Below are 57,171 nucleotides of genomic sequence, written 5' to 3'. Positions count from 1 at the left end.
GGCAGAAAAGAAATCAGCCAAATGACATTTTTCAACTTAGTCTCAGCTATTGCCTTTGGTTCATTAGCGGCTACACTTGCCCTCAATCCGAGTGTGAGCATTTTAAATGGAATTATCGCATTATTCGGCTGGGCTGCTCTCACGGTGCTAACAGATCAAATTCACTTGAAATCTAAAAAAGCAAGAAAGCTGCTAATGGGTGACCCGGTCATCGTTATCAAAAAAGGGAAAATAATGGAGGATGCACTTAGACAAGTGCGTATGGATGCTGACTCATTGCAAGCATTACTGCGGCAGAAAAGCGTTTTTTCTTTGAGTGATGTCGATTATGCGATCTTTGAAACGGATGGGAAACTTTCTGTCATGAAAATGGAAGGCAAACAAACGGTTACTAAAAGTGACATGAATATAGCCAAGTCTTCTGGCAACTTTGTTCCACTTTCTACAGAATTGGTATCTGACGGACAAGTGAATGTTCAAAACCTTAACAAAATGAATAAGGATCGAACTTGGCTCGATGAACAGCTGCAACAAGCTGGAGTTCAATCACTGGATGATGTTTTCTATGCAGAAGTTCAGCCTGATGGAAATCTATATATAGATAAACGAAATGATATTCTGCATTAAAAAAAGAGGTCCTGCTGTAAATAAGCTAGGACCTCTTTATTCTTGTTCCATCTGTACTTGTTGGGATTTCATTAGGCCCTCTAGCCAATCTGGCTGTTCATTTTCTGCGGGATCACCAAAAATTTCAGCTATATTCCTTTGTGCAAGTCTTGAAATAATGTCATGTATGTCATTATTGTCCCCGCTGATACTCCCGAAACCCTGATTTTGATTTTTTTGGCTTGTAAAATCCTTTGGAAAGCTGTTTCCAAAATTAACACAGGATGCATCCTGGACAGTCCCAATCTGGATGGAACCAATGTAAAAGGCAGGGCTTAGTGTTTTCAATATACTCCCCCCTTCATTCCGACAAAATTTCCTTCCCATTGATTATTACGCTTAAAGCCGGTTCGGCCCTCTCGCCTTCATGGGATTTACTGCTGTATGTTGGTTCATCACGATCCTTTTCTGGCTTCTTTTCCATCGAGTTTTTTGATTGAGATTTAATTGTCTCGAGATTAGGACTAAATGAATTCCCCAAATTCATCATTCCGCTAAGTTCTTTTATATCAATTTTATCCAGATGATAGGCTAATTCCTCTAATTGAAGGTGTTCAACTGTGACTTTTTCAATATGAAAGTGAAAGTCACTTTTCTGGAGTGAATCAATTTTTTCATTGAGCTTTTGAATCATTTTTACAATTTCTTGACTATCCATTTCAACCATCACCGTTTTTACGTTTAGAAAAGGAAACATTATTAGATATGTTGTTTGATTTCCCGTCCACATTCCCGAAACCATCCGAGCTGTTTACACGGCTTTTCCATTGGTGTTGAATGTTAACGCCTGAATGGACTCCTGAGCTATTGGTGATCTTGTTTATATCAATATTTTTGAATTTAATTTTAGTCATATCATCATCTCCATGTCAGCTGTGGAAGTTGATTTGTATTGACTCGCGATTTTGTGTGGAATGCTGGTGAATGAATGGGATACGGACGAAAAGAAGACCATTGAAAAAGTCGGCCTGAATCCTCTCCAGGGAACATTGAGGGGGAATTTTCACTATTCTTTCAAAAGCACCGCCAGCACGTTCATTGATTAACAGTTTATCTTCATCTGTCACATAAGGGCGCTTCAATTCTCCCTTAATAGCTAAATTATAGCCTTCCAGCGATAGATTTACGTCTTCCTGTGAAACAAGACCCGGCAATTCGGCCACAATAACCAGTTCTTGATCTCCCTGGAACATATCGATTCTCGGTCCCACCAACGGAAGGATATCAGAGACTGCTTCAAAAAAATCGTGGCCAAGAATCCTCCTGGCCTCTGCCATCGAATTCACGCTTTTCTTCCGGCTCATAATTCCTCCAGGCAATAATTAGTTATTGTATATATATTTTTATGTATGGAAATTAGACCTTATGAAAAAGTCTTAGAGATCTTTTTAACTTAGAATTTTATATATAATTGTATTACCCCTCTCTGTTTTCTTCCTTATGACTACTGTTCATCATTAAAGAGGACTAACGGCAAATAGGCAGACAAAAACCAGGTCCATTGATAAAACAATGGACCTGGCAGTAATGAAAAATTATTTAATTTCTTCCTCATAATATAGGTGTGGAACCTTTTGTTCTTCTCCTCTTTTGACTTTTGGTCCCTGATTCTCCGGACGGACGATATCATAGACAGCTGTACCTACGATTTCCGCCACATCCTGCAATTTTTCTTTACTGATTTTGTCAATTGTATCTTCAGGTGTATGGTACCATGGTTCTAGTGGTCTATGGATAAATGAGCCTGATGCGATGCCGCCTTCATAAAACGATACGTGGTCACTGCTTCCGCCTGGCTGAATTGGGGTCGGTTCTCCATTTAAGCGCTCACTGGAGGCTTGAGCGGTTTGGGAAACAATGTTTTCATTTCCGTCCGGCGTATTGATGACCAAATCACCAGCATCCCGGCTTCCTACCATATCCATATTAAAGTATCCAACGAAGCGGTCTTTTTCTTCCTCAGAAAGCTGGCTGACATAATAACGCGAACCAATCAACCCAAGTTCCTCAGCACCAAAAGTAATGAAGCGCATTTCCATATTCGTCGGCAAATCCTTCATAACGCGTGCAAGCTCGAGTGTCATTGCAGTACCTGATGCATCGTCGTTTGCACCTGGGGCTCCAGGAACCGAATCGTGGTGGGCACCCAATGCGACGATTCCGTCTTTTGCCTTATTTTTATTCGTTGGTGCTTTCGTGGCAATTACATTGTAAGAAGTCCTCATCCCTGCCTCTGCTCCCTCAATATTAATCGATCCTGTCAGAGTATCTCCATTGTTCAGCTGGTCCACTAAAGCTTGTCCAACTTCCTGGGAAATGGCCACAGCCGGTACATAGGCTTCATTCGGTGAACCGAATGTTCCGTTCAGGTCTCCTGCTGCATTGTTAAAAATTATGACTCCTGCCGCACCGTTTGCTGCTGCGTTCAAGACTTTATCAGCAAATGAAATCGACCCTCGCTGAATCAAAGCGATTTTGCCACTAACATCTTTGCCTTCAAAATCCCCAGCTTGTCCTAATCCAGCATAGACCAGTTCACCCGAAACCGTTCCATCCATCCCGTATGTAAAGGATTTTGGCTTGATTTCATCTGGATAGCCATCTACTGTGAGCTCTACCGTGTGAGGTGCTGTATAACCATAGAAAGTAAATTCCTGAAGCTCTGTTTCATAACCGTATGACTCAAATTGCTCCTTGACATACTGAATCGCATTGTGCTCGGCTTGTGTACCAGCAACACGAGGTGTTCTAGATAGATATTCAATATTGTTGTAGATATTTTCGACATTGATCTTGTCCAATACCTTGTTGTCATAAACATTGAATGGCTGAACCTGTTGCGGAGTTTCTGCCGGCTTTGCGTAACTAGCCTGAACTCCTAGGGTGCTAACTGCAAGACCTGCTGCTAATGCGAATGATAGATAAGGCTTCTTTTTCATAATAACCTCCCGGATTAGTAAAATAGTTATCCGGGATACATAATATAATATCCTAAATATTCTTACTAGTTAATTTATTACCATTTTCTCTAGGTAAATAGGACAGTTTTAAACGCAGTTGCCACTAAAATAGGCCAAGTTGCTTATTATAGGGACAAAAAGGGATGGAACCTAGGTTCCATCCCTTTTTGTCTATTAAACTCCCTTATAAGCTAATCGATAGATTTCAGCCAACTCTGACACTAATGGAAGCTTAGGATTGGCCGTTGTGCACTGGTCTTCGAATGCGCGATCGGCAAGCTGGTCGACCTTTGCTTCAAATTCTGCTTTGTCAACTCCATTTGCTTCAATGCTCATTGGAATATCCATTTCTTTAGCCAACTTAATGATCGCCTGGACAAGACTTTCAACTCCTTCTTCCGTGTTGCGGGAAGGAAGGCCAAGTATACGCGAAATTTCGGCGTATCGCTGATCAGCGACGAAGCTTTCATACTTAGGGAATGCTGTGAATTTCTTCGGTTTAGTCGCGTTATAACGAATGACATGCGGCATCAAAATTGTATTAGAACGGCCGTGGGCGATATGGAATTCTGCACCGAGCTTGTGGGCAAGGCTGTGGTTGATTCCAAGGAATGCATTGGCAAATGCCATACCGGCAATTGTTGACGCGTTGTGGACTTTCTCACGAGCCACTTCGTCCTGGCCATTTCGGTATGCTCTTGGCAAATATTCAAATATTAGCTGGATGGCTTTAATTGCGAGGCCATCTGTATAGTCATTGGCCATGCAGCTGACATAGGCTTCAATTGCGTGAGTCAATACGTCCATTCCAGTATCGGCAGTAATATGCTTAGGCACCGTCATGACAAATTGAGGATCGACAATAGCTACATCTGGTGTCAACTCATAGTCTGCTAGCGGATATTTAATGTTCGCTTTTTTATCAGTAATGACCGAGAAGGATGTCACTTCTGAACCTGTTCCGGATGTCGTCGGAATCGCTACAAACTGGGCTTTGCGGCCAAGCTGCGGGTATTTGACGATCCGCTTCCGAATATCCAGGAATTTCTGCTTCAAGCCGTGGAAGTCAGTGTCAGGATATTCATAGAACAGCCACATGCCTTTCGCTGCGTCCATTGCTGAGCCGCCGCCCAAAGCAATGATGACATCAGGCTGGAAACTCGCCATCATTTCCGCACCCTTCATTACTGTTTCGATAGATGGATCTGGCTCTACATCAGAGAAAATTTCACAGTGGACATAGTCTGGACGTTTTCTCAAGTGATACAGTACTCTATCTACATATCCCAGTTTCACCATTCCAGGGTCTGTAACGATAAAGGCTTTCGTGATTTTAGGCATTTTCGCTAAATATTGCGTTGAATTCTTTTCAAAGTAGATTTTTGAGGGCACTTTAAACCACTGCATATTCACGTTCCTTCTTGCCACTTTTTTTACATTTATCAAGTTGATTGCACCTACGTTGGTTGAAACGGAGTTCCCGCCATAAGTTCCGCAGCCCAGGGTCAAGGATGGCAGGTAGGCGTTATAGATATCGCCGATTGCTCCCTGGGAAGAAGGAGCATTTACGATGATGCGTCCTGCCTTCATTCTTAAACCGAATGCTTTAATCACTTCATCACTGGTTGAATGGATAACAGCAGAGTGGCCAAGTCCGCCAAATTCAAGCATTTCTTCAGCCCGCTTAAGTCCTTCTTCTGTACCGTTCACTTTATAGCAAGCCAGTACCGGACTTAACTTTTCTCGTGATAGAGGATATTGCGGGCCTACTCCTTTCAGCTCTGCAACAAGTATTTTTGTCTCTTCAGGCACTGTCACACCTGCCATTTCCGCAATCTTATGAGCCGGCATCCCGACTATATCTGCATTAACAGCACATGAGTGCTCATTTATGACAAGCTTCTCAACCTTCGATCTTTCTTCATCACTTAAAAAGTAGCAGCTATTCGCAATCATTTCCGTTTTTACATCATGGTAGATTTCTTTATCGATGATAACTGCCTGTTCAGAAGCGCAAATCATCCCATTGTCGAATGTCTTAGATAAAATCAGGTCATTGACTGCCCTTTTTACATTGGCAGTACGTTCAATATAGCAAGGTACATTACCAGGCCCAACGCCTAATGCTGGCTTTCCTGAACTATACGCGGATTTTACCATTCCGGCACCGCCAGTAGCTAAAATCAGAGAAATCTTTGGATGGTTCATCAAAGATTGTGTCGCTTCGAGGGACGGTTTTTCAATCCACTGGATACAATCAACTGGTGCTCCTGCCCTAACGGCTGCGTCACGGAGAATTCTGGCAGCCTCACTGCTGCATTTTTGGGCAGATGGATGGAAAGCGAATATGATTGGGTTTCTAGTCTTAATCGAGATTAACGCTTTGAACATGGTTGTTGAGGTGGGATTCGTCACCGGTGTTACCCCGGCGATCACGCCAACTGGCTCAGCAATCGTGATCATGCCTTCGTGTTCATTTTCGTCGATGATGCCAGCTGTTTTATCATATTTGATATTGTGGTACACATATTCGGTAGCAAACATGTTCTTGATGATCTTATCTTCGTAAACTCCCCGTTTTGTTTCTTCAACTGCCATTTTAGCAAGCGGCATATGCTGATCAAGACCTGCCAGCGCCATTTCCTTTACGATATTATTCACTGCTTCTTGATCAAGCTCCCGCATTTTCGCAAGTGCCTTTAAACCTTTATCCAATAAACTATCTACCATTTTTGTAACTGATGATTGCTCTTTTACCACTTTTTCAACTGTCCCCATTTTCAGGACCTCCTTATTGTTCTTGGGTTATAGGCGGTATTTTAGGCAGAACTTTAATTGTTGCAGTTCAAATTTGTGAATGTTTTCACGAAGTTTGAAAAAATTTTTTTACTCACAGACTGGGTTTCTTGGTATTTTTTCAAAACTTATGTCGGTTAAAAACTTTGTACTTCTTTTAACAATGACTACGAAGTTTACAGTCCAGATATAAGCGGGAATATCTTTGTCATCCTTATACATCATCGCTTCAAATTCATCACCAATGACTTCCTCGAGCATTTCCTGGGTATACGTTTCTGTATCAGTTGAGAAGGGTTTGAATTCGCAGTACATCATTTCAATCACTCCTTTTTCTTTTTCTAATTAAAGATTAGCATATAAAGGGAATAATAGATTGTGAAATGTTGAACAAACTATGAACGTTTTCGTATCAACTTATTAAAGAGAGATGATGAACATTATTGAAAACGTTTACATCAAATAAATTATTTTACGATAACTTTTTTTACCATAAGAGACTCCGATTAGAGTCTCTAAAATTCATATCTTACTCCCGTTAATTCTTCAGAGACGACCCATAATTTTGTCATTATTTCTTTATTAAATACACCTTGTGCCGGAATTTCAATTGCCGGAAATCCTTTTCTGTTACCCTTGCCATCAGGACCGATGTATTCACCGCCAGTCAGGCTGTCATCCACTGCTGCGTAAATGGTTGGAAGAGCTCCCATGGCAGCCGGCTGGGAAAATAACTTCATAAGACCTTTTAGATATTTGGGAGTTTCCCCTTTCCCTAAATTGAATAAATTCGTATTGGATATTCCCGGATGGCAAGCGACGCTGATTGTCTCGATGCCATTCTGTTTAAACCGATTGTCAAGCTCCCTTGCGAATAACAGATTTGCGAGTTTGCTCTGGCCATAAAACTTCATAGCTTTGTATCCATTTGAGCCATCTAAATTATCGAAATTAATTGATGCACCCCGGTGAGCGATACTGCTTAAAGTGACAACCCGGGAACCTGATGTTTTTTTCAGAAGAGGGAGTAAAAGGCCGGTCAGCGCAAAATGCCCCAGGTGATTGCTGCCGAATTGAAGTTCAAAACCATCCTTTGTCTTACCATATGGAGGGATCATGACGCCAGCATTATTGACTAATATATCAAGTGAACGGTATTTTTTCGTGTAAGCAGCTGAGAAATTGCTGACACTTGCGAGATCGGCCAAATCAAGACTCATTATTTCAACTGATGCTTCCTGATTTTCTTTCCGTATTGAATCGATTGCCAACTTGCCCTTTTCCGCATTTCTTACAGCTAGGATAACCTGGGCCCCCTTTTCTGAAAGTTTCTTGGCTGCTTCGTAGCCGATTCCACTGTTAGCCCCCGTTATAATGACTGTCATTCCCGATAAGTTATCTTTTAACATAAATACACCCCGATGATTTAAAATCTTGATTCTACTATTAAGAAAGTCTAAAGTTTGTTTTCAATTATCTCACATAGTTACATAATTGGTCTCATTAACCATTGAATATAATGTGACAATATTTCATACTAAACACATAGGAATTATAGGAGGGATAATTAAATGAATCTTTTTGTTGAAAAGTGCCCACGTTGCCAGGCAGCGCTGGAAGTAAAAGAAAATCCTTCATGCAAGGCGATCATCATTAAAGCTTGTCCAGCAGGCCATTATGAAAAAGAATTTCATCCAGCACTGGAGACATATATTGAAAGAAACTATGAGTTTGTAAAGCAGGACTTCTAATTTGGGGTTCTGCTTTTTTTCGTCAACCTATATTCTTTTTAATTCACTAAGTTGACAATTATTGTTTTCATAATTTGTTCACATTTGACTTCAAAATCGTAACAATTTCCATGTTAGAATGATTACAAATAAAGCGGTGTGATATTTATCACACCTTTTGCCACAACTTACCGTTCATTTTCGGATCACTTTAAACAACTTTGTGAACAAATGAACATAAGTTTGTGATAAAATGAACAAGGTTGATATTTGAAAGGAGCTGCAGTGATGAAGAAATCAAAACTATTTTTGGTCTCCCTCACCTCGATCATGGCTGTGCTGTTGCTTAGCGGCTGTGAAAACAATATGGTGGTATTCAATCCGGAGGGACCAATCGCAAGGCAAATTCTTGAGTTGATCAACTTTTCGATTGCTCTGATGTTACTTGTTACAGTTGTCGTTTTCGGACTTTTCGCATTCATCGTCTGGAAATACCGTGAACGGAAGGACAATATGGGTTACGAGCCCCCTGAAGAACACGGCAGCACAGTATTGGAGATTATCTGGACTGTGATTCCGATTTTAATAATCGTTGCTTTGACAATCCCTACAGTCAAAACAATTTATGCAATAGATGAAATCCCGAAAGGCTATGAGAATAAAGAACCTCTTGTCATCAACGTTACATCCGCTGACTGGAAATGGATTTTCAGCTATCCGGAACAAGGAATCGAAACCGTCAACTATGTAAATATTCCCGAGGATCGTCCGATTGATTTCAGGCTGACTTCTGCTGGAACAATGCAAAGCTTCTGGATTCCTGCGCTGGCTGGCCAGAAATACACGATGGCTAAGGCTGAAACGCAGCTATATCTTGTTGCTGACAATCCTGGATCCTATGTCGGCAAGAACACGAACTTCAACGGCCAAGGATATGCAGGTATGGAGTTTGAAGTACTTTCGCAAACACAAAAGGATTTTGACCAGTGGATCAAAGATGTAAGAGAAACAGCTCCAAAAATGACACTGGAAGAGTATGAGAAAATGCTTGAGCCTTCCCATCTTGGCCGCAAGACATTCTCTAATACACACCTTGAGTGGGTTGACCACTCCGATCCGCATTCAAAGAACTACACGAATCCAGAGATGTACGACAGAGGACATGGCTGGCCAGGAAAGATCTTTGAGGACAAAGACAATTACAAAAATAAAGATGGAAACATTGAGAATTCTAATCACGAAAACAATGAAGATATGAACCATAAAGAATCTGAAACTGAAGATTCACACGGGGGTGACCACAGTGGGCATTAAGTGGGATGAATTTTTCGTAACGGGTGATCCGTTAATTTTCGCATCACAAATCGGGATCGCCTTGACATTAGTTGGAGCATTAGCCGGTCTCACCTATTTTAAAAAATGGAATTACCTTTGGTCGGAGTGGTTTACAACTGTTGACCACAAGAAGATTGGGATTATGTATATCCTGCTTGGCGTCGTGATGTTTCTCCGGGGCGGAATCGATGGTCTGATGATGAAGGGCCAGACAGCTGTACCGGAAAATGACTTCCTTAACGCACAGCACTATAACGAGGTATTTACAACACACGGCGTCATCATGATCTTATTTGTTGCTATGCCGCTGCTGATTGGTCTCATGAACTTTGTGATACCGCTGCAGATTGGTGCCCGTGACGTTGCTTTCCCTCAGCTGAATGCCCTTAGCTTCTGGCTGACTGTGAGCGGTGCAGCGCTGTTCAATATTTCGTTCATCATTGGCGGCTCTCCTGACGCAGGATGGACATCCTACTTCCCTCTTGCCGGTAAAGAATTCAGTCCTGGCATCGGGAATAACTTTTACGCAGTTGCCCTGCAAATAGCAGGTGCCGGTACTTTGATGACAGGTATTAACTTCGTTGTCACAGTTTTAAAAATGAGAACTAAAGGCATGACTTTGATGAAGATGCCGATGTTCACATGGACATCTTTCATCACTTCGATCATTATCGTAGCCAGCTTCCCTATTTTCACAGTAGCACTGGCATTGATGACTTTTGACCGCACGTTCGGTACTCACTTTTTTACCATCTCCGGCGGCGGTATGGATATGCTTTGGGCGAACCTCTTCTGGCTATGGGGACACCCTGAAGTTTATATCGTAGTTCTGCCAGCATTCGGTATGCTGTCAGATATTATTTCAACTTTTGCCCGTAAAACCTTATATGGTTATAAATCAATGGTCATCTCAATCGTGATGATTTCGGTTCTGAGTATGCTCGTTTGGGTTCACCACTTTTTCACAATGGGCAACAGCGCAGGCGTGAACTCGTTCTTCTCGATCACTACGATGGCAATTGCCATCCCGACCGGGGTTAAGGTATTCAACTGGCTGTTCACGATGAGAAAAGGGCGGATCAAGTTTACAACTGCCATGCTTTGGGCATTGGCGTTCGTTCCTAACTTTGTCATCGGCGGTGTAACTGGAGTCATGCTGGCGATGGCCGCAGCAGACTATCAGTATCACAACACATTATTCCTTGTGGCACACTTCCACTATGTATTGATTCCGGGCGTTGTGTTCCCGATCTTTGCCGGTCTTTACTTCTGGTGGCCTAAGATGTTTGGCTACATGCTAAATGAAAAAATCGGCAAATGGCACTTCTGGCTGTTCGTTGTTGGGTTCAACGTAACGTTCATGCCAATGTTCTTCCTTGGACTTGACGGTGCGGTGCGCCGCGCGTACACTTACTCAGCAGAAACTGGGTTCGGTCCCTTGATGATGATTTCCGCTGTTGGCTCGGTCATTCTTGCAGCAGGCTTCGCGGCGCTTGTTTACAATATCTACTGGAGCGCTCGCCATGCTGACCGTAATATTGGCAATGACCCATGGGATGCTAGAACACTTGAGTGGGCTACTGCAACACCTGTACAGCACTATAATTTTGCTTCGCTCCCTGAGGTTACAAAGCAAGATGCATTCTGGCACATGAAAAAGAACGATCAACTTCAACCGCTGACAGAAGATGAGATTGAAGAAATCCATCTGCCAAGCAACACGTGGATCCCGATTTATTTGGGTGTCGTATTCGGAATTTCTGGATTCCTGCTTGTTTTCGAATGGACGGTTGCAGCCGGAGTTGCCGCTTTAGGTATTCTCGCTGGCCTTGCCTTCCGCTCATTTGACTATGATGAAGGTTTCCATGTCCACAAGGACGAAATCTTTGAGACAGAAAACAAATGGAGAAAAGGCGCGAACAAAGGAGTGAAGAACCATGTCAGCTAAAGTTAATGCCGCTTTGCCGCTTGAATACCAAACAGAACAAAACAGGATGAATATCCTCGGCTTCTGGGTCTTCCTCGGAGCTGAAATCGTGCTCTTCGCTACCCTTTTCGGAGTGTATGGAGTACTTGGTGAAAGATATGCAGGCGGCCCTACGCAAAAAGATATTTTTATTGTCAGAGACGTCATGATCCAGACTTTCCTGCTGCTGACAAGCAGTTTTACAATGGGAATCTCGATCTTCGAAATGCGCAGAAGCAATATTAAAGGCATGCTGATGTGGCTCGTATTCACATTATTGCTGGGCGGCGGCTTCCTGTTCATGGAGGTTCGCGAATTCATGCACTATGTCCATGAAGGTGCTACGATGCAGACAAGCGCGTTCCTATCCAGTTTCTTCGTACTGCTTGGAACACACGGTTTGCACGTCACAATCGGGATTGGCTGGGCGATTCTGCTGATTATCCAAATTTTGCAGCGAGGACTGACACCTGTTACAGCCCGCAAAGCATTCATCTTCGGACTGTACTGGCACTTCCTTGACGTCGTCTGGATCTTCATCTTCACATTTGTTTATTTACAAGGGTTGGTGATGTAAAATGGATAAGCATACAAAAGGCTTCCCAATCAGCCATGTCATCGGATTCTTCATGTCATTAGTCCTGACGTTCGGAGCAGCATGGATTGCCCTTCAGAGCTCACTTTCAATGAAGGCAGTCATGTGGATCATCGGCACACTGGCAGTTACCCAGGCCGGAATCCAGCTATACATGTTCATGCACATTAATGAAGGCGATGATAAAATGACCAATAACATCAATATCATTTATTCAGCTTTTATAGCAGTCGTTATAGTTGCCGGATCCATCTGGGTCATGACTTCTGGACACTCGCATTAAAAAAATAGAAACCAGGTATTCCTTTTTAGGAACGCCTGGTTTTTTTGTTCATTGCGACGCTTCGGACAGCTTTGGATTGTGTGGTCGAGATTTTGTCCGAACTTGATGCTACTTCGGACAACTTTCGGTTGAGGCAGCTGGATTTTGTCCGAACATGCCCCTACTTCGGACAACTTTTGCCTGAGGCATCTAGATTTTGTCTGAACTTGCCCCTACTTCGGACAACTTTTGCCTGAGGCATCTAGATTTTGTCTGAACTTGCCCCTACTTCGGACAACTTTCGGTTGAGGCAGCTGGATTTTGTCCGAACTTGTTCCTACTTCAGACAACTTTCGGTTGGGCCAGCGAGATTTTGTCTGAACATGCCCCTACTTCGGACAACTTTTGCCTGAAGCAGCAGAATTTTGTCCGAACTTGTTCCTACTTCGGACAACTTTCGCTTGGGCCAGCGAGATTTTGTCCGAACATGCCCCTACTTCGGACAACTTTTGCCTGAGGCAGCAGGATTTTGTCCGAACATGCCCCTACTTCGGACAACTTTTACTTGTGCCAGCGAGATTTTGTCCGAACATGCCCCTACTTCGGACAACTTTTGCCTGAGGCAGCAGGATTTTGTCCGAACATGCCCCTACTTCGGACAACTTTTACTTGTGCCAGCGGATTTTGTCCGAACTTTACACTACTTCAGACAACTTTCGGTTGGGCCAGCGAGATTTTGTCTGAACATGCCCCTACTTCGGACAACTTTTGCCTGTGCCAGTAGGATTTTGTCCGAACTTGCCCCTACTTTAGACAACTTTTACTTAAGGCAGCAGGATTTTGTCCGAACTTGCCCCTACTTCAGACAACTTTTACTTAAGGCAGCAGGATTTTGTCCGAACTTGCCCCTACTTCGGACAACTTTTGCTTGTGCCAGCAAGATATTGTCCCAACACGCCTTACTTCGGACAACTTTCAGTTCGGCGCAGTCATTTTATCCCAACCTGATTCTACTCCATATAACCTCCACTTATCGGAAAGGATTAAATTTTAGCCATCTCGCCTTTTCGTCCTTTGATTAAACGCAATCGTGGCAGCTTGCCTTCTTTTCTGAATAAAGAAAACATCGCGAAATTAAATGCGGCCAGAAATAGTGATAATACTGCATGCTGGAATCCATGGGACATCAATGCCAGGAATCCGCTTACAAGACAATACAATCCAACGATTAAATAAAAATACATAAGAAGTTTTCCCACTTCTCATTCCCCCACTTTTTCATATGTAATTTTTATATTAACAGAATTTACAAATAAATGTCACATAATGTTCACAATTAGCACCAAATTTTTTCACAATTGATTTCTCCACTAATTGCTTGACTCTTAAACAGCGATGCGTTTATGATTACAGATGAAATATAAATAACCGTATTTTACCACTAGGGGTGCCTTTGATTTAAGGCTGAGATTAAAGTGAGACTTTAAGACCCTTGGAACCTGATCTGGTTTATACCAGCGTAGGAAAGTGGACTTTGGGACATTTTTTTGTTGTGCCAATACAACCACTTTCAGCTGAAAGTGGTTTTTTTTATTGGGCTAAATAGGAAGAGGAGGAGCTTTTTAATGAAGAGTTTTACTGATGAGTTAAAGAAACAGGCTGAGCCAATCTGGCGGGCAAATTTTGATCACCCATTTGTACAGGGAATTGCCAATGGTAATTTAGCATTGGAATCCTTTCGCTATTATGTTTTACAGGATTCCTATTATCTTTCCCATTTTGCCAGGATTCAGGCAATCGGTGCGTCGAGAGCAGCTGATTTGTTCACCACTTCGAGAATGGCAGCCCATTCGATGGGAACATATGAGGCTGAACTTGGCTTGCATGAAAATTTTCTACAGCAACTGGAAGTAACAAAACAAGAATTAGCGGAGTTTAACCCCTCTCCTACTGCCTATGCTTACACTTCCCATCTTTATCGGGTTGCTGCTTCCGGAAGCCTGGCTGAAATTATCGCAGCCATCCTGCCATGCTACTGGATTTACCATGACATTGGACAATTGCTTAAGGGGTCCACGCCCAATGTCCAAATTTATCAGGAATGGATTCAAGCATATGGAGGAGAATGGTTCAGTGAATTGGTAAATGAGCAGCTTAGCAGACTTGATCAACTGGCAATGGAAGCGCCAAGTATGGAAAAAGAAAAAATGAAACAGCATTTTATCATCAGCAGCCAGTATGAATTCATGTTTTGGGACATGGCCTACAATCAAGAAACCTGGCCTGTTGGATTGTAAAAAACGAACATCAAAAACAACGGGATTCTTCCCGTTGTTTTTGATTCACTGTGCAACCAGCCGGACTCACTTCATTCTTTTGTATTATGCCTAAAACGACGGCTTCGACAAGGAGCATTTACCCACTTCTGCCTGCAGCCTTGGTTCATAGTAGCTTAAACTGGCAAGAAAGTAACAGGTTTCTGGAAAGTGATGCTCCAGAAAGCGGAGATTTGATTTATTCAAAAGTGTATTGCCCTTGTACTTCTCCACCATATTTCTAATAAATTGATTCATTTCCAGCGTCGTCTTTCCTACTTCATAGATGAATGCCTGCTGGCGGGCAAAGCCGGGCTGTTTTACCCGCAGATAATTCTTTAAATGGTGATTTTGCACAATGTATAGCTGGAATCTTCGCTTGTACTCCTGTGCTGCTGTATTTGCTCCAACTTCAATCGGATCGAGCAGATTTTCAAAAAGTACTGCGTGTCCAAGTTGATCTTCAAGCCAAAGATCCATAATCTCTGTTACTGACAACCGAACTGGTTCCTGGCCTTGTACCAGATAGCTCAATATCCGTAAATATTCCTGATTTTCACTTAGTGTACCGTTTAAATAGGTTGGTGAAAGGCTAAGGTTAACTTTGTTATCTATCCGCGATGACTGCAGTGTACCTTCAAAATCATAATAACTTTTAGCTATCTGCCATGCTCTTCTTGAAAAATCAATCATTTGTCTGTCCTCGTAGCCAGCATGACGAGGAATCGATTGTAACTCGCCTAAAAGTTCGTCATATAACCGTATAAATTGCCTAGCGATTTCAACATACTCCGACTCATTAGGAGACAAACCGTCCCTGACAAAATAAGCGTGATCTTGCAGCATTTCCAGCCAAAATGAATGTTCATCCCAAAGAGAAATCATCTCTTTCCCCCTCCTTTTCCTTCTTATACTTACTGTTCAAAAGAGTAAGAAATGATGATCGAAAGAAAATTTTAATATCACTCATCTTTTATCCTGTTGTGGAGATACTAAAAAAATCAATTCCAAAAGGAGTTGCTTATGAAGAATCTTAAACTTTACATATTTTTAATGGCAGTCCTGCCCTGGCTTTCGCTGCCTCTTCTTGGTAAACAAACTTTCAGGAAGTTCCTGCCCGGTACGTTGTTCATGGGAATTTACCTAATGTTTGAAGGAAGACTGGCTGAAAGAAGAAAATGGTGGTGGTTTCCATTTAAAATTAAACCAAATGTTTTAGGTGAAATGCCCTTAATTTGGGGGCCATTTTTTATAGGCTCCTTCTGGATCATGAAATACACCTATAAAAAGTTCAATCTTTATCTATTGGTCAATATCCTGATTGACTCTCTATTTACCTATTATGGGCTGAACATCTTCAAGAAATTTGGCTATGTCACATTGGTACGGTTAACAAAATTCCAACTATCGATAGTGTTTTTATTCAAAACCCTAGTTTTATATGGATTCCAGGTTTTTTATGACAAAGTAATACGGGGACAATCAGATATCACCAATCAATAATTCTTTTTTAAATGAACATAATAATAAGGCTTTAAAAGATACATCGAAAGAAAGTGAGCTGAAAAGAATGGCGAGACAAGGTATGAGTAACAAAGACCAAACAAGAGAACAAATTGAAAAGCATGATAAAAGAAATGATATCGAACTGGGCGCAGAGTTCCAGGTCGGAAATACGAAATCGCAGAGCCAGAAAAAAAGCGGCAGACAAGTGAATAAAAAGTAAAGAAAAGACGCCCAGAAGATCCGGGCGTCTTTTCTTCATAATAAAGTTTCTTCCTTCATAAAATTTCTAATAAACCTTTTTTAATTTTGTTCCTAATTTAAGTTTTACAGGGGCAGTCACCGGGAACGAAGGTAATAAGAATGAATGAAGGAGGTGCTGAAGGTGAGTTTGTTGTACAGCAAGGCAATGGAAGCTTTTAAAAAGGATGCAAAACGACAGATTGAATTCGAAAAGAACTCGAGAAAAAAGACGAAAAAGTAAGCCGTCATTAAAGTTGTACATTCACCTTCTAGTCATCCCACATTTGAGGATGATTTTTTTTTGGTCCGTTACACAGATGGGTTGCACTTTTACATAGTGTTTAGCCTTTTATATTCGCATTTCCAATAACCCAGAGGATCAAGCTGATGATTGCTGTAAAAACGATCGTTGAAAACATTAAGAGGATTGGGATTTCACCTATATGAAAAGCGTTATTAGTTAGAAACATGTTGTTAAAGTAAGCAAAAAACAGAATACCTACTATGTATAGGAAATGAATTAAGATTGAAATAGACAGAGCTGGTTTTAAAACGTTCACAGTATCACTCCATTGTAAAATCTTTCCCTATTCTTATTCCATTTTATGTAACAGAATTCCTCTTTTTTCCACAAGTTCCTTCTCGTTTTCTTGCGTTTATGAAAAAAGCTTTTTGGCATTTATTGTTGCTTCAGTACAAGACGCCGCTCCTGGTTTATGAAAGCTGCTGAAGCTCTTTTCGAGAAGACTTTTGAGCAAAAATGCGTATACTGTGAATGCGACAAATTTTTCGAAAAGAACCATAAAAAAAGAACGAAATCAACAGATTTCGTTCATATCTTTATAAGTTCTCGATAAAGACCCTGATCACGTCAGCGCCGCCAATAAAGGTTCCTAGGGAGCTTCCCAGGTTGGCAAGTACGACAATCAGCAAGATCCGGCTGACTTTGTTCCGCCAGAATCCTTTTAAACTAAAAACATCCTCAGAAAGTGTCTCAAAGTCCTTTACACTCGGCCTGCGGATATAAGCCTGTGCCAATCCGGCGAACCAGCCAGCGGCAAGCAAGGGATTCAATGAAGTAATTGGGGCTGCTATAAATGCAGTTAAAATGGTCAATGGATGCCCCATTGCGATGGCAGCTCCCAGGGCGGAAAGGCTGCCATTCCATAAGATCCAGCTGACAGTTTGGGCGAAACCAGCAGTTGGGTTAGCCACAAACGTATAGACGATAATAGCCAGGATCAAGATTGGAATGCTCCAGCCAATGACTTTTGGCCAATTGGATTTCGGCGGGATTTCCCTTAGTTTTTTCAAATCATGATCTTTTTTAAGCTCTTCTATGATTCCCGGTACGTGTGCCGCTCCCAGGACAGCGACGATTTTTTCTCCAGGTGCTTCCTTGATTTTCTGAGCTAAATATTGGTCACGCTCGTCAATCAATGGCTTCTTCAAACGAGGAAATGTCTCAGTGAATTCATTAAGCATTGCGTTGATTGTATCCTGTTCCTTCAGCTTTTCCAGTTCTTCCTCCGAGATGCTGTCCTTGCTGAAAATGCTCGTAATGATTTGGCTTAGCAGTATTGCCTTGCCTTTCAAGCCAAGGTTTCCCCAAATCCGTGAAAAAGTAATCTGGATGTTTCGGTCTGCAAGCACAAGGTTTGCTCCCACTTCCTTCGCGGAATCAATGCCCTGGATCATCTCCTGTCCTGCTTTGATGCCAAGCTCTTTCGCCATGCGGTTTTGGAATGATGAAATAGCAAGATTCATTAATAATAAAGAAGCTCGCTTTTCTTTGATGACCTGAATGATATCCATCTCCTGCCACTTTGAACCTTCGGTAATCGTCTGGTAGCGCTGCTCGTCCAATTCGACACAGACAGAATCCGGCCTCTCAGCTTCAATTACCTCCTTCACCTGCTCAGCACTATGCTTTGAAACATGTGCAGTTCCAATCAGTATGTATTCCTTGCCATTCATTTCTATTCTCGTGATATTTTCCTCGACCATAGATACCTTCCTTTTAAAAGACCCGTGCAAGCCAGCTTTATGTATTATCAATACAAAAACACAGTTTATGATTCATTTTAACATTATAACATGAACAATAGTCTGAAATATAAAGATTATTTTATCACTTACATGATTAATGACTGTTACTCAAGAGTGGTGAAGCTCAATCAAAACTAAAAAGAAGGCTGTTATCGTAAAGATTGTTGTTTAATCCTAAAGCCGATTTTAAAGTGATATAAAGCTAATTAGTAGGTCAGTATTAAGTTTGCATGCTATTTGAGCCAACTTTGCAATGAAACATAGTTCATTCAATAGTATTTTGCGGTCATTAGCAACAAAGTTTGAGAAAGAGCCTAAAACATAGAAAAACCGCACAGAAGATAACATCGACTACTGTACGGTCATGATTTTCATTTATTTTGAATAGCTAGTTTTCATTGAGGATGATTTCCTGTTATTCATCATTTTTTTTACAATTGGATATAGAACAGGTCCCCATTTAAGCGCCGTCTTGATTAATTTCTTCATGCGTCATCCCTCCTCTTGTCTTAGTACTTATATACCCTGACTTAAAAGGGACAATCCTGCATGATTTTGGTAATCTTCGATATTAGTTAGCAGGAGCAAGTTCATCTTCGGTTACCCACTGATGGTTCGTTACTTTTTCAGAGCCATCTGTTGGCGTGAAATCGACCATGTATACTGTCATTTCTTCAGCTGAATCAATGACCGCTTTTGCCCCTCGCATTCCTTCCATATGATCGGTATTGATTGTAGTTTCATCACCCGGCTTCAATGGTTCGTCTCCTGCATCAAGCAGCTCTTCATGGATGACCCACTTATGCTGTTCTACACGATCTCCGCCGTTCGTCGGATCATAAGACAGGGAATAGACGACAGTATCATATGCTCCGACTATAGTCGCTTTCGCTCCATCCATGCCTGGCATATGGTCATCCTTAATGATTACCTGACTGCCGACTTCGTATGTTGGATCAGCGGCTTCCTCTAGACCTTCGGGTAACTCACCCGATCCAGAGTGCTCCATATTTGCATGGCTGTTGTGATCTTCCTTGCTGGATTTCTCTTCTTCACCAGCACAAGCTGTTAATAATAATGCAGTGGTAATGGATAACAATGCCATTACAAGTCTCCGATTCAGATTCATTTTGCTTACCCTCCCTGCTTAATAAAAGCATTTTCCGCAATCATTGCTGCTTCCAAATTTCACGAGTGTTATTGTAATTCAAGTAAATGTCTCCTGGAAAAGAACTCCGATACCTCAATTACTTCGGAAAAGAGCAGATGTTGGTAAAGCAGCAATCTATGCAAAAACAGCTTATATTAAGTTTTATATCATGAATTTATGCAGATTTTATCGAGCAGCTATCTGAAGATTGCCTGAGAGCTGAATAACCAATTTTTTAATAGTTTTAATCACCTTAAAAATAGGTAAATGCCTGTTATAACATCAAATCAGGGAGAGTTTATGACTACAAGATTTTTTAAAGCAATCATTCTATTATTTATAACTTTTTTAACCATCAATGTACCACTGGCAATTGCAGCCGGTGATCGACAGGTCATTCTTATTTCTTTTGACGGCATGCGCAATGACCTCACACGGAGTTTCATAAAAGACGGCAAACTGCCTAATATAGAAAATGTTATCGAAAAAGGAACAATGGCCAAATATGCCAAGACGGTTAGCCCTTCCCTTACTGCCCCATCACACGCAGCTATTGCGACTGGCGCAACTCCGCTGCAAACATCAATTGTCAGCAATGCATGGCAACAGAAAGATGCGGCATTGACAAACCAGAAAAATGCCTTTTTAAGTGAATTTGAGGTAGACCCACTATGGGTCACAGCCCGGAAGCAGGGAAAAACAACTGCAGCAGTTGCGTTTGCCGGGGCAAATCCTTCCATTGGAAAGCAGGCGGACTACACGATTTATTATGGAGATACTTGGTCCCCCAGCAAACAGGAAAAACTCAAATTCTCTGAAGCATCAGGATGGAACAACTCTCCGTCAAGCTTTAGCCCATTGAAGGAAACATCTTTCATGATTCAAGTCGAGGACAGTAAAAACAAGAAAATTCATGTTTTGGCATATGATTCAACCAACGACCAGGAAAAAAATTACGACAAATTTATAGTTACAAGTAATAAAACAATTGATCATAAAGGAGTAAGTGCTAAAGAATGGGGCTCAGTCAGCCTGCAGGTAAAGGAAAGCAAGACAGCAGGTTTCTGGTTCAAATTCACATCTGCAGACCCAGGATTAGCTAAGGATGCTGTGATGTACCGTTCAGAGGTGACGTCAGGCCTAATTGATGGACCTCAAGGATTTGCGGACTTAATTAGGAACAAATTCGGTTTTTTTCCGCCTCAGGATGATGATATTGCATTAGAAAAAGGCTGGATTTCCAGGAAGGAATATGAAGAAATTTCCGAGAGATTCGTCAATTGGGTAACAGATGTATCACTCTTCATCAAAAATGAATATCAGCCAGATTTGATGATGTTCTATGCACCTCAAATTGACCATCAGGAGCACAAGTATCTCCTTACAGACCCGAGACAACCTGATTATTCACCTGAAAAATCAAGAAAGTACATGGAATATATTGAATGGTCATATAAGGTTGCGGACAAGGTTGTCGGCAAGACCGTAAATTCCCTCGATGGGAATGACCATCTCCTCATTGTTTCTGACCATGGCATGGAACCGGCGCACTCAGCATTAGAGCCCAATAAAGTTTTAAAAGACAATGGCCTTCTTGTGTTGGATTCTGATGGAAAGATTGATCTTAAAAGATCAAAAGCAATTGCCGTTCCAAGTGGTTCGGCAGCTCACGTATACATCAACTTAAAATCGAGAGAAAAGCATGGAATAGTTCCAGAAGATAATTATGAACAGGTGCGTAACGAAATTATCCAGGCCTTCAAAGGAATCAGGGTGAACAGGAATGAAAACGGTCCTGTCATCAAGCATCAACTCAGAGAAATATGGAACAGCACAGTGAATTTGTCGTTTACCGGTGTAAAGGAAAATACAAAGGAGTTAATTGGATATCTAACAAACGCTAATGTCCACCCCTATCAGGATATAAAGAAAATATCTCATCGTAAAAAGTCAAAGGAGCGAAATGCCGGAGATGTTTTATTAATGGCTGCACCCGGGTATATAATGGGCCAGGGTGAATCGCATATCGTAAAACCAACTCCTGAGTTTGGCACCCATGGCGGCAACCCAAATCGCGAGAAACTGAGAGCAGTTTTTATGGCTACGGGACCTGAAATCCCTAATGGTAAACAAATAGATCCAGTCTCCAATCTCGATATAGCTCCCACTATTTATGAGCTTCTTGGATTGCAGATTCCCTCTTACGTTGAAGGAAAGAAGATTAAAGACCTAACTGAATAATTAGCAAAAGCGAGCCAACATCATCAGCTTGGTTCGCTTTTTTGATTTCTTTTTCAACAAACACGTCCATCATACATACCGAATCATCTCAATGGATATTTTAAATATGAGGTGAGAGAAATATGGACTTACAACGTGTGAAGGAAATATTAGCTGCGGAAAATGAAATTCCTGTCCATTACCACGGAGTGCCAATCTGGATTGAAAGCATCGATACTACTTCGAGCATGGCAGTCATTTCGTCAAGAGGAACTCATGAAGAAAGACAGCTTGTCTCTATTGACGGTTTGGATGAAAACTAGGCTCTCGCATCGAGAGCCAAATAATCCAGGCCTGCGCCTGGATTTATTTTAAAATGCCCAATCACCCAGGGGAGTCATCCTCCTGTCCTGCTTGCAGCTCTCGCATACATGAAGCCTCACAGGTTGGAAAAGCTTTTCTTCTTTGTTCTCTGAAACATCTTTCCGTCCACAAACCTCGCAAATTCTCATCCATTTCACCTCATTTTTTCTTTTGTCAAATGGCTAAGTTCTGTAGCGACTCGCTAACCAGTCCTAATATAACCCAACACTTGGGTTTAATAATAATATTTGCAAGATGGCTGAAAATATTAAGGAAGAACAATATTTTTTAGAAGGATGGTCTAAACCGCTCTTAATTGCGTTTTCGGTTTTGCACTATTACAGGTTAACATAATATTATTATCATCTATTTATAGTGACCTTGTATCCCAAATGTCCAAAAAACTCCTTTAATACGGTTTCAGCATTTTTATCAGCTTTTTGTAAAATTCCTGCATCTATTGCTTCTTGCTTAATTTCTTCCTGGGCTATTGCTGCCAAATTGAATCCTTGATCCCACTCTATTTTCCCACGGAAAATTCCTTCATCCGAAAAGGTCCTGACCTCGTCCATCTTTACTGATGGCTCTTGTATGAATTTTGCCTGAGGCAGTACAATCTCTACTACCTTTTTCTCTTCATCTACTTTTAAGTCATCTTGATCGATTCCCTGCAAATCAACACCCGCGGTCACGGTTGCTGGAACGATCAAAAGCATTTCACGCTTTGTCCCAGGTATATTAAAGTGGATTTTCTCCCCGAATAACTCATTATCCTCCTGCTCAAGGATGACCTTCACATGTGCCTCTGCCGTGGCCAATGTTGCCAATCCGTGAACTTGTTCAATGAATACAGTCGACTCTGCCTTCCCCGTGTTTCCCGAAACATACCATAATCCAGCACCTAAAACTGAAGCTATGAAGAGTAAAATAATTAGACTCCTGCTAAATATACTAAGCTTTGTTGGTCTCACTGAATGTGCCCCCAGAGAGGCCGACCTTTCCTCTCTCCCCGTCTTTAATTCAGTCAATAGTTCATCAATCTTATTAATGATTTTTTCCTGCTTGTCCATTTATGTTCCAACCTCCTGCACCAATAAAATTACAAATAACCCTTTCATTCGACATATCCTTGTGAAAAAAAATCCTCCATGGATTAAGGAGGCATAGTATTTAATACGTACTTGTTTGGAAAAAGTTTCATAGAATGCTAGTTTGATAGCTCCCACAGTTTTATTTTTCAATAAATGGGGCATAGTTAAAAATATCCGCATCACCAAGAAGGAGGCAGCAATAATGAGCCAATTAGATGGGAAGGTCGCTTTTATAACAGGTGCAAGCTCCGGAATTGGAAAAGCAGCAGCGATTAAACTGGCCAAGGAGGGTGCAAAAGTAGCGTTGATTGATGTGAAGGAAGAAAACGCCAGGGACGTTAAGGAGTCAATTGAAGAGGCTGGCGGGAACGCGCAAATCGTTGAATGTGATATTGCAAACCCAGAAGAAATGGAAAGAAGCTATCAAAAGGTTGTGGATACCTGGGGGAAAGTAGATATTGTCTTTGCCAACGCAGGCATCAATGGAGTCATTGCGCCAATTGAAGACCTGGCTCCAGAGGATTGGGACGAAACGATCAACACGAACCTCAAGGGAACCTTTCTTACCGTAAAATATGCGATCCCCCATATGAAAAAGCATGGCGGCAGCGTCATTATCACGAGTTCTATTAACGGAAACAGGATCTATAAGAATTTCGGTATGTCTGCCTACAGTACTTCGAAAATCGGGCAGACAGGATTCGGAAAAATGGCGGCACTCGAGCTATCCCAGTTCAAAATCCGGGTCAATATCATCTGCCCGGGCGCAATCGAAACCAACATAGGCAAAAACACCTTCCCGCAAGAGGATGATCTCGAAAAAATTAAAATCCCAGTTGAATATCCGGAGGGCAATCAACCATTGGAGGAACACGCCGGAAAGCCAGAACAGGTAGCAGACCTCGTCTTCTTTCTCGCTTCCGACCTGTCTTCGCATATTACCGGGACAGAAGTCTATATAGATGGAGCGGAATCGCTTTTATAAAGGGCAGCTTTAAAAATGCTCAAGCACCTTGCCTGAGCATTTAATAGAAACATTTATGGACATTTATTGGTCTTACTGTAACCTGGTCATATAATACTCTGAATCAAAAATGGCCCACTTCAAATAAATCATTCAGCGATTTCCCTCTTTTGAAAAGTCAATAACGCCGGGGCTGAAGAAAAAGGAAAGAACTTTAACATCTCTTTGGCAAAATGATCTGTAGAATCTATTTCTGCTTCGATAAAATCTACATCATTTTCTGCTGCGAAATTCACTTGAAGCGCTGTCAGCATTAACATAACTCTGACATCCGTGTAATTCCTTGTGCCTCTCCATCCGAATTCAAACATATTAGGTGTTTCTGAAGAATGTAGTAACGAATAAGCGACCAGTTCATTGTCCTTTAAAGCAATATAACTGCCCTTTAGATTGGTTCCTTCGTTAAAAATTAACTTTTCCCATTCAACTAAATCGTGTTCTCCAACAGGATTCTTAGCGTGAACCCGGCTGTAGTTCTCCTTAACAAGGCTTATTAGCTTTAGTTTTAGTAGCTCATTATCTTTAATACTATAAAGATCTTTTATAGTAAGGTTATGTGCCGCAATATCCGGAAAAACCTGGTTAATTTCAATTTTCGAGCTTGTTAGCACAGGCATATAGGTTCTTCTGATTTCGTCAAATTCATTGTCTTCATAGAAGGTCTTAAGCCGATATGAAGTCTCCCAAATTAATGTTTGCAGTGGAAACCTTATTCCCGATGTCTTATATAATGACTGTAGTAATAAAGCTTCTACTTTATTATCCAAGAAAGGATTTGAGACCACAGAGAAGTATGTACAATATGGGTGAAATTCTGATGTCCAAGATGTTAGTATTCCGACTAACGTTCCTTCCTCATAAGCCTCATATGTATAATAATTATTCTTGCTTTTAACTCCTCTTAGAATTTGGTTTTGAGTGAATGCATCATTTCCAGCCCATTTTGATAAAAAACCTTTTAGGAAATCCATATCAGGGGATTTATTGTGCTTAATCAAATATTCTTTCATAGCCATCATGTCATGCATCACCAGTCATAAGTTTTTATTTTAGAAGGTCCCGATCCATTAGATATTTGGTTTTTTTCAATCAACCAACAATCACGCAGCTCCCCTTCATGAAATTCGTGATCAGGCAGAAGTTTAACTTTTTTGAAGCCGCACTTTTCATAACATTTTATTGCTCGCACATTCCACACTTGAGGATCCATCACTATTTTGTCGGCTTTCATCTGGTTTAAAAGAAATTCTATCATGGAAGAAACCAGTAAAGTGCCAATTCCCTTATTCCAATAGTCAATTTCACCGATAAACTGGTCAGTTCCAAAAATTCTTCCCGTCTCATAACCATACTTTTTCTTAGTGTCCTCATCCAATTCATAATATTGTATGAAGCCAATTGCTATACCTTCATACTCAACTATGCATTTAACTTCATCGTCTTCCGAAGCGTAAAAAACCTTTACGACTTTATCTAAATCGAAAGGATTATCTCTTCCTTCATAGTATTCAAGAACCTCAGGAGTAGAAAGCCAATTTGCTAATAGGTGTTTGTCTTGTTCTTTTAACATGCGTACTATTAAACTGCCGTTTTGAAATAGCATGTTCCCCCCCCACTTAAGACCTGGATTTAATCTCGGCCCACTCTTCTGCCAAAATGCCAAAAACAACATGATCTACATAGTGATCATATAACCATTCGGCTTGCCTGATCCTGCCTTCTTCCACAAACCCCAATCTTTCAGGAATCCCTCTGCTCTTTTTATTTTCCTCTGCCGCTCTGATTTCCACTTTGTTCAATTTCAGGTGATTAAAGGCATAATCAGTCAATGCTCTAGCAACCCTGGTCATGATTCCTTTGCCCTGGTATTCAGGACCGAGCCAATATCCGATGTAAGCAGTTTTGTTTGACCAGTTGATGCTGTTAAAGCCTGCAGTTCCGACTATTTCTCCCTCGAATAAAATAACGGTCGTCATGCTTTTATTTTCTGCGTATCCTTTCATCGTGCCTTTTAAAAATTCTCTCGTATCTTCAACGTCCGTTGTAAAATCAAGCCAGGGGAGCCACTCTTTCAAGTAATCCCGAGCTTTTTCGGTGAGTTCAAAGAGTCGTTCTGCATCTGATACCTCGGTAAGCTTCAATGATAACTGCTCATCGATTTTATATAAGAACATAAGTATTCCTCCTTAATTTTTCTCCAAACAAAAGAGATTCTTTGTTTCCATCCAGACTTACACCTAGTATTTGAAGAATCTGGTGTGCTATGCTGCAATTCTATTAGCGATCACAGCCAATGTAATAACATTTACGTGATTTACCTTTTTTTCGACGATTCTCCTCTATTGATAAGTTTATAACAGGGTAATATTCGACAAAATCCTCAATTTCCCTTTTATTGTTAAAGTATTTTTTTCAATAAAAAAGAGCTGCCGCCCTAGCCGGTAGCTCTTCAAAAGCCTCTTACAGCTTTTTCCCGTTGGTTTCAATCACTTCTTTATACCAGTAAAATGACTTTTTCTTTTTCCGTTCTAATGTTCCGCTGCCATCGTCATGCTTGTCCACATAAATATATCCGTACCTTTTTGAAAACTCGCCTGTTGACATGCTGACCATATCGATACATCCCCAGCTTGTATACCCCATCAAATCGACTCCATCTTCAATCGCTTCGCCCATTGCTTTAACATGCTCGCGAAGATAGTCAATTCGGTAATCATCGTTTATCCTGCCATCATCGTCGAGTTGGTCATAGGCTCCCAGGCCATTTTCGACGACAAATAGAGGAATCTGATAACGATCATATAGTTTGTTCAGGCTGATACGCAAGCCAACCGGGTCGATTTCCCAGCCCCAGTCGCTTACATCAAGGAATGGGTTCCGCACTCCGCCAATGATATTTCCTTCTGAGGCATCCTCATCTGCCTTCTCCTTTTTCTCGGTACGTGACATATAGTAGCTGAATCCAACATAATCCACGGTACCATCCTTCAATAACTCAAGGTCACCTTCTTCGGTCTCTAATTGGATATTGTGTTCTTTAAAGTATCGATTCATGAAGGAAGGATACTCCCCGCGCACCTGGACATCACCGCAATAATAATTGAAAAGCTGCTCTTCTTTAAGTGCATGCAGGACGTTTTCCGGATTGCTGTCAAATGAGTAAACAGGGGCGAAAAGAATCATACAGCCGATTTGCGAGCCGGGAATGATCTCATGGCATGCTTTGACTGCCTTCGCGCTTGCTACTAATTGGTGGTGGTACGCCTGGAAAGTTGGCTGGTATCGATCTTCATCCCTTTCAATCGAAAAACCAAGGCCGTTAATCGGCATCACCAGAGCACTATTGATTTCATTGAACGTCATCCAGTACTTAACCTTATCTTTATAACGGTTTAAAATAGTTCTGGCATATCTATCAAAGAAAGTGACAGCCTGCCGGTTCCGCCACCCGCCGTACTCTTTCACCAAATGCAGCGGCATTTCATAGTGGGAAATGGTCACCACCGGCTCAATTCCATGCTTGTGCAGTTCATCAAATACACGATCGTAGAAAGCCAGCCCCTCTTCATTTGGCTCGAGTTCATCGCCATTCGGGAAAATCCGCGTCCAGGCAATCGACATCCTGAAAGCCTTGAATCCCATTTCCGCAAACAAAGCAATATCCTCTTTATATCGATGGTAAAAATCGATCGCCTCATGATTCGGATAGTAATGATCAGGCTTGATTTCAAAGTCGAAACCAGGTTTTGTTAAAATATCGTATCTTGCTTTTCCTCCTGGCAGAACATCCGCGACATTCAAGCCTTTGTTCCCTTCTTTATATCCACCTTCAATTTGGTTGGCAGCAGTAGCCCCGCCCCATAGAAAACCTTCCGGGAATTGATATGTTTTCATCATCATAACCTCCTAGTAGTTGTAGCACTTTAAAAGCTTTTCGTCCTCTGCATGTGAACCTGTCACGAATTTGGCTTTTTCTTGACAGCTTTTCACCCTTTGCTAGTGAACCTGTCATAAACCCGGCATATTCATTACAGCATTTCGCCTGTTGACCCTTGCCTGTCTAAATCCATAACAACATCCATCCTTTGTCCTCCCTACAAATCCTTCCCTGATGAACAATAACTCAATCCTACTAAAAATCGTTCTATTAATCAGTTCTAAACCTAGCATCCATCAAATATGTTAGTGATAGGAAAACTAATACTATAGAAAAAGGTGATTTAGATGTTCGTTGTCCACTTTTATGATCACAAAAATGAGGTGCTGAATCAATTGTTACAGCGCGTGCCCGAGGTTGGTGAAAACCTCAAACTAAAGGGTCGTAAAGGAAAAGTTGCGAGTGTAATGGCGGTCGATGAGAAAACATACCATGTGCAGGTCACTTTGGAAGCCAAAGCGAAACCAGGAGCGGCGGCCGATCCAGGTAAAAAGAAAAAATAATTTATGAGAAGTGAAAGTAATATACCATCAAAAAAGGCGAACCACTTTTAAAGTGGGTCGCCTTATGAATTTATATTCTTAATCAGGATTTTTGGTTTTCAGGGTTACAGCCAGTGGCTTCATATCCAAACAGTATTCCAATAATACGATTTTGCCTTCAAGTTCAAGGTGTTTAGCCAGGGCGATTACTTCTTCCCCTTCTTCAGTTGAGGACACCGACGAAATTCTTAAGTTGCCATCACTATTCTGGATTTGCTTAAATAGCTCTTCTTTTGACATTTTTTCTTTCGTCTTCATCTTTATCACCCCTTGTTAGGATTACCTTTCTTTACCCAGGATTGATACAGATAATCCTCGGAAATTATAAACTTTTATAGGAAAATAATCCGTTACTCTCTCGTTGAAGTCCAAACTTTTTGGCCAGTAATACAGATTAGCAGTTACAAATCATCAATACATTGCCATCAGGATCTTTGAAATTGAAATAGGCAAAATCGCCGATTCTCTCAATTTCTTTAGTAATTGATATACCATTAGATTTTAGAAAGGTATAGGCTTCATCAACATCTTCTGCAAGGAAATTAAATAGAACATGATTAGAAGGCTTCAGTTCAAAGCCAGGGTCGAAGGTGTGATCATCGAGGGTTAATCCTGTTTCTGATGTAACAGGAATATTATAAACTGGTGATTCCACCTTTTCCGGATTAAATGGTATCCCCAGAAGGTTTGAATACCATTCAGCAGATTTTCCCAGGTTGCTCACGTGGATAAAAACATTGTTAACTTTATTGTAAATTGGTGAATTCAAAACCAGTCCCCCTTTAAATATTAATACTCTATTGGATTATCTCCATACCTATCCCATAAGGCAGGAAACTTCTTTTTCAAACCTTCTTCATCATCCTCATCCCAGTCGAATTCCATATCAGGAGGAATGGTATTATCTCCAGTCAGTTTTTCATATAGATCATAATATTCATCGTAGTCCAAGCCTGTCTTCTTTTCATACGCAATACTTGCGGCACTCAACAAGTCCTCTAATTGGGGGACATCCTCTTCTTCTTCAAGATGGGGTATGATTTTTTCAGATTATTTATGACTGTTTCGTAAGCCTCTTTGCCCTGGAATAGCAGCCAGGCTCTAAAATAATCAAAGGAATCATCCGATGCCCCTCCCATAATGATATAGGCTGCTGCCCACAAGTCAGAGGTATATGACTTCTGATAGTTCTGATTGAAAATGTAATCGAACATCACAATGTCCTTAACTGGCTTCTTTGCAAGATGGTTTACCAGCCATTCAATCTGTTCCTCAGCGTCTTCACCTTTATGTTTTGCAGTCTGAATAAGTTCCCAGAAAACGGGATCAGACATTGAGCCATCCTTCATGACTTGATCGACTGCATTGGCCGGAATGTACCCTTTTCTCATTTTAGATTTTATCATTTTCTCAGCTTCTTGTTGGCAGGCTTCCTCTGAATGAAAACTTTTTACTTTAACAGCACCTACAGTTCCTATTTTACCGTACGTAATTGTATAACTCTTTCCTGCCACATTTATATTCCAAAATTTATTGGAAGAACCGTCTTTATAAATGAGGGTTGTCTCCATGATTCACACTCCTGACGTCTTGTTTTTGCCCCTGACAAATCCAGCGTACTCTGTTAGCAAGCATCATACGCGTAAAAATAAAAGGTTTATTTCCTTTTCAAGTTCTGCCAACAGAGCAAACTTTGAGGTATAACCAAGGCTTTTCAGCACATTTTTATAATACCATTCCTGTTGCTCTTTCCCACGTTTGAACCTGGTCCATACTTCTTCGCCGGAATGTTCAATGTCCTGGCGGATGGACCTGACATTATGCAATTTATCCGCACAGGCGACAATCCTGATTTCTTCAGGTGCAGTTCTTAAATATTCAATAGTTTGCTCCTTCCGTTCTTCCCAGGATAAAGACTTGTCGGGCTCTGAGCAACCTTCAACGATCTTGGCGACTGCCTTTCCAAAATCACGTTCAATATCCGCCAAAGTTAAATCCGTATCTTCTACCGTGTCATGCAAAACACCAGCGGCTACCATTTCATCGCGGTATCCTGCTTTTTGTAAAATCATGCCCACTGCTGCCGGGTGAGCAATATAGGGTATTTTTGTATTTTTGCGATATTGCCCCTCATGTGCCAAAGAAGCAATTTGCAAGGCTTTGTCGATTAATTCCATCCTCATCTTCCTCCAGTTATCTTGGATACTTAATTACTTCTGGAATAGATCAGTAATTCCTTCCATCGAAAAATGGCAAACCTGATTATTTTTCCCAAATTATTCTGCTATATTTAGTATATAAACCTTTTGGAGGCTGACATGACAAAACTGACAGACCACTTAATCGTCATTTCTTTTGACTGTCTCTCTGAGCATGATGTCCCTTTGCTAAGAGAACTGCCAAATTTTAAGGCATTTATTGAAAATAGTTCTTTCTGTACACAAGTGGAAACCATTTACCCTTCTGTAACCTACCCATGCCATGCGACGATCGTGACCGGGAACTTCCCGAATCGGCACGGTATTGTCAACAATACATTCATCCAGCCTGGCAAAATATCACCTGACTGGTACTGGCACCGGCGTCATGTAAAGGGGACAACCCTTTATGATGAGGCGAAAAAGGCGGGCATGAAAACAGCAGCATTATTATGGCCAGTAACGGCAAAAGCGGATATTGACTACAACATGCCTGAGATTTTCGCCAACCGTCCATGGCATCATCAGATTCCTGTGTCTCTTTCCAATGGAAGTCCTCGTTACCAGCTAGAAATGAACTCCAAATTCGGCCATATCAGAAATGGCCTGAGCCAGCCTGAGCTTGATGATTTCGTTCTGGAAGCAACTGTTGAAACAATCAAAACGAGGAAGCCGGCCCTGATGCTGATCCATTTTGTCGATCTCGATTACCAGCGTCATATCTACGGTTTTTCATCAGAAGAAGCTATGGCCGCCCTTCACCGCCATGATGAGAGACTCGGCCGTATTATGAATGCCCTCAAAGAGGCTGGAATAGCGGAAAACTCCACCGTGGCCATACTTGGGGACCACAGTGCACTTGATGAGTCTAAAGTAGTCAAATTGAACGTATTATTTAGAGACCGAGGACTTATCCAAACCAATGCTTCAGGTAAAGTGACCGACTGGAAAGCCTATTGCAAGAGTTGTGACGGCTCGGCCTATGTATATGTAAAAGATCAGAACGATGATGCTTCCAAAAACGCAGTAACGGATATTTTGGCAGAACTTTTACAGGATGCTGGCAATGGAATAGAAGCAGCCATCACGAGTGTTGAGGCAAACGCAAAAGGAGCTGATGGCTCTGCCTTCAGGATGCTTGAAGCTGCCAGAGGATTTTATTTTAGCGAGGCTATTGACGGTGATTACATCGAGGATGTGACCGAACAGGATGCCAGGTCGAAAAAGTACACCTTTGCCTGCCATGGATATTCTCCTGAGAAACAGGGTTATCATACCGTTTTCTTCGCTGCTGGAAAAGGTATTCGCCCAGGGATTTCAGTCAAATCAATGCACCTCACAGACGAAGGCCCGACTTTTGCCCGCCTGCTCGGACTCGACCTGGGTGATACAGATGGGTCCATTATCGAAGGGATTTTGGATATTTAGCACTAGGAAAGAAGGTCTTTTGAGGAGTTGAATAGAAGTATATTACCAGTTGAATTAGATTTTTTCCGTTAGGAAGGTTTTATTTCCGGGAGAGACAGTTTTACTGACGGTTGAGAAGAAATTATTTCTGGTTGCAACGGTTTTATTATTGGGTTTTTGCTAATTTGCTAAGGGTCGCAACAATTTTAGTACGGGTTGGGCCGGTATTAATCAATTTACCTGAAAAAATATATTCTGATTGGGGGCAAAATGATGAAGGGTTTTACGAAGGAAGAGAGCAGCTGGATTCGTTATGACTGGGCCAGCTCGGCTTATTCGATTATCATTTCGACGGCTGTATTCCCGCTCTTTTATAAAGCTTCAGCTACCGAGGCTGGTGTGAGCCTGTCAAATTCGACCGCCTATCTGGGTTACACAATTGCCATTGCCACCTTCATTCTGGCATTGATCGGGCCAATCCTCGGAACAATTGCTGACTATCAAGGGATGAAAAAACGTTTTTTCACTATATTCTTCACGTTAGGAATCACCTTTACAGCAGGTCTTGCCTTCGTGCCAAGCGGAAACTGGCTGATGCTGCTTGTCGTCTACACCCTTGCCGTGCTCGGATCGACAGGTTCCAACGTCTTCTACGATGCCTTCATCGTCGATGTGACACAGGATGAAAGGATGGACAGAGTTTCAGCGCGTGGATATGGGATGGGTTACATCGGGAGTACGATACCTTTTATTATAAGTATCGCAATCATTATTTTAGCCCAGACAAAGGTCCTGCCGATTTCAATGACCCTAGCCAGCCAAACAGCTTTCATTATTACCGCACTTTGGTGGGGACTTTTCTCCATCCCCATGTTTAAAAATGTACATCAAAAGCATTACATCGAACGCGAGCCGCAATTAGTGCTTCAAAGCTTTAGGCGTTTAGGAAAAACTTTTAAGGAAATTCGCAAGTACAGGTCATTATTTTTATTCTTGTTAGCTTACTTCTTTTACATTGACGGGGTCGGAACAATCATCACAATGTCTACAGCTTATGGAACCGATCTAGGCATCAGCTCTACCAATCTATTAATCATCCTTTTTGCTACCCAGGTAGTCGCCTGGCCGTTCGCCATCTTATTCGGAAAACTATCCGAGCGTTTTACCGGCAAAAAGATGCTTTACGTAGGGATTACGGTTTATATCTTTGTATGTATCTACGCTTACTTCCTGGAAACAACGACGGATTTCTGGATCCTGGCAATGCTTGTTGCCACGTCCCAGGGCGGTATCCAGGCTTTAAGCCGATCATATTTTGCTAAATTGGTGCCAAAAGCGAATGCCAATGAATTTTTCGGATTCTATAACATCTTCGGAAAGTTCGCTTCCATCATGGGGCCGCTGATGGTCGGGCTGACAGCACAGCTTACTGGCAATTCGAGCATGGGAGTGTTCAGCCTCGTCATCCTTTTTGTCATTGGGATGATCATTCTGGCCTTTGTGCCCGAACCAGAACAACAGCCTCAAGCACCTGAAATTGCCTAATCAACAGCCTCTGGGAAACCAGAGGTTTTTTTAAAAGGCTGTTTTCGTAAAGATCATTGGTATAATCCTAACGCCAATTTTAACGTAATATAAGGCTATTTTGCTGGTCGGTATTAAGTTTGCATCCCCTTTCTCACAAAAGAGGCAATTTTTTGAAGAAAAATAGGTCATACAATTCTTTTTTGTAGTCAATTAAGCAACAAAGTTTGAGAAAAGAACCTTTTAAAATGAATGGAGGTTATCTAGAGTCTATGAAAAAACTAAAGCTTTCCTTAATGATTATTGGCAGTCTGCTCCTAGTTTTCATCATTATCACCTTGTTCAATGCCCTTACACTGGAATCTCGCCAGCCTTCACCCAAACATTTTAATGGCACCATTAATGATGACCATGCTATTAATAGCCTATCAAAGGCGATTCAATATAAGACGATTTCCTACCAGGACCGCAGCAAAATGGACCTGGCAGAATTCGATCGTTTCATTACCTTTTTAAAAGAGAGCTTTCCTATTGTACATAAAGAGCTTGAGCTTAAAAAAGTGAATGGTCATGCGCTTGTGTATAAATGGAGTGGAACAGACTCAACGAAACTTCCTATTGGTTTGACAAGCCATTACGATGTCGTTCCCATTCTTGAAGGCACGGAGGATAACTGGGAGCATCCCCCATTCAGCGGAACTGTCGCAGACGGAAAGATCTGGGGACGCGGTACCCTGGATGATAAAATCGGGGTGATTGGAATTCTTGAAGCTGCAGAACACTTGCTAAAAGAAGGTTATCAGCCTTCCCGCGATATCTATCTGATGTTCGGCCATGATGAAGAAATCGGTGGGGATGAAGGTGCAGCAATGATTGTAAGCACCCTTAATAAACGGGGCATAAAGTTTGATTTTGTTTTGGATGAAGGAGGAGCGATTGTTGAGAACATGGTTCCGGGAGTCAATCAACCCGTTGGCGTTGTCGGTGTTTCTGAAAAAGGATCCGCGACTGCAGAGCTGTCAATTGAAGGAAGCGGCGGCCATTCATCACAGCCAAAAAACCGGACGAATATTGGCAGGATTGCCGGTGCGGTTGCCAAGCTTGAAGAAACCCAGTTCCCCGCTGACCTGAAAGGACCTGGTGAGGATCTCTTTGAGTTTGTGGCACCTGAAATGGCCTTCAGCATGAAATATGTGTTTGCCAATAAATTTGTATTCGAACCGGTTATAGAAAAAATCCTCCTGCAGCAGCCCGCGTCTGCCGCGCTGATCAGGACAACGATTGCTCCAACGATTTTTAATGCTGGCGAACAGTACAATGCCCTCCCAGAAAAGGCATCGGCGATTGTTAATCTCCGCCTTATGCCTGGTGATTCATTGGAGGAAGTCAAGGAATACATTGAAGAAACGATTGGCGACGATGAAATCAAAGTGACAATAAAAGGCTCAGAGGCTTCTGGAGTTTCTGATGTTGACAGCTGGCATTTCAGAACAATCCAGCAAAGCGCGAGGAATGTATATGACGATGCAGTTATTGCTCCTTATCTGATGTTCGCAGGATCCGATGCAAAGCATTACAACAGCATCGCCGAAAACACCTTTCGGTTCCTGCCAGTACAGCTGACATCAGAGGATCTCAACAGGATGCATGGTACGAATGAGCATATCAGTATTGAAAACTATCTTAATGCTATCCGATTTTATATGGAAATCATCCAGGAAAGTAATCAACCTTTAGGAAGGTGAATTGGTGAAAGCTTCTATTCTTTCCTTTCTCGTATTATTTTTGTTTTGGATCACAGCGTCCACTCTCTATTACGAACCCGTCTGGTGGTCAATTTTTTCTTCAGAACGCACGACCCACACTCCTTTGAGTGAACATGTCTCATTAATTAAAGTCACTTTTGCAGCCTTTCTTTTGCTTGGGATAAAAGCAATATTAAAAAGGTTCCTTACGAAAGAAAAATGATTCTAAAAAAACTAAAAAACAAGACGATATACTAGGCAGAGACTTTTAGCTTTGTTGCACGAAAGGGACAATCTTATATGAAATTCAGCCTTCGAGCCTATATGGCTCTATTTTTTGGTGTCATAATCATTGCACTAACGATGCTGCTAAGTATAACGATCAGCAGGCATTCCGGTGAAACGATTAAAAGAGAGATAGGAAACAGCCTGTCTAATACGGCCTATCACATGGCAGATAAACTAGATTCGTTCATGTGGTCCAGGATTGGTGAAGTAGAGGTCCTTAGCCAGATAGAGGTTATAAAATCCCAGGAAGATCTACAGTCTGCACAGACACTGCTGGACCAGTTAAAGACCAGTATTCCTGTATTTTCATGGATTGGCCTGACTGATTCAACGGGAAAGGTGGTCGCAGCATCAGATAGAATTCTGGTAGGAACTGATATTTCAAAGCGCCCTGTTTATCAGGAAGGCAGAAAAGGAACTTTTATAGGGGATGTCCATAACGCTGTCCTCCTTGCAAATCTCCTTCCAAATCCATCTGGAGAGCCCATGCAATTTGTCGATATCAGCAAGCCATTAACAGATGGAGACGGAAATATAACTGGTGTTCTCGCGGCTCATCTAAGCTGGGAATGGTCGAGCCAAGTAAAAGATAACATCGTCGAACCCTTAAAAGATGAATTAAGTGGAGCGGAAGTATTTGTGGTGAGCGGCATGGACAATACCGTGCTTCTTGGACCTGACGGAATGACTGGTGACGTGCTTGATATCAAAAGCGTACATAATGCAAGAACCGGTGACAACAGCTGGCTCGTGGAAAAATGGCCTGACGGCAAGGAGTATCTTACAGGTTTTGCAGTAGGTGACGGCCACCATGATTATTCAGGACTGGGATGGACAGTCATCGTCCGCATTCCAATAGAGAATGCCTTTGCACCTGTTGAAAATTTAAAATCCTACATCATTAAACTTGGGACAATCACGGCTATTATATTTGCGATTATTGGCTGGTTCGTCGCTGGATTTATCTCGAATCCTTTGCGGAAAATATCGAAGGCCGCCCACAGCCTAAGAATGGGAAAGGAAACGTCAATTCCTTATATAAAAGGAATTAAAGACCTTGAAGTCCTTTCTGGTTCACTAAGAGAACTGGTTGAATCTTTGGTAAGGAGTGAATCCAATTTAGGAAGAATGGAAACCCTGGCTCACCAGGACCTTTTAACCGGTCTTGGCAATCGTTTCGCGCTGGATCAATTCATGAAAAAAGCGCAAATTGCGGGTCGCTCGCTGTCTTTTTTATATTTGGATCTGGATGGATTTAAACAAATCAATGATACCTATGGACACCAAACCGGTGACATGGTGCTCCAGGAAGTGGCAAAAAGACTCCAAGAAAGTATACGGAAGAGAGATTCTATCTTCAGGCTGGGCGGCGATGAGTTCCTTATCGTGCTAAACACGCCAGATCTATCGGTCGAATCAGCACTTGGAGCCCTTGCCAACAAGTTGGTCACAAACATCAACAAGCCATATGATATGGCAAATACCCAGCTGAAAGTTGGCTGCAGCGCCGGGGGTGCGGTCTGGCCAGAGCATGATATCGATCCATTCACAGTCATTAGCTACGCAGATGAAGCACTTTATGCATCCAAAAGAAAAGGAAAAAATAAATTTACCTTCCATATGGGAAAAGTTGAAAAACAAATGCCAGGAGCATAAACTCCTGGCATTTTTTATTGTCATCGTATTTAATTCAAAGGTATTTTCGATTTCAAAAATTTTATCATTTCATTATACTCATAGGTTTTCAACACAATCCCCTCGTGATTCAAGACTACGTATGCAGGTTCTTTTTCAATCCCGGCAGTTAATTGATAAAACTCTCCCTAATACCCAGCCATAAATCCAATGACCGGCCATCCAAAATAAAAAGCCATATATACTTGTGATGGGCGGTGTCCTTTCAGAGAGAAGCGTTGTTGGAAATAGCAGCAAACCAACCATTAAGCTTACTACAGTAACAAAACGATGTATTGCTTCTTTTCCTAATTCCTTTCTGCTGAAATAAAAATTTATAGCGAAGGCCAGCCCTATTGATATCACCATATGCAAACCAAACTCATCAACTTCAGAAAATTTTATGTCCTTTAGAATCGGTATGTAATCAACATTCAGCAATAAGGTATACACTTTCAGGTTTGTTATAGATTGGATAAGTTTTAAAAACAATCCAAGGACGATCCCTGATATCAGCCCTCCGGCTAATGGTTTTATTTTTGGATGAATAAGACTTCTTCCTCTCTAACTTAACATAAATTCTAATAACAAATTCACTTGTTATCTATTCGGGAAATATGGTAGATATTACTGTGGGTAAATAGAAAAAAGCAAGTCTCATAGACCTGCTTTTCATTGGTAGAGCGACTTTACTCTTTCAAGGTCACTTAGCAATTGGCTAATCTCCGATTGTGTTAATCTGACCGGCATCTGATCATATAGAGTGATGATTTGTCCATCAGGATCGTTTTCGTGTTTCTTCAAATAGTTATAAACGGCCTCCATCTGGCATTCTTTGAAAATCGATTGTGTTTCAAAGCTTTTCACCCGCTGCAAAGAAAATTCATTTATGGATTGATCAAATTCACCTGAGATGATCTTTCCGTTAACAAGCATTTTATCACTCCTTTGTATGGTGATGATATTTTTCCCCATTCAAAAGAACAAAACACTCCTAATTAACCGAAATATTTTTCATACTCTTCTTCCAGTAAACGAGGATTCAATTGCTCGTAAGCTAATTCCCTCGAAGTAATACAAAGCCCGGAGCAAACCGTTCCTAGCTTAAGCGATTCCTCTGTTGTCTTCCCTTTTAAGTAACCGTACAGGAAACCTGAAAAGAAGCTGTCGCCGGCTCCGTTTGCATCTTTATAAGGATACTCGTTGATAATCGGAATTTCCATCCATTCCTGGTTATTTGTCAGAGCAGTCACTCCATTTTTCCCGTGCGTGCAGACAACCAGACTTTTACCCATGGATATCCACTTCTCCATCATTGGTTTATAATCAGTCATATTGTCAGAGCTGACAAAAATATAATCAGCGATTTCGATAAAATCCTTGTGATACGGGTTGCCGGGATTATAGTCGTGTAAATCGGTCCACACAGGCTTATTATATTTTTTTATCATCGGGATTAACTGCTTGGTGTACTCGATGATATTCAAAACAACCAAATCAGCCTCTTTGATTAGCTGCTCGATCCTGTGCAGGTTTAGATGCAATTCAGATGAAGACTGTGTAACAAATATCGATATCCTTTCTCCCTGCTGACTCATCAAATTGATATGTCTCTCAGTCCCCCGAGGATCATGGTCATAAACAAAGTCAACACCGCCCTCATCCAGTTTCTTACGGATTTTCGCCCCATATTTATCATTCCCGATTATAGAATGAAGTGTTACAGGCACCTTCAGTTTTGAAAGGTTCAATGCTTTGCCTGCACCAGTAGATCCTAATGTCTCAGAAAAAGCGGCATAGTGGATTGTTTGTGGCACCGGTTCTGGAAGTTTATCCAGATGAATGATCGAATCAAATGTAGTTCCACCTATTATAAGAACTTTTCCCAACTCATTCTCCTCCTTCTATCAACTTTCACTTAAGTTGAAAGCTGTAGCTCCTCCACTGAATCGAAAAACCAGATCATGCAGATAAACATTGGTCCGAGCAAGCTGACACCAGAAGCATGATGTTATTCATGAAATCTGGTAACTAGTGCACAATTAAATTTAGATTGTATGTATAACTTTAGATTAACAGTGCGAAGTCATTTATTTATATCCATTTTTGTCTAAAACTCCACAAACTTTTGGAGAATCTTAGACTTTTTCTTGAAGCAGATATAAGGGAAAACACCTATTAAATACCTTATCAAGCAAAAAGAAGCGTTATTCACACTTCTCGAAACAAGACTTTTCTGCGGTTTTTTAATTTTTCTATAATATTAGGAGACTTTATTCATAGCTTCCTGACTTTCTCCCCATCCACAATCATCAAATTGATTCCCCAGCCTTCCGCGCTCAAAGAATCTCTTCCTAACTTGGATAAATCGATTTCAGTGTCTATTCTGACCATTTGTCTCTCTTTTCCATGGAGTGTGACCTCGTATGGTCCTCCTTCATTCATGAGAGATAGAATCGGATAGTCATCTTCGAACAGGTATTTTTCATAGAATTCGATGTCGAATTGGACTGTTTGATTGCTGTAATTTCAAATGGAAGATGGCAGACCGCATATAATGTTGTATCGTCTTTCATTTCAAAACGGTAAAAACTCTCTCCTCTTTCGTACTCGACAGCGTAAATACCTGTCGCGAACGTTTTTTGATAGGCATTTACCATTTCAAGAGGCAGGAAGACTACTAATACCATAGAAATCAAAACAAGGCGCTTATGGTATATTTTGAGCGATTTCACGAGAAAAAACTGACTGATGATAAATAAAACAAGGCCAGATACTCCAATATAACTGACTCCATCCATGGTAGTGAGGGGGAATCCAAGAGCTGACGATCGTTCCTGCCCTACAGGATATTCATGAGGAAACGGAAAATTCAGTGCTATCGAAATAAAGAAAAAGAGCATGGCCAGGATCAAATATTTTTTATTCTTAATCATTATGGTTCATTCCTTTCCACGCAAGAATTAAAATGGCCTTATGAGCGATAAATTATTGGGGGAAGCTTATATAGTACATCAAACTGGATCAGCAGAAGCACGATTCCAATCAACATAACTCCTTCTGCAATGGACAGGATGGATTCCTTAGGCTGTTCCCAGGCTTTCCATTCGAAATAAGCCCTCAGAAAATTTTGTGCAGTGAACAGTAAGGTCATGATTAGTAGAAAAAGATTTCCTGGAAAATCTTCATACATTAATTGAAAAAATAAATATACATAAGCGATCACGGTCGCAATACGGAGGACCCACTCTAAGTTTCGATGTGTTTTATTTATATGGTTATATGAAAATGCTTTTCTTTTAACTTTTGGAATATTGAGCGCTTTTCTCAAAATGAATTTCATCAACCAGATGGTTGTAACGATCAAACCAATTAGGATTAAAAATTGCATGAACTCCCTCCTTATCTATCATGTTACCATCTTGTTCCAATGAATAAAATAGCAGTGTTAATTTTATGCAACATTGTTATGGACGGAGATCCAGTCTCTATCATGACATCCTCTTCTTTCAAATGTTGTATAAATTTCCTTGCAAGCAATTAAACTCCCATAAAAAGGACCTTCCCATAAAAAGCGGAAGGTCCTTTGATTTTATTTTTTGCCGTTTTTCTTCACATTGATGAAAAGCTTGCCATCTGCCGTTTTCCTTGCTTCGTTGCCATAGGAGTCTACTGCTTTGACCTCAACGACGGCCCCGTCTGCGACGACATCCTTAGTGGCTGTATAGTATCCTACATAGTATCCTGGTGAAACTTCACGCATTGGAAGCTCTGTCGCATTCGTTATCTGAGAATTGCTCGTTAATGGCATATGAATAACAAATGTTGCATCCAGGTCAGTTTCACTCATGAACTCGATTTTTACACTTTCCCCTTTCTTCAATGTTTGATCCTGGTCTGGTTTCAAGTCTGAAATCACTGGAGCGGTGTATTTTACGTCGACAGTTACAGACTCTTCAGTGACGTTTCCTGCTTTATCCTTCGCAATTACTTGGATTTCGTTCATCCCCTCATCCAGCATGACCCTTGCTGAATAGGTTCCGTTCTCAACCATAGCTGCCGATCCGTTAACCGTGACAGCGTCAAGGTTTGCATCAGCAATTGTACCGGTAACCGTTACCGTTTCTTTATTGATTTTGCTTCCATCAGCAGGAGAAGAGATGGACAATTCCGGTGCATTCGGATCATAAACCACTGTTACTGGTTCTGATGGATCAGTAATTCCCTGCTCTGTCGATGCTTTGGCTGTCAGTACATTCATACCTTCATTGAGGGTTACTTCAACAGCATAAGAGCCATCATCGTTTGCAGCTGTGGTTGCAACCTCTTCGCCATCATTATAGATATGGACAGTGGTTGTTGGAGCTGCCGATCCTTCTACTGTTACAGTAGCTTCATTTGTAAAAGAACCATCTGCAGGTGAAGCGATGCTTGGTGCTGTCACTTCATAATCAACCACCGCACGAATCATATAGTTTCCTTCATCCTCTGGAGAAGGCGACCAGCTTCCGCCCACCATCTGCCAGCTTCTTAATGCATTTTCACCGTTTTCATCAGTAGCCAGCCCTGGTGAGGCTGTGTTGATTCCTGCCTGGATGTAAACCAGGTAGAAATCTCCTTCTACCACGATTCCATGGCTGCTTAAATCAACATGTGTCCATTCACCGTTTCTCAATGCATTGGCATCAATTGGTCCCGCCAGCTTCTTTCCTGGTGCACCGTCAATGCCGCTTGCATCGTATACTTCCACTTTGAAATCCGTACCGCCTGGAACTGGCCATTCTGTATCCCAGAAACGGAACAGTCCGCCAGTAACTAATGCTTTGTCATTGCCTTCTGCCAATGACATTTTTACAGCCCAGCCATTGCCAGCGTCATAGAATACACGCGCATTCTCAGCGCTGCCATCATCATATCCGATTTCGCCTGGATAACCGATGAACGGTTTGATTTCAAAGTTTTGCTCAACATCCCCATCAAGCGTCACGGACGCCTCTTGACTGTAAAAATGCGGAGCAATTACTTTTACAGTGTATTCCCCTTCATATGCAGTCAACGAGTATTGACCATTTTCATCTGTTGCCACTGGTGCAATGTTCGCATCTTCAAGCAAGTAAACGGTAGCACCCTCAACAGGTTCACCTGTGGCTTTGTTCGTAATCGAACCAGTTAATGTGCCTTTTGGCAATTCCTCGAGACTGAAGTTTGCCGTTGCCTCTCCATCCTGCTCAATTTCAACTGTTTGAGTCTGTGGACGGAAACCATAAGCTTCTGCTACAACCGTGAAGGTACCGGCTGCATGTGTCAGTTCGAAACTGCCATTTGCAGGGTTGGTTTTTACGGAACGGCCTGATTCAACAACTGTCACTGAAGCCTGCATCGGCAATGCCATCAGACTTGCTGAACTGTCTGCCTTAGGCTGCTTAGGCAATGACATTTGGATTTTATTTGGATCCACATCTTCTTTCATGCTATCTTTAGTGTCGTCTTTATCCACAGTTGTTTCTGCCTTCACTGGTTCAGCGATCGAAGTATCGGATAAAACCATATCATCCAGATACCACCCATCCCTGACGACGCTGCCATCAGTTGTTACGTTGAAAGCGACATAAATCCTTTGGCCAGCATATTCACTTAAATCGACTTCACCATCGATCCAGCCATTCGAAAGATTATTTACCCGCAGTTTTTGCACCCAGTTAACAGCATCGGTGGAGACAAATACATGGCCGTAGTCATAATTTCTCTCCAGGTTATACCATTGCTTGAACTGCAGGTAGCTGCTGCCTTCCGGTAAATCGATTGGCTGCATTTGCAATGACATGTTCGCCCGGTTTTGATACGTTCCAGCAAGGGCAGTTCCATAGACCTTCTCGCCTGAAAAAGCAGAGACAGGACCACTTGTCGGCGTGCCCCACTCCCAGCTGTTGGCGTCTCCATAAGAAGTCCAGCCAGAAGCATCGTTCTCGAAGTTCTGTTCATAGCCTACAGTGATTCCAGGCAAGACTGTCACGGTAAATTCGCTTACCGTTTCATTCCCTCCGAAGTCCACTGCTCTCCATTTATATACGAATTCGTTTCCGGAGACCGCTTCACCTGGGATATTGGCCTGGTACGTTCCATTTTTATAGTCTCCGCCAGTACGTACGGCTGAAACAGCAGTCCAGGACCCATCCTCCAATTGATATTCCACTTCAACATTTGTTACACTGATGTTGTCGGCAGCTGAAGCCTCTAAAGTCAGTGGCATTCTAGCGAAAACCGTGGCAGGTTGGGAATGCTCCAACACCGGCGCTTCACTGTCGTCTCCATCCTTTGTTACCTGTCCTTTTAATTTCCCCAATCCAGACACAACAGAGGAAACTGCATCAAATACATTCAACAATCCTGATCCATAGCCATTATTCGGTGATTCAGGATAAGCATTGTCTGTTAATGGCAATGCCGTCGTTAATAGAATCTCTTCCAACTCATCAACAGTCAGACTGGAATTGGCCTGCAGCAATAATGCAATAGCCGCCGAAACATGCGGTCCGGCCATTGACGTTCCGTTCCATCCTCCTTCGTATCCGCTTCCAGGAACAGATGAAAGGATATTGACACCAGGTGCAGTCAGTTCAGGCTTGATTTCGCCATAAGGTGACGGCCCCAAGAGTGAAAAGCTTCCCAAGTTATTATTGATATCTGTCGCTCCTGTTGCGACTGATTCTGGATAATTGGCAGGGTTCGCAACTGAACCTGGCCCGCCTGGATTACTGAATGTCGTATTACCGGCAGAGAATTCAGGGAAGATTTCAGCAGCTCTCCATGCTTGAACCATTGGACGATACCACTCATCCAATCCAGGTCCGCCGCCCCATGAGTTGTTGACAACATCAGGTGCTAAATCAGGGTTCCCATTTGGAGCAAGGATCCACTCACCTGCTTCCAGTAAATCAGCATCTGTGCCGCCAGAGGCAGTGAAAGCTTTAACTGCTATCCATTTGGCGCCAGGGGCAACTCCGATTGCATTTGATCCATCCGGCTCGGATCCCACCATCGTCCCAGTCACATGCGTTCCATGACCGTGATCATCATAAGGTGCAGATTGGCCGCGAACGGCATCAAACCAGTGGTTTTCATGTGACGCCTGCCCAGTAGCTGAGTCAAAACCCCGGTATTTCTCCTGCAATGCAGGGTGATTCCATTGAACACCCGTATCGATCGAAGCTACGGTAATTCCGCTGCCTTCAATCCCCATTTCCCAGACTGCAGGTGCTCCAACACGGTCAATATTCCATTCAATTGAATTCGTTTTAGCAGCAGGTTCCTGAACAGCTGCTGACTTTTCCGGAATGAACAGCTGCCTTGTTTCATTTGGCAGAATTTTATCGACCTCAGTGAAACCAGCCACTTTATCCATTACGTCTCTCGTAGCTGTTACCGCAATCGCATTCACGACATGGTAAGAATGGATATCCTTAGCCCCGCCGTTTTTTTCTTGCTCCTTAAGGAATTCGATCAGATCGAACTGTGTTTCTTGTGCCTTTGCTTTTAGCTCTGATACAATCGTAGAACGCTTTATCGATTTCGTTTTTGCAGGTGTGGCTTTATTCAGGCTGGCTTTTTTCTCAGCCTCTTTAGCGACAGCGTTCGTGTCCACCTGCTCTTTCATTTTTACCGGGAACGTAACTTTATCTTGATTCTCAAATTGCGTATAAAGCTTTTTGTTCACTTTCTGCTCTGCAGTCTGGACTGCTTCCTTTGCAGAAACACTGACTCCGTTTGTTGCTGCAGCTGTCTGGATCTGTGGCTGAAGCAACAATGGTACAACAAGTGCAGTTGATAGAAGTACGGATAATAATCGGCGATTTTTACGTTTCATCCATCTACCTCCTAAGTATTTTCCTTTGAATTTCTTACCTGCCCTCCTTTCGTCGCACACTCTATGTGAAAATAGATGCTAAATCAACCATAGCCTTTTGTGGGTGGTAGTTTTGTCGAATCTTAGTGTATAAAACTGAATATTCAGAAAATGATTATTTAGTTGCTATTGGGAAATTTTTAAAATAATCCCTATAGAGTGTAAACCAATTTTGTAACAAGTTAAGGTCTATAACTTTCTAATTATTTCCATATGGCAATCTCCCAGCTAGAAGTGGAAGAGATCAAAAAATGATTATTTATCCCTAAATCAAACATCTATCCCTGGGTAAAATGTTCTGAAACTTACTCTAAAACCCCATTTATTAATACAAAAGGACCTATAATAAAACACCAACGGGTATAGCACATGGCGGATTTAGCCTCAATTTTGCAGATTACAGGTTATTTATCGAATAAAAAAACAGAGGTTGTGCGCCTCTGTTTCGTAATGCTTTTATTTAATTGTGAAGGTAATCGTCTGATTAAAGGACTTTTCCAAATGAGACTCCATCCAAACTTTGAGTTCATATGTCCCTTTTGTTTACTCACGCTTACTTTTGACAGGTTTTCCTCTATTCGGATCAAAGCTGTCAGAAGTTGGACTTTCTTTTGACAGCTTTTCCTCTTTTCTCATCAAAGCTGTCTTAAGTTGGGCTTTCTTTTGACAGCTTTTCTACTTTTCGCACCAAACCTGTCTTAAGTTAGGCTTTCTTTTGACAGCTTTTCCTCTATTCGCACCAAACTTGTCTTAAGTTAGGCTTTCTTTTGATAGCTTTTCCTCATATCGCACCAGACCTGTCTTAAGCTGGGCTTTCTTTTGACAACTTTTCCTCTATTTGCACCAAACTTGTCTTAAGTTGGACTTACTTCTGACAGCTTTTCCTCTATTCGCACCAAACCTGTCTTAAGTTAGGCTTTCTTTTGACAGCTTTTCCTCATATCGCACCAAACCTGTCTTAAGTTGGGCTTTCTTTTGACAGCTTTTCCTCTTTTTCCGCCAAACCTGTCTTAAGCTGGTATAAAAGAAAAAGTTTCAAAACTTACTAAATTTTTATTTCGCTTTTCGAAAAAGATGCTACAATACTATTTAAATACTCTTAAAGAAGGGACTACAATGAACAAAAAATTATGGCTTACATATGGCATGTTGACCTTTGCCACGTCAACATGGGGCAGTGCATTCATTGCCGGAAAATACGCGGTCCAGAGCTTCGAACCGGCCACTGTCGCTTTTTTTCGGTTTTTCGGGGCTGCCATCCTCCTATTTCCTCTCATGTTCATGATGGAGAAAAACCGTCAGAAACCGAACTGGAAGGATATCAGCTTATTTGCCGTTCTGGGCCTTACGGGGATCGCATTGTATAATATCTTTTTTTTCCTGGCCAGTAAACATGCACCCGTTATCAAAAGCTCTCTGTTCATTGCTTCCAATCCGGTGCTGATTGTGCTTTTGTCAGCTTTGTTTTTAAAAGAAACCATCACCCGCAATAACGTGATTGGATTAGCTGTTGCCCTTTCAGGTGCCTTTTTCATCATTACCGATGGAAATCTGATAAATTTAATTAAACTTGGATTCGAGCCCATTGATTTCGTTTTGATGGGTGCAGTTGTAAGCTGGGCGCTTTACAGTGTAGTGGGCAAAATCGTACTGAAGAAGTTCAGCTCTGTGGAGTCGACTACCTATGCAGTAGCATTCGGTACGCTCTTTTTACTGCCTTTCGCCCTGGCAGAAACATCGTGGCAGGATGTACAGCAGGCATCGAGTACAACCTGGGCCGCGATTATCCATATGAGCGTTTTGGTTACGGTCGTGTCATTCGTCATGTATTACAACGGAATCAAAGAAGTTGGCGCAGCGAAGGCATCGATTTTCATCAATGTTATGCCGGTATCTGCGGTCATAATGGCTACTTTGTTTTTAGGTGAAAATTTCTCTGCCGCTCATGCAATCGGAGCTGCTCTCGTATTATCAGGAGTTTATATTGGAACGAACCCGAGGCTTTTTAAAAGGAAGCCCAAAGCTGAGATAGTAAAAAATGAAATCGCATAAGGAGTGGCGAACATGATGCACAGTATCGATCTGAAGTCCGAAAACCTGCATGGTTCTTTTAGTAAAAAATATAAACCAATTCTTACAGTCCAATCCGGCGATTCAATCCGGATGCAGACTCCCGACATTGAATGGGGATATTCAGGATCCAAAGGAATGGAGAGAGCGTTTTTCCGTTCTGCTGTAAATGAAGAGACTCCTCTGCACCCGATGGTTGGACCCATTGAAGTGAAGGGAGCAAAGCCAGGAATGGTGCTGGAAGTGAAGTTGAATGATGTTGTGCCAGGCTGGTATGGAACGAACTGGGCAGGGGGCAAAAAAACCTGGCAAAATGACGCAGTCGGTTTGACAGGAACTGAGAAAATCCGCCTTGACTGGGAATTAGACCGAGATAAGATGACTGCGAGGACTGAAGTAGGTTCCCGTCCAGTGAATGTATCGCTTAATCCTTTTATCGGTTTGATGGGAGTTGCACCAGCAGAACATGGCGTGCACCACACCTCTCCTCCCCGCTATTGCGGCGGGAATATCGACTGCAAGGAGCTAAAAAGAGGCAGCACCTTGTACCTGCCGATTTCTGTTGAAGGAGCTTTATTCTCAATCGGGGACGGCCATGCCGCACAGGGAGACGGTGAAGTTTCCGGTACAGCAATCGAGTGCCCGATGGACTTGGTCGATATCACGTTAACTGTTAGAGACGATATGCAGCTGACAATGCCAAGGGCAAAGACACCTGCTGGATGGATAACATTTGGTTTTAATGAAGATTTAAATCAAGCAGCTGCTCAAGCACTTGACGAAATGGTCGAATTAATCTGTGTGCTTTACAAAATGGAACGATCACAAGGTCTCGCGTTGGCCAGTGTAACAGTTGATCTGCGAGTTACACAAGTAGTAAACGGTGTTAAAGGTGTGCACGCCGTATTGCCGGATGGCAGCATAGCTTTATAAGTTTGTAATTGTTCATATCAGTAACTGAATATGAACACAGGCTGAAACCGATGATGGAAAATTTCCGATGCAACTCAAAACCGGCTGTAGAATTTAGTTAAGTTGCTCTATTTGAAAAGCCTATAAATACTTATCTCTCCTCTAAGAAAAATCAGCGGGCTGCCCCGCTGATTTTTTTACTTATTCTTATAAAACCGATCCCGGACTCGTTTCAGACGCGCATGATAATTCAAAATATCCAGTCTTGCTTTTTCTGCCTCCGGAGCGATTGGCCTTAAATTCTCGATATCCCAGTAATCGATGATCACATCAAGGACTTGATCGAAATATTCAAGCGGTCCATAATTCGCCTCTTTCGCGATGATTGACATCCGATTATCGAAATCAGGCATTACAGCTCCCGGCATTTGGAAATTCATGATGACATTCCCCAGGTAGTAGCAATAATTAGGTTCAAGTTCTAGATGATACTTAATAACCTCGCGGTAGAACGCATAATGCAAGGTTTCATCCTTAGCAAGTCTGCGCAGCAATGTTGCTAATTCCCTATCATGTGCTCCTGCCACTTTAGCGACATTATTGTAAAACACCATTGTTGCGAGCTCCTGCATCGATGTGTAAACCATCGTTTCAAATGGAGTATGGAAATCAGGATCCCAGCCATTCTCAAGCGTCATTTTATGTAACTGATGCAGCCTCATCGGCTCAACATTCCTGGTAATCAAAAGATAAGTCTCTAGCAAATTTGAATGCTGATCCTCTTCCGCCGTCCAGGTATGGACAAAATCCTTGATGACCGACAATGATCCTTTGAAAGTCTGATCCAGATAGGACGTAAACCACGGCAAATTCACCTCGGTCAACAGCGCAGTTTCAATCGCAGTAATGACCGATGCCGGCAGCGTTACCTGGCTTTCATCCCATGGGACCCGTTTAAAGTCCATCGCCTTGTCCCACGGTAAAAATTCATGATACCCCCAATCTATTTTTTCCGCCCGCATTTTGTGCTCTTCATACAATTCCCTAATCCTTGGTTCGAGTCTAAAATCCAAATGATTTGTTAACATTTAGTCCCTCCGTTATTTTTTCGAAAACGATTTGGTTAATTACTAGATGTTATGACCTGTTACTAATTTAGATTTTAACATATTTTCTGAATTTTACCCGATTAGAAGTTTTATATATCAATAAATAGGTCCTTTGTAGTATAAATTCTTCTATTCGTTAGAAACCCCACAAATGGTGTACTATTATAAATATTTCTTAAATCCCCTGCTTACTGAGCCACTGTACCCGTTTCTTTCAAAGAAAATATGGGCTTTTTCTCGTTTAGAACCACTTAGAAGCATAATCCGATGGCAATCGATTGATCTACAATATTTCTCCACATATTTTAGAAGTTTCTCGCCAATTTTCTGACCCCTGCAGTTCTCATGAACAACGATATTTGCTACTACTGCATAAGGCCTTAACCCGTGCAGAGCCTGTAGACAAATATTCAGTGTAAGTGTTCCTAATATTTCTCCTTCTTCCTCGTATACTAACAAAAAGTTGTGTCGGTCCCTTTTCATAGTTTCTATCTGGTCTTCAAGAACACACATTTTCTTACTGTTGGGCACTAACATTTTATATAGCCCATAAATTTGCATTTGATCAGTACCTTCAGCTTCACGGATCATTTTTGTGCACCTCTATTGGAATTCTTACTTGTTATTCGTTTTACAGCTTAGAAGTCTTTTTACTATCCCTTTTATGACGCATTATGGTTTCAAGTTCTTTCTTTGTGTCGGGGTGAAGGATGGCCTTTTCAGTAAGGTCTAGGGTCCCTGGCTTTACCCTCCTTCCCCACTTTCTTGACAACGACCGCCAATCACAGACCATTTCCAGTAAATATTTCCGGGGTATTGGCAATGCCAGTTTTTTATTGTGATCTACAACCCAATATTCCCAGTGATGTTTGTTCTTATGTTGGTGATTCAGCCAGGCATACCGCCATCTTAATTCCTCTTCTTCACTTAAGTTTTTCCCAGAAAAAAACTTCCTGGCATAAGGAAAAAACTCTCCAGGGGAAAATTTTGATAGATCATGGGTAATCCCCTGGATGTATAATCCCTCAATCCAACATTCAACCAGTACATTCATTTTGTGATCAAGGAGGTAAAGCACATACTTCCAATAGGGTTTCAGCATAAAAGTACCTGCCAATCTAATAGTCTTAATTCTATATTCTGTTTATATGTTTACATTTCCTTCCTTAAACGCCAACAGGATGAGAAGTCATAAAAAAGCAACCCAGTCCGTATGAAAGAGGGTTGCAAATTATCATGATTACTTTTTTAAAATCCCTAAATAACTCTTCCATGGACCTACTGCCTCTTCATATCTCCTTGCCAGCACTCTGGTAATCTGGGAAATATGCGTTAAATCATGAACGGCCCATGTAGAAATCAATTCGCGCGCTTTCACTTCTCCATACTCTGGATGGATTCCCTCCAATTCAAGCTGGCTTTCATCTTTGATCAACTTTTTCAGTTTTTCAATACTTTCATACCTTAAAGTGCTAAATTCACAAATCTTTTCTTCAATCGACCATTCATTGTACTGCTGCAAATGTGAAAACCGGTCAAATATGGGGAATCTTTTATCACTTGTATCGCTTAACATTAACTCCAATCTAGGGATCCAGTTATATTTCTCACCATCGATCAGGTGGCCAATGACCTGGGATGGATTCCAGGTTCCTTCCCCTTCATTAGATTCTAGCCAATCGCCAGATAAACCTACTAAATATTGCTCCAATACATTTGGTGTCCGTTCCAGTACTTCAATTGCTTCTGATAAGTTAAATGTCATTCTTTCTCGGGCCCCCTTTATTTTTTTAAAAACAATTAGATGTAATACATTGTCATACTTCTGTTCTTTTTCTGAAAAAAATCAATGGTATGATAGATTTGTCTGATTATTTTTAAGATAAGAGAGTGAAATAGATGCTGACAATCAAAGAAGCTGCAGAACAATTAACTACATATGGGATGGAAACGACTGAACAGGAAGTCCAAACCTGGATCAATACAGGATTTTTATCCGCTGAATCAGATAAAATAAATCCCAGGAATCTCGCAGAATTTGTTATCAAGAAAAATACTGACCTATTGGAACAGTCTCGTCGTGAAAATTACAAACTGAACGAACAGCTTGATCTTTTAAATACAAGATTACATATCGAACAATCAAAGGTTCGCACATTGAAAAAAATGCTCAATGCCCATATAGAGGCGTCGGGTGCGCCCACTTCTGAGCTTGAGCAATTGCTGGGGTTAAAACAGAATAGCAGCGCTCATTCACTCAAAAAAGAATTCAAAAAATTACTTAAAGCCCTTCATCCCGATCGCGGTGGTGACGAAAGACTCTTTAAAGTGTTAAAAGACCATTATGAGAAATTGTGATGATGGAAATCAATTTTTCATTGCTAAATAATATGTACTGATTCCCATAATCAGACCACCTGAAATACCTATGGCTGCGCCTGCTGCAACCCATATTGTGGACAAATAGATGCCGGACATGTATGTGAACAATCCTACAAGGAATAAAAATTTACCTTTTTTCATGCTGACTCCCTTTATCTTTGTTTTACTAAATTACTTCTGTAAGAACATGAAAATACCCTTTATTTAGGAGAAGATTCCATGTTTAAGGCTGACTTCCGGTGTCCCAATGAATGGTTCACTGCTAAAATTTCCAAAGAGTAAGCAAAAACCCTCCAAATCCAACGATTCAGAGGGTTCTATAAAATTTATTCTTTCGGTTCGACCGGGCCTTCAAATACTTTTGCTTGTTTGGCAAAACTGAATTCATTCTTGGCCAGGCCTCCGAGTGATAAGTCAAAATACATATTAACATGGTCGCCTGTTTGATGGGCTTTTTTGTTTTCCAATTCTTTTGCGCGGATGATCGCTTCTTCGAAAAGTTCCGCATGGGCTGCTTCACGATCAATCAGGAATTGGAACATTTCCCTTGCCCCCGGGTCGTCTACATGACGATATAACTCTTCATATACTTTTTTCGCGCGGAGTTCAGCCGCTAAATCTGATTGCAGATTGGCGACGAGATCGCCAACGTTATTGATGAAATTACCTGTAAATGGAGTTCCTGAAGAATCCACAAAATCTAGTCCGTGACCATCTAGAATCATGCTTTTCTGAACAGTAGAATTAAAGTTGAAGTGCATCATATTGTTGATATGGCTCTTGGCATCAGACAGAATATTCCCTTCACCGGACATCTTCCGTTCATCTGCACCCATCTCTTCCTTCTTTTGCTCCATATCAGGACCACCCATTAACTGGGTGATACACTCACCAACCATTTCAAGATGGGAAATTTCCTCTGTAGAAATATCCATCAGTAAATCTCGGATCGCCGGATCAGGAGTGCTAAAGCTTTGGGCAAAGTATTGAAGACAGGCTTTCAGTTCACCGTTGGCACCGCCAAATTGTTCAAGTACTGCAGCTGCATGTGCTGGATTGGGGCTTTTAACTTGGACAGGGAACAATAATTCTTTTTTGTGAATGTACATTATTCAGCCTCCATCAAGTATATTTTTACACTTAGACTCATTCCCGAGTGGGGTTTGTATAAACGTCTATTTTCCAGATTTTTAAAAATATCTCATAACAAGCCCGTTACTCGAAACAAAACCTTCATAAATGATATAATGAGATTTCAGCAAAAGACTTATATACTTATTAACATACATAAGGAGGTGCATCCATGAAAAAATCAATCTTTTTAATCATGCTATTGATAATCGGTGCTATTATAAGCGGCTGTTCAGGAGATGAACCTGAATCAAAAGGACTTTCCCTTCCGGATGAAACCGGTGAGGAAGTATCCTTTGAGAATATGGATGAGCCAGCGCTTGTTTTCTTTTTCACCGGAGTTGGTTGAGACTTCTGTAAATCGCAGCTGGTCGAGCTGCAAAACCGAAAAGAATCATTCAGCCAGTTTCCAGGAAACATTTATGCAGTAAGCGCATCCTCAGTTAAAGAACATAAAGCGATGAAAGAAGAGCTCGGACTGGAATATCCCGTTATATCGGACAAGGACTTGAAGCTGATCAAGAAGGTGAACCTATTGGACCCTGAGTCTCCAATATCGGTCAGAGGATTCGCTGTTATTGATAAAGACGGCACTGTTCTTCACTCGCAGCAAATCGATACATTCGGTACAGAAGCGGAAGGAATAATCCCATACGCTGCTGATATTGCGAACGGGGAGAAACCTGAGGAGTAAAAAGAAAGCACCGCCTATAATTTTCCTAAAGGGTTCTCTTGGAGTACAAAACGCGAAAATCAAATCAAATAGCATGTTAAATCGTTTACGATTTAGCATGCTATTTTTAATTGGTATAGGAACGTGTTTATGACCAATTTTATTTGATAATTAATACTGTAATTAGCATCCCAATTAGTAAAGTTAGAATGAACATTCTCATGCTGTTAGTTTATATGGGAATGGAAAATTTCCGTACATAACATAGATGCACTAGGAGAATGAAGTTTGGTCCTTAAATAAGCGGAGTTTTTCCAATTATATTCAGAATGAAAAACGTTTTTGGCTAAATAAGCGGAGTTTTTCCGGTTATGCCAAGCAAAATCCACCAATTTAGTGTTTTTCGAGTTAATAGACGGAATTTCTCCGTCTATTTAGTCTATTTTCAGTGCAATTTACTTATTAAGCGGAATTTTTCCGACTATTTATCAGCTCGGGTATTTCTTTGAAAACTCAAATGAAATTGTAATTCCAATCATAATGACTTTGAATTAAAAAATTAAGTAGTTAAAAAGCATGATGATTAATTGCTAATCACCATGCTTTTTTCTACATTACTTGTACTGTTTTTTTATGATTTCGCACTTCCAAAGAGAATTCTTTAATAATTTTACGGCTTTATTCCGGTTGGCAGCAAAGCTCACCTTTTCCTGTTTCCAAGGCATTTTTCAGGCTTTTTAAAACTCCCGACCAGGCCATTTCATGCCACTTAACCGCTTCAGTCCATACCTCGTCCTCTTTGAAGCCTGTGTGACGTACAGTCACCTTTGTTGTATTGTCCTCTATTTTTTCAAAATTTACTGAGACGATTGTCAGTTGTTCTCCCATGTTCATCAGTGAACTGAACTGATCAGGTCCCTTCCATTCAAATACCAGCTCTCGAAAAAAATTCAGCTTCAGTACCTTGCATCCTTTCGTATTCATTCCCGTTCTATTGCCAGGAATAAAATAAAGCTCGTACGCTCCGCCAACTTTTGCTTCAATGTTTGTTTCTGGCGCAAACCACAGGGCAACCCGGTCTGATATTGTCCAGGCATGCCAAATTAATTCAACATGCACATTAACTGTAATTTCTTGTTTAACTTCTGCCAAAATATTCTCCATAAACTTGGCCCCCTATTGAAAATTAGAAAACTCCACGAGCTCCAGCTGATTGCCGAATGGATCCTCAACAATGTTGTATCTTCCTGGCGGGCACGGTCTGGATTCATCAAACAAGATATGTGCGCCTCTTCCTCGCAGACGATTTACATCCTCATCAAGATTATCAGACAGTATGCCTATCAGAACCTTCTGACCTCCAGCAGAAATAGATCCTTCAGTCTTCTCCAGCACAATAGGGATCTTTTTATGTAGCAATGAAACGATATTTTCCCCATAATGTTTAGAGACTTCGAAATCGAGCACCTTGGTATAGAACTCAAGCGCTTTTTCGATGTCATCAACCTTTATCGTTAATACACAAACTTTGTTTAACATTACCATCACTCCTTTTTCATAAAATTACCATAATCTAATCGATTATTTTTCTTCTAGTTTGCTATCTTTTTCAAATAAGAGACTCGGCAAATTGACGAGAATAGGAGGATCATAAGGCATGGGTTCCCTTAGTTTTATATGTACTTCTATCCAGCTGCCGGTTGAGATTTCAATAGACCCTTCAGCCTTTCCTCGCAAGCTTTTAGACAGCAAAAAGTAATCCCGGGGATTCAAGCTCCTTGGAATCGCAGTTGCCAAAACATAATAGGTACCATTTGGGACTCTAGTGAAGGTGTAATTACGTTGTGTGTGTCTTAAAGCTGTACCTGCAATGGGTGTCTGGTCGGGAATCGGACGGGGAAATAACCCGACAAAAATAAGGCCTCTAAAGTTCTCCGGAGCCTCTATCCTGCATTGGACGGCAGGCAGCCTTACATCATTAGGAACTGCATTCTCCCTTTCATCCATCTCGTTTATAAACCGATGGAGCTTCAATGCATCTTTTTGAAATTGCTTGGGTGATTGACCAACAAATTGCTTGAATTTTGAACTGAAAGTCCCCAGACTATGAAAACCGATATCAAGCAATGTCTTAAGAATGGAGTGCGAGGATGATTCCATCAGCATCTCCTTCCCAGCTTCGATTCTTAATGCAGAAAGATAATGCCTTGGAGAAACACCAGTGACCTCCTTGAACACCCTCGAAAAATGATAAGGACTGTACCCTGCAACCGCTGCCAGCTTATCCGAAGTGAGTTCTTCATTAATGTTTTCCTTCATATATTCTATTGTTTTCGTAACTGCTCTGATATGTTCAGTTGCTTGCTCCATTTTTAACACCGTTTTTCCCTATCAGTATATTATTAACCTTTAACCTATTCGCTTGATGACATATAAAATCCTTTTAAAAACCCACTAAAAAATCCCAACCCTTTAGTAGAGTTGAGATTTCATTCGATTTAAAGGATAACCTTTAATAAAAAGTAAATCAGTCGATGTTGGCAGAAAAATTAAACCGCCTTCCTCTTTGGAAAGCGGCGGCTTAAGTTCTAATTTATCATCTGCCACAACATCTTTTTCCTCGCATAAAAGAAGGATCCCACCTGGCTCACCACGTAAATTCCGCCAATCTGCAGGAAGTGCATCAACATTTCTGGATTTTGCATAATTCCTCCGACATCTGTTGACAAGATTGCCAGGTACAAAAAGACCAGCATTGTTCCTAGTATGGTTGGAACGAAATATATCGTGGCTAATTCTCTTGTTACGTTTTGCTTGATTTCATTTGAAGACATCCCTATTTTGTTTAGTTTCCGATACTTCATTTTTTCAGTATCCATTTCGGAAAATAGATTTAGATATAATAGTACAAAGGTGCCAAAAAAGAACAAGATGCTTAAGAATGTGGTAACATAGAACATCATTCCGTTGGTTGTTTTGTTTGTTTGATAGTCCCCTATTTTAGAAGCAATACGGAAAAGATCTTCTTCGGCAGTATAATGTATATCAGGATAATCCATTGGAGGTGTTTCTCGATTCCCGGCCTGGAATTGTCCTTTTAATTGTTCAACTGCCTTTTCGCTCTCTTTCCAATCTGATAGGTTCAATAAATGAAGCATCAATTCGTATCCATTAACTGATTGCCTTAAATTCTCCAACACTTCCGTATTCACCACAATGAATTCATGCGTCTTGGGCAGAAGGTTAATATTTCTTTCAATCACCTTATCCTTCAGGGTAAAAGTTTTCTCTTCGCCCATTATTGAGAGCTTTAGGGATTCAGTAATTTCAGTATGAGCAAATTCTGGTTCAGAATTTAAATAAAACAGAAATTCTGTATTTTTCAGCTTTGCCCGCTGTGACGTCAAT

Annotated in this window: 60 protein-coding genes, 2 pseudogenes and 1 riboswitch (2 of these 63 running past the window's edge); of the genes and pseudogenes, 22 read left to right on the top strand and 40 right to left on the bottom strand. The window is 41.4% G+C overall.

Going from position 1 to position 57,171, the window contains the following annotated elements; genetic code table 11:
- Positions 1-627, top strand: partial view of a YetF domain-containing protein gene (locus J7E35_RS20975; RefSeq protein WP_214783572.1) — the 3' portion only. The gene continues 72 nt to the left of window position 1, outside the view; only the last 627 of its 699 coding nucleotides appear in the window; its start codon lies off the left edge, out of view; it ends in the stop codon at positions 625-627.
- Positions 628-663: 36 nt separating this feature from the next.
- Here J7E35_RS20975 and J7E35_RS20970 read toward each other — a convergent pair whose 3' ends face one another.
- The 8 genes from J7E35_RS20970 to J7E35_RS20935 all read right to left on the bottom strand — a co-directional run bounded on the left by J7E35_RS20970 (position 664) and on the right by J7E35_RS20935 (position 7,807).
- On the bottom strand, positions 664-954 hold the full coding sequence (locus J7E35_RS20970) for a hypothetical protein (RefSeq protein ID WP_214783569.1): 291 nt from the start codon (positions 952-954) through the stop codon (positions 664-666).
- A 13-nt stretch (positions 955-967) separates the two neighbouring features.
- Entirely contained in the window at positions 968-1,324 is a 357-nt protein-coding gene (locus tag J7E35_RS20965) for a hypothetical protein (protein ID WP_214783566.1), read from the bottom strand.
- Position 1,325: 1 nt separating this feature from the next.
- Complete coding sequence (locus J7E35_RS20960; protein WP_214783563.1) at positions 1,326-1,520, bottom strand: hypothetical protein; 195 nt, start codon at positions 1,518-1,520, stop codon at positions 1,326-1,328.
- A gap of 15 nt (positions 1,521-1,535) precedes the next feature.
- The gene (locus tag J7E35_RS20955) at positions 1,536-1,970 is read right to left on the bottom strand and encodes an Hsp20/alpha crystallin family protein (protein WP_214783560.1); all 435 of its coding nucleotides are present in this window, start codon (positions 1,968-1,970) and stop codon (positions 1,536-1,538) included.
- Between the two features lie 231 nt (positions 1,971-2,201).
- A complete protein-coding gene (locus J7E35_RS20950; RefSeq protein WP_214783557.1) occupies positions 2,202-3,605 on the bottom strand; it encodes a M20/M25/M40 family metallo-hydrolase in 1,404 nt (467 codons plus the stop codon).
- A gap of 195 nt (positions 3,606-3,800) precedes the next feature.
- Positions 3,801-6,404, bottom strand: coding sequence for a bifunctional acetaldehyde-CoA/alcohol dehydrogenase (gene adhE / locus J7E35_RS20945; RefSeq protein WP_214783554.1), 2,604 nt, complete (start codon positions 6,402-6,404; stop codon positions 3,801-3,803).
- A gap of 108 nt (positions 6,405-6,512) precedes the next feature.
- The gene (locus tag J7E35_RS20940; protein ID WP_214783551.1) at positions 6,513-6,740 is read right to left on the bottom strand and encodes a hypothetical protein; all 228 of its coding nucleotides are present in this window, start codon (positions 6,738-6,740) and stop codon (positions 6,513-6,515) included.
- A gap of 197 nt (positions 6,741-6,937) precedes the next feature.
- Complete coding sequence (locus J7E35_RS20935; RefSeq protein WP_251041139.1) at positions 6,938-7,807, bottom strand: oxidoreductase; 870 nt, start codon at positions 7,805-7,807, stop codon at positions 6,938-6,940.
- A gap of 186 nt (positions 7,808-7,993) precedes the next feature.
- Here J7E35_RS20935 and J7E35_RS20930 point away from each other — a divergent pair, with 186 nt between their 5' ends.
- From J7E35_RS20930 to qoxD, 5 genes are all read left to right on the top strand, one after another.
- Positions 7,994-8,173, top strand: a complete 180-nt coding sequence (locus J7E35_RS20930; RefSeq protein WP_214783545.1) for a hypothetical protein — start codon at positions 7,994-7,996, stop codon at positions 8,171-8,173.
- A gap of 267 nt (positions 8,174-8,440) precedes the next feature.
- Positions 8,441-9,466: a cytochrome aa3 quinol oxidase subunit II gene (gene qoxA, locus J7E35_RS20925; protein ID WP_214783542.1), complete on the top strand. Its 1,026-nt coding sequence runs from the start codon at positions 8,441-8,443 to the stop codon at positions 9,464-9,466.
- Positions 9,456-11,435, top strand: coding sequence for a cytochrome aa3 quinol oxidase subunit I (gene qoxB, locus J7E35_RS20920; protein WP_214783539.1), 1,980 nt, complete (start codon positions 9,456-9,458; stop codon positions 11,433-11,435). Before qoxA ends, qoxB begins: the two co-directional genes overlap by 11 nt.
- Positions 11,425-12,030, top strand: a complete 606-nt coding sequence (qoxC, locus tag J7E35_RS20915) for a cytochrome aa3 quinol oxidase subunit III (RefSeq protein WP_214783536.1) — start codon at positions 11,425-11,427, stop codon at positions 12,028-12,030. Before qoxB ends, qoxC begins: the two co-directional genes overlap by 11 nt.
- 1 nt (position 12,031) lies before the next feature.
- Positions 12,032-12,331 carry a cytochrome aa3 quinol oxidase subunit IV gene (gene qoxD / locus J7E35_RS20910; RefSeq protein WP_214783533.1) on the top strand — a complete coding sequence of 100 codons (300 nt, stop codon included), beginning with the start codon at positions 12,032-12,034 and terminating at the stop codon, positions 12,329-12,331.
- Positions 12,332-13,353: 1,022 nt separating this feature from the next.
- Here qoxD and J7E35_RS20905 read toward each other — a convergent pair.
- Complete coding sequence (locus J7E35_RS20905; RefSeq protein ID WP_214783530.1) at positions 13,354-13,569, bottom strand: hypothetical protein; 216 nt, start codon at positions 13,567-13,569, stop codon at positions 13,354-13,356.
- 174 nt (positions 13,570-13,743) lie between these two features.
- Positions 13,744-13,853: riboswitch (TPP riboswitch) on the top strand.
- Between the two features lie 82 nt (positions 13,854-13,935).
- On the opposite strand from J7E35_RS20905, the gene tenA reads away from it, so the two are divergent.
- Entirely contained in the window at positions 13,936-14,607 is a 672-nt protein-coding gene (tenA, locus tag J7E35_RS20900) for a thiaminase II (RefSeq protein ID WP_214783527.1), read from the top strand.
- Between the two features lie 90 nt (positions 14,608-14,697).
- On the opposite strand, the gene J7E35_RS20895 is transcribed toward tenA, so the two are convergent.
- Positions 14,698-15,510, bottom strand: a complete 813-nt coding sequence (locus J7E35_RS20895; protein ID WP_214783524.1) for a DUF2935 domain-containing protein — start codon at positions 15,508-15,510, stop codon at positions 14,698-14,700.
- Positions 15,511-15,648: 138 nt separating this feature from the next.
- On the opposite strand from J7E35_RS20895, the gene J7E35_RS20890 reads away from it, so the two are divergent.
- Both J7E35_RS20890 and J7E35_RS20885 read left to right on the top strand, forming a co-directional pair.
- Positions 15,649-16,128 (top strand): hypothetical protein, encoded by a 480-nt coding sequence (locus J7E35_RS20890; protein WP_214783521.1) that lies wholly within the window; start codon positions 15,649-15,651, stop codon positions 16,126-16,128.
- A gap of 82 nt (positions 16,129-16,210) precedes the next feature.
- Positions 16,211-16,351, top strand: a complete 141-nt coding sequence (locus J7E35_RS20885; RefSeq protein WP_214783696.1) for a hypothetical protein — start codon at positions 16,211-16,213, stop codon at positions 16,349-16,351.
- A gap of 361 nt (positions 16,352-16,712) precedes the next feature.
- Here J7E35_RS20885 and J7E35_RS23630 read toward each other — a convergent pair whose 3' ends face one another.
- The 3 genes from J7E35_RS23630 to J7E35_RS20875 all read right to left on the bottom strand — a co-directional run bounded on the left by J7E35_RS23630 (position 16,713) and on the right by J7E35_RS20875 (position 19,549).
- Positions 16,713-16,841, bottom strand: a complete 129-nt coding sequence (locus tag J7E35_RS23630; RefSeq protein ID WP_285290826.1) for a hypothetical protein — start codon at positions 16,839-16,841, stop codon at positions 16,713-16,715.
- Positions 16,842-17,211: 370 nt separating this feature from the next.
- Positions 17,212-18,378: a TraB/GumN family protein gene (locus J7E35_RS20880; protein ID WP_214783518.1), complete on the bottom strand. Its 1,167-nt coding sequence runs from the start codon at positions 18,376-18,378 to the stop codon at positions 17,212-17,214.
- Positions 18,379-18,991: 613 nt separating this feature from the next.
- Positions 18,992-19,549, bottom strand: a complete 558-nt coding sequence (locus J7E35_RS20875; protein WP_214783515.1) for a YdhK family protein — start codon at positions 19,547-19,549, stop codon at positions 18,992-18,994.
- A gap of 321 nt (positions 19,550-19,870) precedes the next feature.
- Here J7E35_RS20875 and J7E35_RS20870 point away from each other — a divergent pair, with 321 nt between their 5' ends.
- Both J7E35_RS20870 and J7E35_RS20865 read left to right on the top strand, forming a co-directional pair.
- Positions 19,871-21,811 (top strand): alkaline phosphatase family protein, encoded by a 1,941-nt coding sequence (locus J7E35_RS20870; RefSeq protein ID WP_214783512.1) that lies wholly within the window; start codon positions 19,871-19,873, stop codon positions 21,809-21,811.
- A 122-nt stretch (positions 21,812-21,933) separates the two neighbouring features.
- Positions 21,934-22,113, top strand: coding sequence for an H-type small acid-soluble spore protein (locus tag J7E35_RS20865; protein ID WP_214783509.1), 180 nt, complete (start codon positions 21,934-21,936; stop codon positions 22,111-22,113).
- A gap of 402 nt (positions 22,114-22,515) precedes the next feature.
- Here J7E35_RS20865 and J7E35_RS20860 read toward each other — a convergent pair whose 3' ends face one another.
- Positions 22,516-23,223, bottom strand: coding sequence for a DUF4230 domain-containing protein (locus tag J7E35_RS20860; RefSeq protein WP_214783506.1), 708 nt, complete (start codon positions 23,221-23,223; stop codon positions 22,516-22,518).
- A gap of 223 nt (positions 23,224-23,446) precedes the next feature.
- Here J7E35_RS20860 and J7E35_RS20855 point away from each other — a divergent pair, with 223 nt between their 5' ends.
- Positions 23,447-24,229: an SDR family oxidoreductase gene (locus J7E35_RS20855; protein WP_214783503.1), complete on the top strand. Its 783-nt coding sequence runs from the start codon at positions 23,447-23,449 to the stop codon at positions 24,227-24,229.
- Positions 24,230-24,357: 128 nt separating this feature from the next.
- Here the strand turns inward: J7E35_RS20855 and J7E35_RS20850 are convergent, their stop codons facing one another.
- The 4 genes from J7E35_RS20850 to J7E35_RS20835 all read right to left on the bottom strand — a co-directional run bounded on the left by J7E35_RS20850 (position 24,358) and on the right by J7E35_RS20835 (position 28,162).
- Positions 24,358-25,284: a hypothetical protein gene (locus J7E35_RS20850; protein WP_214783500.1), complete on the bottom strand. Its 927-nt coding sequence runs from the start codon at positions 25,282-25,284 to the stop codon at positions 24,358-24,360.
- Positions 25,285-25,295: 11 nt separating this feature from the next.
- Complete coding sequence (locus J7E35_RS20845) at positions 25,296-25,871, bottom strand: GNAT family N-acetyltransferase (protein WP_214783497.1); 576 nt, start codon at positions 25,869-25,871, stop codon at positions 25,296-25,298.
- 13 nt (positions 25,872-25,884) lie between these two features.
- Positions 25,885-26,442: a GNAT family N-acetyltransferase gene (locus J7E35_RS20840; protein WP_214783494.1), complete on the bottom strand. Its 558-nt coding sequence runs from the start codon at positions 26,440-26,442 to the stop codon at positions 25,885-25,887.
- 286 nt (positions 26,443-26,728) lie between these two features.
- Entirely contained in the window at positions 26,729-28,162 is a 1,434-nt protein-coding gene (locus J7E35_RS20835; protein WP_214783491.1) for a glycoside hydrolase family 1 protein, read from the bottom strand.
- A gap of 330 nt (positions 28,163-28,492) precedes the next feature.
- On the opposite strand from J7E35_RS20835, the gene J7E35_RS20830 reads away from it, so the two are divergent.
- The gene (locus tag J7E35_RS20830) at positions 28,493-28,708 is read left to right on the top strand and encodes a hypothetical protein (protein ID WP_214783488.1); all 216 of its coding nucleotides are present in this window, start codon (positions 28,493-28,495) and stop codon (positions 28,706-28,708) included.
- 78 nt (positions 28,709-28,786) lie between these two features.
- On the opposite strand, the gene J7E35_RS20825 is transcribed toward J7E35_RS20830, so the two are convergent.
- The 4 genes and pseudogenes from J7E35_RS20825 to J7E35_RS20810 all read right to left on the bottom strand — a co-directional run bounded on the left by J7E35_RS20825 (position 28,787) and on the right by J7E35_RS20810 (position 30,924).
- Positions 28,787-29,005, bottom strand: a complete 219-nt coding sequence (locus tag J7E35_RS20825; RefSeq protein WP_214783485.1) for a hypothetical protein — start codon at positions 29,003-29,005, stop codon at positions 28,787-28,789.
- A gap of 136 nt (positions 29,006-29,141) precedes the next feature.
- Positions 29,142-29,516, bottom strand: coding sequence for a VOC family protein (locus J7E35_RS20820; protein WP_251041137.1), 375 nt, complete (start codon positions 29,514-29,516; stop codon positions 29,142-29,144).
- 20 nt (positions 29,517-29,536) lie between these two features.
- Positions 29,537-30,318, bottom strand: a pseudogene (locus J7E35_RS20815) (DUF4240 domain-containing protein).
- 63 nt (positions 30,319-30,381) lie between these two features.
- Entirely contained in the window at positions 30,382-30,924 is a 543-nt protein-coding gene (locus tag J7E35_RS20810; protein WP_214783482.1) for an HD domain-containing protein, read from the bottom strand.
- Positions 30,925-31,065: 141 nt separating this feature from the next.
- On the opposite strand from J7E35_RS20810, the gene J7E35_RS20805 reads away from it, so the two are divergent.
- From J7E35_RS20805 to J7E35_RS20790, 4 genes are all read left to right on the top strand, one after another.
- Positions 31,066-32,373 (top strand): alkaline phosphatase family protein, encoded by a 1,308-nt coding sequence (locus tag J7E35_RS20805; RefSeq protein WP_214783479.1) that lies wholly within the window; start codon positions 31,066-31,068, stop codon positions 32,371-32,373.
- Between the two features lie 249 nt (positions 32,374-32,622).
- Positions 32,623-33,897, top strand: coding sequence for an MFS transporter (locus J7E35_RS20800; RefSeq protein WP_251009814.1), 1,275 nt, complete (start codon positions 32,623-32,625; stop codon positions 33,895-33,897).
- 251 nt (positions 33,898-34,148) lie between these two features.
- On the top strand, positions 34,149-35,621 hold the full coding sequence (locus J7E35_RS20795) for a M20 family peptidase (RefSeq protein ID WP_214783471.1): 1,473 nt from the start codon (positions 34,149-34,151) through the stop codon (positions 35,619-35,621).
- A 363-nt stretch (positions 35,622-35,984) separates the two neighbouring features.
- The gene (locus J7E35_RS20790; RefSeq protein WP_251041135.1) at positions 35,985-37,565 is read left to right on the top strand and encodes a sensor domain-containing diguanylate cyclase; all 1,581 of its coding nucleotides are present in this window, start codon (positions 35,985-35,987) and stop codon (positions 37,563-37,565) included.
- Between the two features lie 135 nt (positions 37,566-37,700).
- Here J7E35_RS20790 and J7E35_RS20785 read toward each other — a convergent pair whose 3' ends face one another.
- The 7 genes from J7E35_RS20785 to J7E35_RS20755 all read right to left on the bottom strand — a co-directional run bounded on the left by J7E35_RS20785 (position 37,701) and on the right by J7E35_RS20755 (position 45,447).
- Positions 37,701-38,075, bottom strand: a complete 375-nt coding sequence (locus J7E35_RS20785; protein WP_251041134.1) for a hypothetical protein — start codon at positions 38,073-38,075, stop codon at positions 37,701-37,703.
- 180 nt (positions 38,076-38,255) lie between these two features.
- A complete protein-coding gene (locus J7E35_RS20780; RefSeq protein WP_251041132.1) occupies positions 38,256-38,558 on the bottom strand; it encodes a hypothetical protein in 303 nt (100 codons plus the stop codon).
- 23 nt (positions 38,559-38,581) lie between these two features.
- Entirely contained in the window at positions 38,582-39,472 is an 891-nt protein-coding gene (locus J7E35_RS20775) for a carbohydrate kinase family protein (protein ID WP_214783465.1), read from the bottom strand.
- Between the two features lie 388 nt (positions 39,473-39,860).
- The gene (locus tag J7E35_RS20770; RefSeq protein ID WP_214783462.1) at positions 39,861-40,028 is read right to left on the bottom strand and encodes a hypothetical protein; all 168 of its coding nucleotides are present in this window, start codon (positions 40,026-40,028) and stop codon (positions 39,861-39,863) included.
- On the bottom strand, positions 40,025-40,519 hold the full coding sequence (locus J7E35_RS20765) for a hypothetical protein (protein ID WP_214783459.1): 495 nt from the start codon (positions 40,517-40,519) through the stop codon (positions 40,025-40,027). The genes J7E35_RS20770 and J7E35_RS20765 overlap by 4 nt, the downstream gene beginning before the upstream one ends.
- A 38-nt stretch (positions 40,520-40,557) precedes the next feature.
- Positions 40,558-40,974, bottom strand: coding sequence for a DUF4181 domain-containing protein (locus J7E35_RS20760; RefSeq protein ID WP_214783456.1), 417 nt, complete (start codon positions 40,972-40,974; stop codon positions 40,558-40,560).
- Positions 40,975-41,175: 201 nt separating this feature from the next.
- The gene (locus J7E35_RS20755) at positions 41,176-45,447 is read right to left on the bottom strand and encodes a S8 family peptidase (protein ID WP_214783453.1); all 4,272 of its coding nucleotides are present in this window, start codon (positions 45,445-45,447) and stop codon (positions 41,176-41,178) included.
- A 1,155-nt stretch (positions 45,448-46,602) separates the two neighbouring features.
- Here J7E35_RS20755 and J7E35_RS20750 point away from each other — a divergent pair.
- Both J7E35_RS20750 and J7E35_RS20745 read left to right on the top strand, forming a co-directional pair.
- Entirely contained in the window at positions 46,603-47,538 is a 936-nt protein-coding gene (locus J7E35_RS20750; RefSeq protein WP_251041130.1) for a DMT family transporter, read from the top strand.
- A 12-nt stretch (positions 47,539-47,550) separates the two neighbouring features.
- Complete coding sequence (locus J7E35_RS20745; protein WP_214783451.1) at positions 47,551-48,489, top strand: acetamidase/formamidase family protein; 939 nt, start codon at positions 47,551-47,553, stop codon at positions 48,487-48,489.
- A 176-nt stretch (positions 48,490-48,665) separates the two neighbouring features.
- Here the strand turns inward: J7E35_RS20745 and J7E35_RS20740 are convergent, their stop codons facing one another.
- The 4 genes from J7E35_RS20740 to J7E35_RS20725 form a co-directional block, all read right to left on the bottom strand.
- A complete protein-coding gene (locus J7E35_RS20740) occupies positions 48,666-49,556 on the bottom strand; it encodes an acyl-ACP desaturase (protein WP_214736285.1) in 891 nt (296 codons plus the stop codon).
- A 183-nt stretch (positions 49,557-49,739) separates the two neighbouring features.
- Positions 49,740-50,168 carry a GNAT family N-acetyltransferase gene (locus tag J7E35_RS20735; RefSeq protein WP_214783448.1) on the bottom strand — a complete coding sequence of 143 codons (429 nt, stop codon included), beginning with the start codon at positions 50,166-50,168 and terminating at the stop codon, positions 49,740-49,742.
- A gap of 40 nt (positions 50,169-50,208) precedes the next feature.
- Positions 50,209-50,679, bottom strand: coding sequence for a DUF5662 family protein (locus tag J7E35_RS20730; protein ID WP_214783445.1), 471 nt, complete (start codon positions 50,677-50,679; stop codon positions 50,209-50,211).
- Between the two features lie 138 nt (positions 50,680-50,817).
- Positions 50,818-51,342, bottom strand: a complete 525-nt coding sequence (locus J7E35_RS20725) for a DinB family protein (protein WP_214783442.1) — start codon at positions 51,340-51,342, stop codon at positions 50,818-50,820.
- A gap of 134 nt (positions 51,343-51,476) precedes the next feature.
- Between J7E35_RS20725 and J7E35_RS20720 the strand changes: the two genes are divergently transcribed.
- Complete coding sequence (locus J7E35_RS20720; RefSeq protein ID WP_214783439.1) at positions 51,477-51,935, top strand: hypothetical protein; 459 nt, start codon at positions 51,477-51,479, stop codon at positions 51,933-51,935.
- Positions 51,936-51,944: 9 nt separating this feature from the next.
- Here J7E35_RS20720 and J7E35_RS20715 read toward each other — a convergent pair whose 3' ends face one another.
- Complete coding sequence (locus J7E35_RS20715) at positions 51,945-52,100, bottom strand: hypothetical protein (protein ID WP_214783436.1); 156 nt, start codon at positions 52,098-52,100, stop codon at positions 51,945-51,947.
- Between the two features lie 185 nt (positions 52,101-52,285).
- Positions 52,286-53,068, bottom strand: a complete 783-nt coding sequence (locus J7E35_RS20710) for a manganese catalase family protein (protein WP_214783433.1) — start codon at positions 53,066-53,068, stop codon at positions 52,286-52,288.
- A gap of 194 nt (positions 53,069-53,262) precedes the next feature.
- On the opposite strand from J7E35_RS20710, the gene J7E35_RS20705 reads away from it, so the two are divergent.
- Together J7E35_RS20705 and J7E35_RS20700 are read left to right on the top strand one after the other, a co-directional pair.
- Positions 53,263-53,439, top strand: a complete 177-nt coding sequence (locus tag J7E35_RS20705; RefSeq protein ID WP_214783430.1) for a hypothetical protein — start codon at positions 53,263-53,265, stop codon at positions 53,437-53,439.
- Positions 53,440-53,454: 15 nt separating this feature from the next.
- A pseudogene (locus J7E35_RS20700) lies at positions 53,455-53,784 on the top strand (redoxin domain-containing protein); the annotation flags it as partial.
- Between the two features lie 657 nt (positions 53,785-54,441).
- Here J7E35_RS20700 and J7E35_RS20695 read toward each other — a convergent pair.
- The 5 genes from J7E35_RS20695 to J7E35_RS20680 all read right to left on the bottom strand — a co-directional run.
- A complete protein-coding gene (locus tag J7E35_RS20695) occupies positions 54,442-54,927 on the bottom strand; it encodes an SRPBCC family protein (protein ID WP_214783427.1) in 486 nt (161 codons plus the stop codon).
- A 12-nt stretch (positions 54,928-54,939) separates the two neighbouring features.
- Positions 54,940-55,302 carry a VOC family protein gene (locus tag J7E35_RS20690; protein ID WP_214783424.1) on the bottom strand — a complete coding sequence of 121 codons (363 nt, stop codon included), beginning with the start codon at positions 55,300-55,302 and terminating at the stop codon, positions 54,940-54,942.
- Positions 55,303-55,344: 42 nt separating this feature from the next.
- A complete protein-coding gene (locus J7E35_RS20685; protein WP_214783421.1) occupies positions 55,345-56,133 on the bottom strand; it encodes a helix-turn-helix domain-containing protein in 789 nt (262 codons plus the stop codon).
- Between the two features lie 102 nt (positions 56,134-56,235).
- On the bottom strand, positions 56,236-56,370 hold the full coding sequence (locus tag J7E35_RS23625; protein ID WP_285290825.1) for a hypothetical protein: 135 nt from the start codon (positions 56,368-56,370) through the stop codon (positions 56,236-56,238).
- Positions 56,352-57,171, bottom strand: the end of a protein-coding gene (locus J7E35_RS20680; protein WP_214783418.1) for an FtsX-like permease family protein. It continues 1,115 nt past the right edge of the window; only the last 820 of its 1,935 coding nucleotides appear in the window; its start codon lies beyond the right edge, outside the window — the gene reads right to left on this strand; its stop codon occupies positions 56,352-56,354. Before J7E35_RS20680 ends, J7E35_RS23625 begins: the two co-directional genes overlap by 19 nt.

Origin of the sequence: Bacillus sp. ISL-45 (genome assembly GCF_018613195.1) — a bacterium.
Lineage (GTDB): Bacteria > Bacillota > Bacilli > Bacillales > Cytobacillaceae > Mesobacillus.
Note: the sequence above shows the minus strand (reverse complement) of the source record. Positions and strands in the feature narration are given on the sequence as shown.

Bases quoted from the DNA above. Each gene is read 5' to 3' on its own strand.
- J7E35_RS20965 (WP_214783566.1), bottom strand. From the start codon at position 1,324: ATGGATAGTCAAGAAATTGTAAAAATGATTCAAAAGCTCAATGAAAAA.
- J7E35_RS20960 (WP_214783563.1), bottom strand. From the start codon at position 1,520: ATGACTAAAATTAAATTCAAAAATATTGATATAAACAAGATCACCAAT.
- J7E35_RS20955 (WP_214783560.1), bottom strand. From the start codon at position 1,970: ATGAGCCGGAAGAAAAGCGTGAATTCGATGGCAGAGGCCAGGAGGATT.
- J7E35_RS20950 (WP_214783557.1), bottom strand. From the start codon at position 3,605: ATGAAAAAGAAGCCTTATCTATCATTCGCATTAGCAGCAGGTCTTGCA.
- adhE (WP_214783554.1), bottom strand. From the start codon at position 6,404: ATGGGGACAGTTGAAAAAGTGGTAAAAGAGCAATCATCAGTTACAAAA.
- J7E35_RS20940 (WP_214783551.1), bottom strand. From the start codon at position 6,740: ATGATGTACTGCGAATTCAAACCCTTCTCAACTGATACAGAAACGTAT.
- J7E35_RS20935 (WP_251041139.1), bottom strand. From the start codon at position 7,807: ATGACAGTCATTATAACGGGGGCTAACAGTGGAATCGGCTACGAAGCA.
- J7E35_RS20930 (WP_214783545.1), top strand. From the start codon at position 7,994: ATGAATCTTTTTGTTGAAAAGTGCCCACGTTGCCAGGCAGCGCTGGAA.
- qoxA (WP_214783542.1), top strand. From the start codon at position 8,441: ATGAAGAAATCAAAACTATTTTTGGTCTCCCTCACCTCGATCATGGCT.
- qoxC (WP_214783536.1), top strand. From the start codon at position 11,425: ATGTCAGCTAAAGTTAATGCCGCTTTGCCGCTTGAATACCAAACAGAA.
- qoxD (WP_214783533.1), top strand. From the start codon at position 12,032: ATGGATAAGCATACAAAAGGCTTCCCAATCAGCCATGTCATCGGATTC.
- tenA (WP_214783527.1), top strand. From the start codon at position 13,936: ATGAAGAGTTTTACTGATGAGTTAAAGAAACAGGCTGAGCCAATCTGG.
- J7E35_RS20895 (WP_214783524.1), bottom strand. From the start codon at position 15,510: ATGATTTCTCTTTGGGATGAACATTCATTTTGGCTGGAAATGCTGCAA.
- J7E35_RS20890 (WP_214783521.1), top strand. From the start codon at position 15,649: ATGAAGAATCTTAAACTTTACATATTTTTAATGGCAGTCCTGCCCTGG.
- J7E35_RS20885 (WP_214783696.1), top strand. From the start codon at position 16,211: ATGAGTAACAAAGACCAAACAAGAGAACAAATTGAAAAGCATGATAAA.
- J7E35_RS23630 (WP_285290826.1), bottom strand. From the start codon at position 16,841: ATGTTTCTAACTAATAACGCTTTTCATATAGGTGAAATCCCAATCCTC.
- J7E35_RS20880 (WP_214783518.1), bottom strand. From the start codon at position 18,378: ATGGTCGAGGAAAATATCACGAGAATAGAAATGAATGGCAAGGAATAC.
- J7E35_RS20875 (WP_214783515.1), bottom strand. From the start codon at position 19,549: ATGAATCTGAATCGGAGACTTGTAATGGCATTGTTATCCATTACCACT.
- J7E35_RS20870 (WP_214783512.1), top strand. From the start codon at position 19,871: ATGACTACAAGATTTTTTAAAGCAATCATTCTATTATTTATAACTTTT.
- J7E35_RS20865 (WP_214783509.1), top strand. From the start codon at position 21,934: ATGGACTTACAACGTGTGAAGGAAATATTAGCTGCGGAAAATGAAATT.
- J7E35_RS20860 (WP_214783506.1), bottom strand. From the start codon at position 23,223: ATGGACAAGCAGGAAAAAATCATTAATAAGATTGATGAACTATTGACT.
- J7E35_RS20855 (WP_214783503.1), top strand. From the start codon at position 23,447: ATGAGCCAATTAGATGGGAAGGTCGCTTTTATAACAGGTGCAAGCTCC.
- J7E35_RS20850 (WP_214783500.1), bottom strand. From the start codon at position 25,284: ATGGCTATGAAAGAATATTTGATTAAGCACAATAAATCCCCTGATATG.
- J7E35_RS20845 (WP_214783497.1), bottom strand. From the start codon at position 25,871: ATGCTATTTCAAAACGGCAGTTTAATAGTACGCATGTTAAAAGAACAA.
- J7E35_RS20840 (WP_214783494.1), bottom strand. From the start codon at position 26,442: ATGTTCTTATATAAAATCGATGAGCAGTTATCATTGAAGCTTACCGAG.
- J7E35_RS20835 (WP_214783491.1), bottom strand. From the start codon at position 28,162: ATGAAAACATATCAATTCCCGGAAGGTTTTCTATGGGGCGGGGCTACT.
- J7E35_RS20830 (WP_214783488.1), top strand. From the start codon at position 28,493: ATGTTCGTTGTCCACTTTTATGATCACAAAAATGAGGTGCTGAATCAA.
- J7E35_RS20825 (WP_214783485.1), bottom strand. From the start codon at position 29,005: ATGAAGACGAAAGAAAAAATGTCAAAAGAAGAGCTATTTAAGCAAATC.
- J7E35_RS20810 (WP_214783482.1), bottom strand. From the start codon at position 30,924: ATGGAATTAATCGACAAAGCCTTGCAAATTGCTTCTTTGGCACATGAG.
- J7E35_RS20805 (WP_214783479.1), top strand. From the start codon at position 31,066: ATGACAAAACTGACAGACCACTTAATCGTCATTTCTTTTGACTGTCTC.
- J7E35_RS20800 (WP_251009814.1), top strand. From the start codon at position 32,623: ATGATGAAGGGTTTTACGAAGGAAGAGAGCAGCTGGATTCGTTATGAC.
- J7E35_RS20795 (WP_214783471.1), top strand. From the start codon at position 34,149: ATGAAAAAACTAAAGCTTTCCTTAATGATTATTGGCAGTCTGCTCCTA.
- J7E35_RS20790 (WP_251041135.1), top strand. From the start codon at position 35,985: ATGCTGCTAAGTATAACGATCAGCAGGCATTCCGGTGAAACGATTAAA.
- J7E35_RS20780 (WP_251041132.1), bottom strand. From the start codon at position 38,558: ATGGGGAAAAATATCATCACCATACAAAGGAGTGATAAAATGCTTGTT.
- J7E35_RS20770 (WP_214783462.1), bottom strand. From the start codon at position 40,028: ATGAATGAAGGAGGACCATACGAGGTCACACTCCATGGAAAAGAGAGA.
- J7E35_RS20765 (WP_214783459.1), bottom strand. From the start codon at position 40,519: ATGATTAAGAATAAAAAATATTTGATCCTGGCCATGCTCTTTTTCTTT.
- J7E35_RS20760 (WP_214783456.1), bottom strand. From the start codon at position 40,974: ATGCAATTTTTAATCCTAATTGGTTTGATCGTTACAACCATCTGGTTG.
- J7E35_RS20755 (WP_214783453.1), bottom strand. From the start codon at position 45,447: ATGAAACGTAAAAATCGCCGATTATTATCCGTACTTCTATCAACTGCA.
- J7E35_RS20750 (WP_251041130.1), top strand. From the start codon at position 46,603: ATGAACAAAAAATTATGGCTTACATATGGCATGTTGACCTTTGCCACG.
- J7E35_RS20745 (WP_214783451.1), top strand. From the start codon at position 47,551: ATGATGCACAGTATCGATCTGAAGTCCGAAAACCTGCATGGTTCTTTT.
- J7E35_RS20740 (WP_214736285.1), bottom strand. From the start codon at position 49,556: ATGTTAACAAATCATTTGGATTTTAGACTCGAACCAAGGATTAGGGAA.
- J7E35_RS20735 (WP_214783448.1), bottom strand. From the start codon at position 50,168: ATGATCCGTGAAGCTGAAGGTACTGATCAAATGCAAATTTATGGGCTA.
- J7E35_RS20730 (WP_214783445.1), bottom strand. From the start codon at position 50,679: ATGCTGAAACCCTATTGGAAGTATGTGCTTTACCTCCTTGATCACAAA.
- J7E35_RS20725 (WP_214783442.1), bottom strand. From the start codon at position 51,342: ATGACATTTAACTTATCAGAAGCAATTGAAGTACTGGAACGGACACCA.
- J7E35_RS20720 (WP_214783439.1), top strand. From the start codon at position 51,477: ATGCTGACAATCAAAGAAGCTGCAGAACAATTAACTACATATGGGATG.
- J7E35_RS20715 (WP_214783436.1), bottom strand. From the start codon at position 52,100: ATGAAAAAAGGTAAATTTTTATTCCTTGTAGGATTGTTCACATACATG.
- J7E35_RS20710 (WP_214783433.1), bottom strand. From the start codon at position 53,068: ATGTACATTCACAAAAAAGAATTATTGTTCCCTGTCCAAGTTAAAAGC.
- J7E35_RS20705 (WP_214783430.1), top strand. From the start codon at position 53,263: ATGAAAAAATCAATCTTTTTAATCATGCTATTGATAATCGGTGCTATT.
- J7E35_RS20695 (WP_214783427.1), bottom strand. From the start codon at position 54,927: ATGGAGAATATTTTGGCAGAAGTTAAACAAGAAATTACAGTTAATGTG.
- J7E35_RS20690 (WP_214783424.1), bottom strand. From the start codon at position 55,302: ATGTTAAACAAAGTTTGTGTATTAACGATAAAGGTTGATGACATCGAA.
- J7E35_RS20685 (WP_214783421.1), bottom strand. From the start codon at position 56,133: ATGGAGCAAGCAACTGAACATATCAGAGCAGTTACGAAAACAATAGAA.